This window comes from Maribacter arenosus (assembly GCF_014610845.1).
GTDB classification, from domain to species: domain Bacteria; phylum Bacteroidota; class Bacteroidia; order Flavobacteriales; family Flavobacteriaceae; genus Maribacter_A; species Maribacter_A arenosus.
Genome location: NZ_JABTCG010000006.1, coordinates 57,672 through 115,342 on the forward strand (window position 1 = coordinate 57,672; position 57,671 = coordinate 115,342).

Genomic DNA, 57,671 nt, shown 5'->3' on the forward strand with positions numbered 1-57,671 from the left:
GAAAAAGGTGAAGGAATGTTTTTCTACGGCCATCACCATAGGAGTACTTCCACAGCCTCATCCAATACTTCTGCGCCAAACTCACGGACATAGGCCTTAGTGGTTAATACACTTTGGTGGCCAAGCGTCTCTCCAATAACATCAATACTAACCCCTTTTTCACGGAGGCACATGGCAAAACTATGCCTAGCCACATAACTAGTCACATTTTTGGTTATACCCGCTTTCTCGGCTAGTATTTTTAAGCTTTTATTGTAAAGTCCAAGTGTTTTGTGTTTTCGATTTTCAATTTGAGTAGGGGTCATACGGTCATTTAACAAAATCGGGAAGACGTAGTTGGTATCCGTTCTGTTCTGATTATAATAATCAAGGATTTCTTTGACTGGAGGTACAATCTTTATGGAAAAATTCCCTTGGGTTTTAGCCCTTGCGTAAGTGATTCGCTTATTGGAAATATCAGACCATGTTAAACGCATCATATCCGCAAAATTCATACCTCTTGTATAGAAGCTGAATAAAAAATAGTTCTTTGCATTAATAAGTTGAATATCCTCCCCACAATCCAAAGTCTTGAATGTTTCGATTTCTGCCAAATTCAAAGCGTGTTTTATTCTCTTTCCTTTAAGCTTCGAGATTTTATATTTATGAAAAGGATAAATATGTTGCTTTATCAAGTCCCTTCGGACAGCAAGGTTGAAAATGGTGCGAAGACTTCGCATGCGCACTGAGATACCTCCATTAGAACCACCTCGACTTCTAAGAAATACCTCGTACTTATCGAGAAATGTGACATTGATTTCCCGCATATATAAGATAGGCTTCTTGTGAAATAGTTTTAATGAATTTATAGTGTCTTTATTTGTACGGGCATAACCCGTTCTTCCCGAAATTTCTAGATCATTGACTACTGAAGTCCAAAAGGAAAATAAATCGATTTTACTTCTTTTTGAACCGAAACGGAAGCGATGCTCAAATTCCTGTAGAGTAAAATCGACATCGTCAATGTTAAAATCGGAAATTATATTTCGAGCTTTAATTTTTAAAGTATCCAACAATCGATTATTCTGCATTGCATTGGGGTGTCTGGTCTTAAAACAATGTTCGTTTTCATCCCAAAGCTCATTTTTTACAGATAAACCTGTGGAAAGAATTTTTTTCCGACGGTCTTTTAGCACTTGTAAAACGATGGAATGTTCGCCTTCAGCGTTAGCTTTTTTCTTCAATTTTAATTTAATACTTACCATGCTTTTTTCTTGAGGGGTGAAACATAGGTGAAACAAATTGCACCTTTTTTGAAAACGCATGAAAACAAGTAAAAACAAAAACCCAATAAATACAAGGGTTTCCAGAGATTGAAGAAAAATGCAAACAAATGAAAAGACAAATATTCGCGCTTACAAGCAGGGGGTCACTGGTTCGAATCCAGTAGGGCCCACTTAGTAAACATAGGCCTTCACAGATGTGAAGGCCTATGTCGTTTTTCCGCAATGCACAGTTTGTGCACACTTTTGAAGTTTTCTCGATATTTCTTTAAAATTTAACATTTGTTGCTCTTAATTGAATCAAGTTGAGCTTCGTTATTCTTATTTAGGGGTATATTTTCCTACTTTTAAGTTTACAAATATATAACCAATTAATGGCCTTATTTCAAACTTCCTTACTTTAGAACTATCTTAAACAATTAGATGAAAAATTCAAAAGGTACCGGTAAAATGAATCGATTAATTAAAACATTCGACGACCAATAAATGGGTAAGAATATTAAAATAAAAAAGATGCTCCCTAATGAAGCATCTTTTTTTAAATGGATTTATTCAATTGACGTATTTTTACTTATGATTTTTAAGCCAATTACGTAAAGGACTCCAAACAAGTTGATCTGCATCATAACCCAACCAAAGATCGGAATGACTATAACCAGGTACAATATGATTTGTTATGTCTGTGCTTGCTGTTAAACTACTCGAAAAAATGCCAGCTTCTCCTGTAGCTATTTCTGAACCAATATAAAGAATCGGTAGTGATATTTCGCCAAGATGATCATCAAAAGTAACATCTCTCGTCGGGCAACCGCATGCACTTACTTCATAAAATATTTGCATTGGCCAATAGGGAGCAATGTTTACAGTCTGTCTAATAAATCTAAAAGGGTCTGTATAGAAAAACTCGTCTTGGTTACCAGCACAGAAAACCTGAGAGGTATTAGCCATAAAAAACTGCAAGTTGGTTAAACTGCTATTAAATTGTGAAGGATCATTAGGCGCATTAAGAGTTAAATTAGCAAATGCCATAAAACCAGCTCCCCTATCGTCTTGATATTGAGGACTGTTTAGAAGATACTCCTTATAATCTGCATCACTGCAGGCAGTTGCTTGTAAACTTTCATTATCATATTTAAACGCATAATCTACAGGAATAATACCTTTTATATCGCGTCTAAACCAATGTTGCTGGGTTTCTCTATCAGCTGCTCCATAGACAATTTGTACTCCATAACTGAACCCTAAAAGGTTCATACGCGAAAATCCTTGACGTGTTAAACCACGGATCAATCTAGCAATAGACATGGCGGTTAAAGCATGGTCAATATCTTTTTCGATTCCCCAGCCTTGCATAAACGAGAAGTCTGTAGTTTCCAAAGGAACCATATTCCAGCCCATATCAATTCCCCAAACATCAATATCATTTGAGGCTAAATAAAAAGATGATGAGGTTTTTGCATCAATGGTTTCAGCTCCAGCGGTTAAGAACACGTCATCGAAATCCTGTATGGCACCATGCACCATAAAAACATGACCTTTAGTGCGAACCGGTTTATAGGCACGACTTTCCCGAACAACACGATGGATACGGACTACATCAAATTCACCTGGACCCATGACAACCTCAAACTGATAGTGCGCAATACCGCCACCGAGATCTTCTCTTGTCATATTGTTAAGGCAACTACTTTTTCCACTATTGAAAGATTTATTTTGAAGATTATCAAACCCGCTTTGATCATAGAGATTAATAATTTCAATGTTGCTTTTCTCAGCATTTTTAATTATCAGATCATCCGGCGTTAAACCAAGACCTATTAATTTTAAATCGAGTTTATCGATTGATATTTCCTCCTGGTAATTGCCAGGTTCAATATAAATGACACTTCCAGATTTGGCTGCATCTACCACATCCTGAATGGATTCATCCTGCTGCACAAATAGAATTTCTGATCCTAAATCTAGTTGGCTTAATAAATCTTGCCAAGGAAGTGATTCTTCGATGGAAACCGAATCTTCAAGATATAATTCATCTGAAATTGGTTTTTCACAGCTGTAAAAGAGTACAATGATCACACTCGAAAGGATTGTGATCATAAAAAATCTGAATAGTGACTTTAAAGTTTTCATGATTTTTAAATTATATGTTAATATTTATATTATTCCTATGGTCTTGATATAGTAAATTTTTTCATCTTGCTAATATTTTCGTTAGATTTTAGGTTTATAACTCGTTCAAATAGGTTTTATTAGGTTGTTTTTTCATTATGACTTAAGCAAATGCAACCAATCTTAAATTAAAGTTAGAATTCGTTATTTACTTTATACATGATCTTCGTCATACTAAATTTGTTAACGAAAAATGTATTGCAAAATTGGATTAGATTTAATCAGTTAATTATGTTTTAGTGTTTTGTTAATGTTAAATACTGAAGCTAAAAAATATAAATTGGCCTAATAGGGTTTTGGTAAAACAATAGAGGATAGGAGCGTTAAAATTTTTTGGTGGATAGCACTACATATTGGTGATTTACACAATGTTTTAAAGAGTTCCAGCTGTCCTTATGGTTAAAATTGACCCTAAAATATACCGAGTGTGCTGTGATTGTTTCCGAAGTTATCTTAAAGCCTTGATTTTACAAGCAGTTCTTTCCCTGTGCTTTTATGAAAAGTTCGAAGAAGCAAGAGGTTAAACCGCTTGGTAGATGTCATTAATCCTAATCTATAGTTATTCAATTAATTACATTATTTAATATTGATTTTTATTTCCATATTTAAAGTAAATAGTCTGGTAGCCCTTATATTATGCCAAACTTTTAGAGAAAAAATTAATTCAAGATGTGTCTTTGTTGCCACAAAGACATTCTTGCTTTGCTCCCGATGGTTGCAAAGGAAAAATCCGTTAAGAGTGAATTTCTTCACTCCAAAAACTGAAAAGCGAGCGAAACCAAGTGAAGTGCTACAAGGCAAAATCCTTACCAAACTAATCTGCTTGTGAGGAAAACCGATTAATTCTGAGCAAGTATGATCTGTAAGTGCAATTTGAACATAAAGAACACCTTGACGGCAATAATGATGTCCACCACATCATAGCTGGACATGCTTTTAATATTCTATGGAATCATCCATCATTATCGACGTCCTTTATAAGTATTTATAGTAAGTTTTTTCAATGTTCAGTGAGGTTCCCAGCGTATTTACAGTAAATATTTATTGACTTTTGACCAACAGGTACATAAAATAATTCATCTAAACCATTGATATTCAGTGGACTGAATATTTAATCAAACCCTGTAACACCGGCTTGCCGTGTTACCGTCTTGCTATTCCCCTTCGCCCCGTAGGGCGAATTCAGAATACCTTTCCTAAAAGGTAAAGGTTTCATAGAAATGAAATGGTCAAAATGGGAATTTTGGGAGTTGTTGGGATTCAAATTTGAAGGGATTTGGACAGAACATGGAAATCCTTGAACATCCCTCAAAAGATGTTCTAGGATCGGGTTTGTGGTGGAAGTTGAAAATTCGTTCGCTTGTCGGACTGGAAATAACCCGTAGGGTTATTCTATTTCGACAATGCCACGAACAGCTTAGCAATTGCACCCTATCCGATTTTTGTTTCACGCTTATCTTTCCGAACACTACAAAAACCGGACAGGAACCCCGTGCAAGGTTAGTTTTGGTAAGATTTGGGGATGATTTTGCACTATAATGTAACTATAACTTAATGAAAGGCCATATACTAGGCGACAATACGTTCGTTGGCCTCATCCAAAGTGTTGTTGTCAAAACGCTTTAAATAAATTTCAGTGGTCTTTAGTGAACTATGACCCAGACCCTCACTTATAATGGCCGTTGAAATTCCCATATATTTGGCAATGGTTGCCCATGAATGACGAATTGAATAAGTAGTGAAATGTTGTTCAATTCCAGCATCCGATGCAATAACCTTAAGCCTTTCGTTGACCCTTCTCCTTATAGTTTTATACTTTTCATATTTAGCCGTGCTACCGTCATAATTGGCAGGAAATAGAAAATCATTGTCTTCCTTGTCCCCTAAGTAATGTTTTAGAATTTCCTTCAACTCGGTGGTCAACTTGACCGATAAAGGATCGCCTGTTTTACTTCGTCCGTAAAATATTCTTTCCAAGCGGACATTTGACTTTTTAAGTTTCACTAGATCTATTAAATTCATTCCTCGACAATTGAACATAACAAGCGCATAGTTTTTAGTATGCCACAAAGCGGACCCTTTTTCGTAGTTCAATTTTCGAATATTCAGAAAGTCCTCTTTTGAAATCGCTCTTTTCTTGGTCTGGTTCGATGAGGGAATCTTGTAACGATGAAAGGGATTTTTGGCGACTTCGATTCTGTCCTCGTTGATCGCTGCGTTATAAATTGCACGAATCGCTCTCAGAACCGAACTTATGCTGTTTGGTTTCACCCCTTCCGACTCTTTATGTACCTGGTAATCCTTAAGCATTGTTACATTAAGTTGGTCCAACCTGATATCCCGGTTATTATTGAATTTTATAAATGCTTTTATCCCACTGAGATACCATTGAGCTGAGCTTGGCTTATTTGTCTTAAGTTTCCTATCGATAATTACTTGGCCCCAATCTTTTAACATTAAACCATTGGACATTTTACTTTTAAGTTCCGGACTTATCCGGTCCTCCCACTTTTTTTTGATTTCCTTGACCAATGTTTCTACATCCATATATTGTATAGCATCCCCTAGCTCGTTTATTAAGCTTCGAGCCATGTGAAGTTTGTCGTATAGAATTTGATTGATTTTTGTAATGTCCAGATTCTTATTGACAAAAACCGAACGTTTTAGACAAAATGAAATGGAATCCCATCCTTTTTTTGAAGTTTCGTATGGTAATCGAATAATTCTTGGCTTATTATGAAACACACGTAATGCAATTGGGAAAAGTTCCGAAATTGCATTTTTCGATGATTTTCTTGTGTCCAATATGAGCCTAACTTTAGCCATTTTTAGGTGCTTAATCTACCTCAAGTTAGGAATAAAAATGCACACTTTGTGCACACTTTTGTTTGCATTCAAATGAATTCATTTGAATGCAAATTGTATTAAATATCTGTTAATCAGAATATTAGAGTGATTTTTGATTTTGTTAAAAGTGTTAAATTGAGGACTTACAAGCAGGGGGTCACTGGTTCGAATCCAGTAGGGCCCACATCAAGCACAATCCCGATGGAGTTTACTCCATCGGGATTTTTGTTTTCAACGTGTTTGAAGTTTATTTCACAAGAATACGGAAAACAAAAATCCCAGTATGCGCTAAAGCGCATCGGGATTGTATTTGAAGAAGCGATTTACCAATGGATATGCAATCCAGTTTTAAGCTTTGGAAGGGAATAGAAAAATAAGCTGCACAGAAGTGCAGTATGATTTTTTATTCCATTCGTACATTCTTTGCTTTTTGTCGCTTTCATGGTTAACCACGGATCAGGAATTCATCCACGTCTTGAAATCGGTCGCTTTGGCCTTGCTGACCATAATCCGTTCGTTACAAACCGGGTGAACATTTACGATCAGTTTACCATTGAAATGGAACTTGATGTTTTCAATGGCATCTCGGTGTACGATATATTGCCTGTTGACCCTATAGAAAATACCGGGATCCAATTCATTTTCCAAATCCTCCAATTTAAGGTCCATAGGGTAGGAGTGATTGTCAAAAGTAATGCTCTTAACAATACCGGTATCTATTTTAAAATAGGCTATTTTTTCTACCTTCAAAGGTGTTAATTGATCCCGTTGGTTTGCCAAAAAAGTGGTTTTATAGGTCTTGGTCTTGGTCTGTATCAGATTCAGCAAGCCTTGAACCTGGTGGTCCGAAATTCCTTGTTGTTCTTGGAATTGATCCTTATACTGGGCAACGGCCTTCGTCAGTTCGTCTTCATCAATTGGTTTTAATAAATAATCGATACTGTTCACCTTAAAGGCCTTTAGGGCATATTGGTCATAGGCCGTAGTGAATATCACTGGGGTATTGATCGAAACTTGGTCGAAGATTTCAAAAGATAATCCATCTGCAAGATGGATATCCATGAACACAAGGTCTATTTCCTGTGGGTTTGAAAAAAACTTTACGGCAGTGCGAACTGAATCCAACACCTTAATAATTTGGGTTCCAGGAGCTATTTTCTGGAGTTGATAGGTAAGGTTGTCGCTTGCTGCTAGTTCGTCTTCAACAATAACCACTTTCATGTATTTTGCTTTAAGGGAAGTTCAACCATAAATATATTGTTTTTCTTGTGAATCGAAATTTTGTTCTTTTTCAATAAAGCATACCGTTTCTCGAGATTCTGAAGACCATAACCACTATTTTCGGAAAGGGTTGTTCTGGGTTGAATTTGGTTTTGTACAACTAAGGAGCCATCCTTGGTATACACTTCCACCTTTAAGGGATTGGTTTCAGAAATCTCATTGTGTTTTACGGCATTTTCAACCAAAATCTGCAGGGCCAATGGAGGTATCTTTTCATTGAGGTACTTATCCTCGATATGAATATCGATTTGAAACCTGTCCCGATATCTTGTCTGGATCAAATAGGTGTAGCTCTCAAGGAATTTTAATTCCTCTTTCAAAGAGACCAAATCACTATCACTGCTTTGAAGGATATAGCGGTACATGTAAGACAATTTTTTCACGAATAGTGTGGCTTTCTCGTTGTCGCGGACCAATGATATCAAGGAATTCAAGGAGTTGAACAAAAAATGGGGGTCTATTTGGTTTTTTAAGGCGCTTAGCTCGTTTTGCAGGTTTTGTTGTTTTAGGCGTTCGTTCTCGACGATGCTTTCATTTTGGTCGGTTTGAAGCCTTAAAATCTTAGCAATAAAGAAAAGAACCAAGAGCAGTATGGAATATCTGAAAAACATGTATCCCATATCTTCCCGTGTCAAAGCAGTTTCATCGATAAAGGAGTGAAAAAATTTCCAAAGTTCAATAATTCCGAATAATATACCGATATTGATAATAATGGAGGCAATCAATCGTATTCCGGGTTTCCAGTTGATTTTTGTATAGGCTACATTGGCAGTCAATTGTAAATTCATCCAGGAAAACAAAAAGAGGAAACCAAGTCTTAAGAAAAAGTCCGCTACCCAAATTCCTGAGAAATCCATTTTGCCGGCACTAACCATATTGTATAAATGGATGTTTCTCGGAAGGGAAACCAATATAGCGAGGAGTAGGGAAATTTTGAGAATTCCAGATGATTTTACTGGTTTTCTGGTCATATCATATATTATTTATGAATATTAAATGTACGATAAAATGGAAGCTAGATGTATTCCTTAACGATAAATGGACCTCCAATTTCCTTGAAAGCCCATTTTGCCATAGGTACCCCAACTGTTTTCAGCATTACTACATTAAAGTACTTCGATTTGATTTTCATTATAGGGGTTGAAACCTTTAGGAAGATAGTCTGCCGTGTCGAACCCAAGATCAATTTCATCTTCTGACTCAATATATAGGATGTCTTCTACGTTCAAGACAGTACTTGAGTAAGCGTTAAATTCATTTGGCAGGTACATTGCGGTATTGAAGTCGAGTTCGATTTCCTCTTCTTCCTCAACGTAAATGATGTCTTCCAAATCAAATATCATTCCTTGATAAGGATTGAAATCTTCCGGTAGATAATCGGCTGTATCAAATCCTAGATCCACGGTTTCGGTATCCTCAATATACATCAGGTCTTCGATGTTAACGTTTTGAGCTTGAGCCTGTAGACTTAGATTTTCTTCAAATTGCGGATACAAGTCCGTAATAATGGATGATTCGTCATCTTCTGAATTAGGACACTTAGTTGACCCTGTAAAGGACACGATCACGGTGCTTAAGAGTACGATTCCGAATAGTAATTTTACTTTTTTCATGATATTGTTATTTTGTCGTTTAAATTTATTTATCTTAATTCTTACACAAATATAGACCGGAAGTTACCCTCAGATTGTTTGTTTTTAACCGAAACGACCAAATTGTCGAGTGAAACGACCAAAAGGAAGGGTGAAGTAAATTTGAAGCTTAACGAATTTGCTGTAATTAAGGTCTTTCCGATATAATATGCACTAGAATCCGAAGTCAAATTGACTTAATAGGTTGTAAATCAAGTCATCGTTCATCTATGCATTTAAACCATATTTCGTAACGATGAACAGAAATGTTTTGCAACTAAGGCGTAAAACTCTAACTTTAAGGATGTATAGTGATTATATGCCTTATTCATGTAATGCTATCGAATGCCCTAAATCATTAAAATGACATGAAGACAAGTTCTAAATTTTGGGTGATTGTATTGATCGTTGTAATCCTGGGCTTTGGCATTGGTATTTACCTACAGGACCTAAAGCATCAGGAAAGTACGGAGGCCGCTTGGAAGGCCAACCGTTTCAATTTAACCAGATTCAATGCGATTCGGGATTATAATTTAAAAATGAACGCGTCGAACTGGAGGTTAATGCGTGATAGCATAGAACAACAATTTGATAGCCTTATGATTTTAAGGTTTAGAAAGGAAATGGATAGTTTACAGGCGAACAAGAAATAAGCTTTCTTCACCTGTTATTGCCAAGAAAGATAAATACGCTAGGTTTCCAACAGCCAAGTCTACTGGAATTCATTCAATTCGAAATCAAATGTTTTGGAAAATCCTGAATATTTTCACAGCCTATTTGCTCCATAACCTGTTTTAGTTGTGTTTTGAGTAAGGAAATGGTATGGTCACCCCCTTGAGGGCCAAGGGCAGCTACCCCATACATAAAAGATCGCCCTAAGAAGCTAAACTGGGAACCACTAGCCAATGTTCGCGCAATATCAGGTCCTGAGCGTAGGCCACTATCCATCATCACCTTAATTTGATCACCATATTTTGCAGCGATTCTTGTCATTGGTTTTATGGTAGATTCCCCCGCATCCAATTGCCTTCCCCCATGGTTGGAAACTATAATGCCATCCAATCCCAATTGTATCGCTTTTTCGGTATCAGCTTCTGAGGAAACCCCTTTGAGTACAATTTTACCTTTCCATAAATCACGTATTGGTGCGATTTTTTCCATGGTCATTCTTTTCGAAAAGGTTTGGTCCATAAAAATCCCTAATTGCTTTAAATCCAATCCTTTGGGCATATAGGGTTTTAGTACTTCGAAACTCGGTTGCCCATGAATTAAGGTTTGTAATGCCCAATTGGGTTTTCCGAAAACCTGGAGAATGTTGTTCAAGCTCATTTTAGGGGGCATCGAAAGTCCATTCCGGATTTCCTTGGCCCTAAAGCCAAAAGAGGGTGCATCACAAAGCAAAACCAATACGGGACATTGGGCGGCTTCGGCCCTTTTTAACATATCATTCCTCATATCTATCTCCACAGGGTGATATAATTGAAACCATGCCCTTCCTTCTGTCAATTCGCTGATTCTTTCAATGCTGCTGGTTGAAACCGTACTTAAAACATATGGAATGTTATGTTCAATGGCGGCTTTTGCCAATATTTCAGCGGCATTGGGCCACATTAAACCTTGGAGCCCTACCGGGGCTATCCCAAAAGGTGCATCATACACATGACCGAACAATTCCGTTTTTAAACTGGCACTATTGAAGTTGTCCAAATAATCTGGCCGAAGTTGAACTTCGCGAATTTCCCTTGTGTTCCGCCTTAGATTTACTTCCTCATTACACCCACCATCCAAGTATTCGAAGGCAAATCTTGGAATTCTTTTTTTTGCTTTTTTCCTTAAGTCGGAAATGGTAGGGTATTTGGGATTAAAATCCTTGGCAATGGTAGTTCTAGACATATTTTAGATGTTGGCTTGGCTAATAAACGTTAACTCCCATAAACTGGGAATGCTATCTAAATGTACGTTAATTTAAAGATATTATTCAGGGACTAAGCTTGATTATCCCACTTTTTTCTAATCTGCAGCTCACCGAAATTGTATTTTAAAACATCGATTATTCTAGTCGGGTAAGTTTTAGAAAATTAAAAATTAGTCCTACCTTAGCGCTCTGAAATTTTAATGGGATATTAGCTCAGTTGGTTTAGAGCGCTGCCTTGACAGGGCAGAGGTCACTGGTTCGAATCCAGTATATCCCACTTCTTAACATTTATGCTTCTCGTGTTGTCTTATACGACAAATGATCAAAGTAAATCGAGGAGTCGCTCCAAGGCCATGCCTCGCGAACCTTTGATGAGGATTTTGCCTCTTGATGGTAGTTCAACACTACTGAAATTTGATTCAAAATCCTTATAATTCTTGAACTTGGTGAACGAAGTTTGGGTTTCATAAAAATTTTCACCGATTAAAAACACCTTGTCAAGGTTTAATTTAGCAGATAGATCGGTGATATTTTGATGTTCGCTCGGCGCGGTCCCGCCCAACTCGAACATATCCCCTAAAAAGGCGATTTTGGGTCCACCATTTAAACCGCTGAAATTCTCCAAGGCAACCTTCATACTCGACGGATTGGCATTATAGGCATCAAGAATGATTTCTATTCCGTTTTTTTCAATAAGCTGGGACCTATTGTTTTGTGGTAAATAGGTTTCAATGGCCTTTATTATGCTTTCAAGGGGGACGTTGAAATATTTCCCCATAAGAATGGCCGCACAACAATTTGTAAAGTTGTACTCCCCTATAAGCTGGGATTGAATGGTTTTGCCTTCTACCTGTATAGAAACGTAAGGGGACGCTTCTAAAAATTCGATTTTATAAAAATCCTTTTTGTGCTGGGTATAACCATATTTCTTAATGTACGCTCCCAATTTATTAAATTGGATTGGATCATCGGCATTTAAGAAAATAGACCGGTTATGTTCCATTAAATAGTCGTAGAGCTCACTCTTTCCTTTTATGACACCTTCGACGCCACCAAAACCTTCCAAGTGGGCTTTCCCGAAATTTGTGATATACCCAAAATCAGGTTGTGAGATTGAGCAAAGGAATTCGATTTCCTTTAGATGGTTGGCGCCCATTTCCACGATAGCAATTTCGGTATCCTCCTTTATGGATAATAGGGTAAGGGGCACACCAATGTGGTTATTGAGGTTACCACTGGTGGCAATGGTTTTGTATTTTTCGGACAAGACTGCGTATATCAGTTCTTTGGTAGTTGTTTTACCATTGCTGCCCGTAAGGCCAATGACCTTTGCAGCGCAGTAATTTCTGTGGTAAGTTGCTAGTTTTTGAAGTGTTTTCAACACATCGTCAACTAAGATCACCCGATTGGAAACAGCGTATTTTTTTTCATCCACTATGGCATGGGAGGCCCCTTTTCTTAAGGCTTCATCGGCGTACTCATTTCCGTTGAAGTTGTCTCCTTTCAACGCAAAAAAAATGCAACTCTTGTTAATTTTCCGAGTGTCGGTACAAACCGTGGGGAATTGTAAAAAGATTTGGTGAAGTTTCTCTATACTCATAAATCAAAGATAAAAAAAAGCCCTGACGAAATGGTCAGGGCTATACATATCATTGATATAAAACTATTTGGCTTTTTTACCCCTTACAGTTTTATTTTTGGTTTTCGATTTTGAACCAACTCTCGACATTGCACATCGGAATCCGATATAATCGGTAGCCATATATTGTGGCAAATATCTTCGTTGTGCGGGATCTAACCAATAGGCCCTGTCTCTCCACGACCCACCTTTGTACACACGCACCTCATCATTTATCAAAGTAGTCCTATTATTCGATTGGTCATATTGTCGAATCAATTTCCCTAAGGAATCCCGTTCTACTTTATGCTTTGGGGAATCATACATTTTTCGTGCATCGTCTTGACCTTCTTCATCACTGAATCTGTCAAAAAACCGTGACGAACTTGGATCACCATCCCTATATCCTCTATTGTCACTAGATGAGAAATTGGTTCTAAGATACGTTTCTTCCTCGTCAACAGGAACCATTTTAATTTCTCCAGGAAGATTCATGGCAACCACTTTTCCATTGGGTAATGTATCATAAACAATTTCATCTTTAAGAATATTTACTTTTCCATCCTCACCAATAGCGGTTTTCATGTAAATATTACCCCTGTAATAGTTAAAGTCACTAATTTCATCATCTACAATAGGTCGGTAAACATCCGCTACCCATTCGGCAACGTTACCAGCCATGTCATAAAGACCAAGATCGTTGGGCTTATAAGACATTACTTCAGCAGTAATATCGGCTCCGTCATCGGACCAACCCGCGATTCCACCGTAATCACCTTTTCCTTGCTTAAAGTTGGCAAGTTGGTCACCACGACCAACACGTTGACCGTTTCTGGTGTAATCACCTTCCCAAGGATACTTTTTCCTACCTCTGTAATTATTGTATTCCCTAGATCCAACTTGTGCGGCGGCAGCATATTCCCACTCCGTCTCTGTTGGTAATCTATATTCTGGCATGATAATACCGCTACTCCTTTTAGCATAGGTATTAACACTGTCCTTTTTCATTTTTCCTTGCAGGGAGTCTATTTGTCCATTATAAACTGACTCAGGTCTGTTTAGGTACGCTTCAGTACTAAAAGTACCTGAAACTTCACCGGTAGCAGCTTGATATTTGGCATCTTTAGCCAAATAACCTTCTCTTTCCAGCATCACTTCATTTACACGATCTGTTCTCCATTCCGCAAATTGTGTTGCTTGGATCCAATTTACACCTACAACCGGATATTCGGCATATGCAGGGTGTCGCAAATAGTTATTGGTCATGGTTTCATTAAAACCTAAACGGTTTCTCCAAACCAAGGTATCTGGCAAGGCACCTTTATATATATTTGCGTATTTGGGATTTTCAGGTGGATAAACACTCTTTAAGTAATCCAAATACTCCAAGTACATTACGTTCGTAACTTCGGTTTCATCCATGTAAAAGGATTGAACATGCTGGGACGTAGGCGTGTTGTTCCAATCGTGCATAACATCATCCTGTACTTTACCTTTGGTAAACGTTCCCCCTTCAACAAATACAAGACCTGGAGCGGTTTCTTGCTCTTTAAAGTCAGTATTGTATTGGAAACCACCTTCCTTGGCATTTATCTTCCAGCCTGTAGCTCTTGATACATTTTTGGAGGATGAAGATTTTTTGCTACAACTTGTAACGCTGAAACCTCCCGCTATTACTGCACAAGAAAGTACAATTTTAATAAACTGTTTTTTCATAATTAGGACTTGAGTTCAAATATTTAAACTACACTTCAAGTAGTTCGGAATTCTTGTTTTGATTTAATTTGGTATCACTTTCGGCTTATTAAACGATGTTTTGGCCATAATATTTTGTTACTAAAAAATTATTTCCACATGCGCCATTTTAAATAGAGCAAAAAGCTTTTCTTCAAAAAATATAACGGCGTATTTACCATTATAGTATGGATTAGGACAATTCTTTCGGACACTATGGATATATCATAATTTAATGGGTTATATAAAATAGGACAGGTTTTCCATTTTAAATTGAATATTTGACACTTTGTACACCTTGTGATTTTAATATTTTCGATGAACTGTATAAGATATTTTTAAAAAGGCCGTTTACAAGTACAATAAGCCTAAGTTCTTTTGAAGCATTACTAACACTTTATATATAATGAAAACAAGCCCTTTATCATTAAAAAAAATCCCATTATTGTTATTATTGGCCTTCGTCTTTAGACTATCGGCCCAAGAAGATAGGGTCATAACGACTGCTGTGCCTTTCTTGACCATTGCCGCAGATGCCAGATCAGCCGGTATGGGTGATATGGGAGTTGCAACCTCTACTGATGCTTTTTCGCAACAATGGAACGCAGCAAAGTTTGCTTTTGCTGAAAGAAAAATGGGTATAGGTGTGAGTTACACCCCTTACTTGGAAAGTATTATTACCGATATATCGCTTTTAAATGCCAGTTTTTATAATAAAATCGATGACCAAAGTGCTTTTGCCCTTAGTTTACGTTATTTCACATTGGGTGAAATTGAACTTCGGCAATTTGCCAATGACCCAGGAACCTTGGCTAAACCCAATGAATTGGCGTTGGATGGATCGTATTCGTTGAAATTAAGCCCAACTTTTTCCATGGCGGTGGGAGGTAGGTTTATAAGGTCTAACCTGAAATTGCCACAAAATGGAACTGAAGACTCTCAAGCTGCCAGCACATTCGCAGTTGATGTTTCTGGTTTTTACCGCTCCCGTGAGATTGCCTACGACAAGTTCGACGGTAGATGGAGGGCCGGATTTAATATTTCGAACTTAGGTGGTAAAATTGTGTACGATGAAGGAGGACAAGAGAATTTCATCCCAACCAACTTAAAGTTTGGTGCCGGTTTCGATTTTATATTGGACCAAGATAATGTCATAGGCTTAACTACTGAATTCAATAAACTTTTAGTGCCAACACCCAAGGATTTTAATGACGATGGGGTAATAGACTCCACTGATAATGACGAATACCAACAAATAGGCTTCCTAAATGGGGTCTTTAAGTCGTTTGGTGATGCGCCTGACGGTTTTGGTGAAGAGTTGAAAGAGTTTACATGGGCCTTGGGAGCTGAGTATTCATATCAAGATGCTTTCATGATACGTACCGGATATTTTAACGAAAGTGAGGATAAAGGTTCTAGAAAGTTCTTTACTATGGGCGCAGGGTTTAAATTTAAGGCCGCCCAAATAGACCTTTCCTATTTGTTCTCGACATCACAGGTGAAAAATCCATTGGAAAATACGTTACGCTTTTCCCTAACATTCAATTTAGGAGAAGAGTTTTATAATGATTGATCAAAGAATTTAATTAAAACAAAACCTGCCTATTGGGCAGGTTTTGTTATTTTAGACAACCACCAATGGCCGTATTGATATGAGAAAACAAACAATTTCCTTTGAACTTCAGGTTTTTGATGCTATAGAACAATTGGATAGCCAAGACCAAAATCTGATTCAAGAGGCAATTAAGGCGAGAAAAAATGCCTATGCCCCGTATTCTCGGTTTATGGTCGGAGCTGCGGTATTATTGGAAAATGGTGCCGTAATACTTGGGAGTAATCAGGAGAATGCCTCATACCCCTCTGGTTTATGTGCCGAACGGGTTGCCGTGTTCCAAGCGGGATCAAAATACCCCGGGGTCACTATAAAATCGATAGCGATCTCCGCTATGTCGAAAACCCACCTGGTCGATACACCCGCCGCCCCTTGTGGTAATTGCAGACAAGCTATATCAGAATACGAGTTCAGGCAAAATGAACCCATTACAATTCTCATGATGGGCGAAAAAGGGGAAATCATCAAATGCGAATCTTTATCCGATATTCTTCCATTAGGGTTCAATAAAACTTTTTTGTAGCACCAAATCGATTACGATTTTAGGTTTCAAATATCATATAATGTAATTGTTTTGTTATTCTAGGCTATCGTCCTCTATTTTTGTAGTAAGCTTTTACCTATATTTTTTTACCGATTGATTAATATGTGTATTTTTGTTTTTCTGTTGTCGAAGCTATATGATGTATTATCAGTAGCTTCATTACCTATATGAATTATAATTAAAACACGATTAATGGAAAAAATCACGAAAGAAACCTATCTGAAGTGGTACGAGGATATGTTGTTCTGGAGAAAGTTCGAGGACAAGCTGGCAGCGGTATATATTCAACAAAAAGTCAGGGGCTTCCTTCATTTATATAACGGTCAGGAAGCTGTTTTGGCAGGGGCATTGCACGCCATGGACCTGACTAAGGACAGAATGATAACCGCTTACAGAAACCATGTTCAGCCGATAGGTATGGGGGTTGATCCTAGAAAAGTAATGGCCGAGCTTTATGGTAAGGTTACGGGCACTTCAAAGGGTATGGGCGGATCTATGCATATATTTTCCAAAGAACATCGTTTTTATGGCGGTCATGGCATTGTTGGAGGTCAAATTCCGCTCGGGGCTGGTTTGGCATTTGCCGATAAGTATTTTAAAAGGGATGCAGTTACCTTATGTTATATGGGTGATGGGGCCGTAAGGCAAGGTTCCCTTCATGAAAGTTTTAATTTGGCCATGTTATGGCAATTACCCGTAGTTTTCATTTGTGAGAACAATGGCTATGCCATGGGAACTTCCGTTGCCCGGACATCCCATTCCACGGACATCTGGAAATTGGGATTGGGGTATGAGATGCCTTGTGGTCCTGTAGATGGCATGGATCCAGTTACAGTAGCCAAGGAAATGAGTAAGGCGATTGAAAGGGCCAGAAGTGGTGGAGGCCCGACCTTTTTAGAAATGAAAACCTATCGTTATAGAGGTCATTCCATGTCAGACGCGCAGCACTATAGAACCAAGGATGAGGTGGAAGAGTATAAGAAAATAGATCCTATTTCACAGGTTAAAGAGGTGATTTTAGATAAGAAATACGCATCTGCAGATGAACTTAAAGAGATTGATAAACGGGTTAAAAAACTGGTTTCCGAATGTGAGAAATTTGCTGAAGAATCCGATTATCCTCCTTTGAACCAATTATATGATGTGGTCTATGACCAAGATGACTATCCATTTGTACAACATAAATAAGATTTAAATGGCAGAAGTGATTAATATGCCTCGTTTGAGTGATACCATGGAAGAAGGTACCGTGGCAAAATGGCTTAAGCAGGTAGGTGATAAGGTTGAAGAAGGCGATATTCTTGCGGAAATAGAGACCGATAAAGCCACCATGGAGTTTGAGTCCTTTCATGAAGGAACTTTATTGCATATAGGAATTGCAGAAGGTGAAGGTGCTCCTGTAGATACACTCCTGGCGATTATTGGAGAAGAGGGTGAAGATATTTCAGGGTTGCTCAATGGTGCGGAAGCATCTAAAAAGCCTAAAGAAGAGACTGATACAAAAACGGCTTCCGAAACGGCAGATGCAAATGTAGCGAATAAAACTGGTTCTGCGGATATACCCGAAGGTGTTGAAATCGTAAAAATGCCGCGCCTTAGCGATACGATGGAAGAAGGTACCGTGGCTTCATGGTTGAAAAAAGTCGGTGATCAGATTGAAGAAGGGGATATTCTTGCGGAAATCGAAACGGATAAGGCTACCATGGAATTTGAATCTTTTTATTCTGGCACCTTATTGTATATTGGAATCAAAGAAGGCGAATCATCACCTGTTGACGCTGTACTTGCTGTAATCGGGCCTGAAGGTACCGATGTACAGGCCATATTGAATACTAAGTCTTCTTCGGTTAAAAGTGATGCGGTAGTCAAAGAGGAGGTAAAAGAAGAAAAGCCGACCGGAACAAGTCAGGAAACCGTTACAAATGTTACCGCCGATGGGCAACGAATTTTTGCCTCACCCTTGGCCAAGAAAATCGCGAAGGAAAAAGGGATTAATCTGAAGGATGTAAAAGGTTCCGGGGATCATGGTAGGATCGTTAAAAAAGATATCGAGAATTTTGTGCCCTCACAAAAGGTGGCCACAACAGTTACTGCTCCTCAAGAAACGTCATCATCGAGTGCAATCGCCCCATTGGCCCTACCTGTTGGTGAAGAAAGTACCGAGGAAGTAAAGAATTCGCAAATGCGCAAGACCATCGCTAAGCGATTGTCAGAGTCTAAATTCACAGCGCCGCATTATTATTTGACTATCGAAATCGATATGGATAATGCAAAAGCATCCCGTGCTCAAATCAATGAATTGCCCGATACTAAGGTGTCCTTTAATGATTTGGTGGTAAAGGCCTGTGCCATGGCATTAAAAAAACACCCCCAAGTGAACACCACCTGGCAAGGTGATACTACAAAATATAACCATCATGTACATATAGGGGTTGCCGTTGCCGTTGAAGACGGTTTGGTAGTTCCTGTGGTTAAGTTCACAGATCAAATGAGCTTAACGCAAATTGGCGCATCTGTCAAGGATCTTGCGGGTCGGGCGCGAAACAAAAAGTTGACCCCTGCTGAAATGGACGGAAGTACTTTTACCGTTTCCAATCTGGGAATGTTTGGTATCCAGGAATTCACATCCATTATCAATCAGCCAAATTCGGCCATATTATCAGTGGGCGCCATTATTGAAAAGCCTGTGGTCAAGAAAGGACAAATTGTTGTAGGGAATACGATGAAACTATCCTTAGCTTGTGATCATAGGACCGTTGATGGGGCTACCGGATCACAATTTTTACAGACATTGAGGGCTTATTTGGAAAATCCAGTAACCATGTTGGCATAAGAAGTTTGTGAAATATTAATGAATTTGTGCATCCGCCTTTGGCGGATGTTTTTTTATCTTTAAAACCTAATCTTTATTCCATGTTAAAAATCTTTCAATTTATATTTTTAGTTCTACTTGTAGGGTGTGGCAGTTCACAATTGAAACAAACCGATTCCAAAGATATACCCAATGGGCCAGCCGGAGTAAAAGGAAGTGTCGTCACCAATGGCGAGGACGTTAGTTCGGTGCAAACTGATGAAGAAGTGGTGATGCTTAAAACCGCATTACCTATTCTAGAGTTTTCGAATACTGATAAAGTCGGGGCAATCATGCGATTTTTGGCGTCTGACGAATTAAATGGAAGGGATTCCGGTAGTCCGGGCATAGAAAAAGCGGCCCAATATATTGAGGAAAGTTTAAGTTCGAATCATATACAGCCTTATTTCCTAACTTATAGGGATACCCTTTCCAATTATGAAAAACCGGCCTATAATATCGTTGGGGTTTTAGAAGGCACCGATGCGGTTTTAAAGAATGAGTTTATTATGATAGGTGCCCATTATGATCATATCGGAACCAAAAGTCCGGTAGATGGCGATACTATAGCTAATGGGGCTAATGACAATGCATCGGGAACGACAACAGTTCTGGAATTGATGCGATATTTTGGAATGGCAAGATCAAATAAACGAAGTCTTGTTTTTGCTTTTTTCAGCGCAGAGGAAAAAGGGTTGTTGGGATCGAAGCATATGGCAAACCGATTAAAAGAGAATGGGTTTAATCTATATACAATGTTGAATTTCGAAATGGTCGGCGTTCCAATGATTGATAAGGATTATTTGGCCTATGTATCAGGCTTCGACAAATCTAATTTAGCTATGATCTGCAATCGTTATGCAAATGACAATCTTGTCGGATTTCTGCCTACTGCAAAGGAATTCAATTTGTTCATGCGCTCTGATAACTACCCTTTCCATTCAGAATTCAATGTGCCTTCACAGACATTTTCAACGTTTGATTTCACTAATTTCGACCATTATCATAAGGTTGGTGATGAGGTGTCGGAAATGGATTTTGGCCATATGGCTGAGCTGATCAATAGGTTTATTCCCGTTATCGAAGGGCTAGCCAATTCGTCCCAAAAAGAAATAAAATACAACTAATGGCAAATGTAATAATTACGGGCACCAGCAGGGGCATAGGATTTGAGATGGCACAACTTTTTGCGAATGAAGGACATCGGGTTTTGGCCTTGTCCCGAAATGCGTTGACCATTGCCCGATTGAAGCATGAAAACATCGATGTACTATCTTTTGATATTACTAAAAAGAAAGATTTGGACCTTGTGGAAGATTATCTGAACGCTAATTGGAAAACCGTCGATATCTTGGTCAATAATGCCGGAAAATTGCTGAACAAGCCATTTTTGGAGACTGGGGCGAACGAGTTCGAAGCCGTATATCAAGTGAACGTATTCGGAGTTGCCCATCTTACGAAATTGGTATTGCCTAAAATGCCAAAAAATGGACATGTGGTCACCATTAGTTCCATGGGGGGGGTACAAGGGAGTATGAAATTTCCCGGGTTATCGGCATATAGTTCAAGTAAAGGGGCCGTGATTACGTTGACCGAATTATGGGCTGAGGAATTCAAGGAAACGGGACCTTCGTTCAATGTGCTGGCGCTGGGGGCCGTACAGACCGAAATGCTCGAAGAGGCTTTTCCTGGCTATAAGGCACCGGTAACGGCTTTGGACATGGCCCAATATATTAAGGATTTTGCCCTACACGGACACAAAATGTACAATGGTAAATTATTGCAGGTGAGCAATAGTACACCTTAGTTTTAAGCCTAAACGAAAAAAACTTGCGGCATTAACAGGACCGGAAATTGATTAAGGATTTAACCGAAATCATATCCTATATTTTGTATATGCAGTTTTCCAAAAGGGATGATCAATGTTCTTCCTTATTCTTACAAGTGCTTAATCCAAAAGGGGCGTAAAGGGGACAAAAACTAATAAAACTGGTAAATAGAAATACTCCCGCCAAAACTAATAGGATCAATCCTAATGTACCTGAAATGATATTGGTAAAATAAAGAATGGCGATAACAATTGCGATTACCGTTCGGACCATTCTATCCGCTGATCCCATATTTTTTTTCATAATTGTAGTTTGAATTTAGCATGCTGTCTAGTGGGCACTAGATAAATTTACCCCATTAATTTTTCAAAACAAAATAATCATTATTCGAATGGAACTAATTATACCATACCGCATACCGCTGTCTGCGTAACTCTAGGGCTAATTTTTCCTCTAGATCAAGGGCTTCGGTCCTAGAGAAAACGGGCTTTATATGATTGTATAGGCTAGGTCTTAGATACATACCGTATTTTTCAACAATATTGGAAGATAATTTATACCCTTTCCTGTTTCTATAGCCTTTTTTGTGTTGTTCAAAACGTTCTTTGGGTTTTTTACTGGTCATGCCGACATAGAGGCATTGCAGCACCCCATTGAATTGTGGATTGGCAGTCCTAAATTTGATGTTGTCGGTGAATACCCTTTTTGATAATTCGATGACATAAACACGGTAAGTGGTTTTCGGCATTTTAACTACTTGTGGAATGTGAGGTAGATTCTATCTTAAAACTAAGATACCAAATTTTACCTGATATTTACGCGAAGTCCATGAAGGGGTATTTATTAAGCTTTAAATGTCCTAATTTTGTTGCAATGGATGACATTCTTTTAAAATATTTGCCAGAGCGGGCCGTAGAACCTTGTTTGCAGCTTATTAAAACGTCTGGCGTCAACCTGAAAATCGTGAATAAAAGGGTAACCCGGCATGGCGATTATAGACGATTACCAAATGGCCTACACCAGATTACCATAAATGCGACATTGAACAAGTATCGATTCTTGATTACCCTGGTTCATGAAATTGCACATTTGGCTGCCTTTCAACAATATGGGAGACACATTAAACCCCATGGCAAAGAATGGAAAAGGACATTTCAATACTTGATGTTACCATTTATTAGGCCCGAGATTTTTCCATCACGGCTATTACCCCTTTTAGCCCGTCATTTTAAGAACCCCAAGGCCAGTAGCGATACAGATGCGTTTTTGTCTATGGCGTTAAAACATTATGATCCGAACCAACCTGAAAAAACCTATATTTTTCAATTACCTTTGGGCAGCGTTTTCCGAATTTATAACGGAAAACTTTTTAAAAAGGGGAATAAACGCGTTAAGCGATACGAATGTATTGAAGTAGCTTCGGGCAAGGTATATTTGTTTCAACCAAATGCCGAGGTAGAATTAATTAGGGATTAAGAGATGAATAAAAATTATTATGCAGTTTTGATGGCTGGGGGTGTGGGTTCCCGTTTTTGGCCGATAAGCACCACAGAAAACCCAAAACAATTCCATGATATGCTGGGTTCGGGACAAACCTTGATACAAAAGACCTTTCAGCGCCTCAATACATTTGTGCCGACCGAGAATATTCTAATTCTTACCAATGAACGTTATAATGACCTGGTTCTGGAACAATTGCCATTAGTGAAACAGGAGCAGGTGGTTTTGGAGCCTGCAATGCGAAATACGGCGCCTTGTATTCTGTATGCGGCCTTGAAGATTCAAAAAATGAACCCTGATGGGGTTATGATAGTGGCACCTAGCGATCATTGGATCGAAGATGAGAAAGCTTTTGCAAAGGATGTTATTGATTGTTTTGATAAGTGCCAAAAAGAAGAAGTCCTTTGCACCTTGGGTATAGTGCCCACCTTTCCCAATACAGGATTCGGTTATATCGAATTTGAAAAAGAAAGTACGTCAACGCTTAAGAAAGTCCATCAATTTAGGGAAAAGCCAGACTATGAAACTGCCAAGGAGTTTATGGACCAAGGTAATTTTCTATGGAATGCCGGCATATTCATATGGAGTGTCAAAACTATAGTAAAGGCCTTTCATAACTATCAACCTTTACAATACGAATTGTTCCATTCAGGAATGGCCGATTATAATACCCCTAGGGAGCAAGATTTTATTAAATCGAACTATCCCAAAGCGGAAAATATCTCAATAGATTATGCTATCTTAGAACAATCGAAATCAATCTATGTACGGCCAGCCACCTTCGATTGGAACGATTTGGGAACTTGGGGTTCTTTATACGATAAGTTGAAAAAAGATGAAGATAACAATGCCGTGGTAAACAGTATGATTATAAGTCAGGACGCACATGGCAACATGATACGTTCGCCCAAGAAAAAAGTGGTTGTTGTTGACGGACTCGATAACTATATCATTGTGGATAAGGAAGAAGTGCTTTTGATTTATCCCAAATCGAAAGAACAGGATATTAAACAGGTATTGGCTAAGGTAAAGGAGAAATTTGGCGATAAGTATGCTTAATTATGGGTGAAAATATAAACGACGACAAGAACACTTCACATCAGCAAACTGATAGTGGGGAAGAAGTAAAAAAAGATATTAAGGGCTTAGTAGGAAGTACTAGGAAGTTTCTTTCCGAGCTTTTGGATATTCGAAAAAATACGGATCAGGAGGCGACAATGGAAGCCATAATCGCCGATATCCCTTTTAAGGGGCATACATCATGGATTCTGATCTGTTCCATCTTCATTGCCTCTGTTGGCCTTAATGCCAATTCAACAGCAGTGGTTATCGGTGCCATGTTAATTTCACCCTTAATGGGCCCTATTTTGGGCATTGGGCTGTCTTTGGCGGTGAATGATGTTGATACCTTACGCAGATCCTTAAAAAACTTCGCCGTTATGGTTGTATTAAGTGTATTAACGGCCTATCTGTTTTTTGCCATATTTCCTTTACGCGATGAATCTTCGGAACTTTTAGCGCGTACGGCACCGGATATCCGGGATGTATTGATTGCCTTTTTTGGTGGTTTGGCGCTTGTTATTGCCAGGGCTAAAAAAGGTACCATTGCTTCCGTGATTTTTGGTGTGGCCATTGCCACTGCTTTGATGCCGCCCTTGTGTACGGTCGGTTTTGGTTTAGCCATCGGTAATTTCGATTACGCAACTGGCGCCATGTATTTGTTCAGTATAAATACCATTTTCATTGCTTTGGCAACCTTTCTCGTGTTGAAATTGCTTCGTTTTCCAATGGTTCGTTATGTGAATTCGAAGCGAAGAAGGCTTATTGGTAGGCTTGCTTCCTTATTGGCGATATTGGTAATGATACCGGCAGGTATAACTTTTTGGGGCGCCTTGCAAGAATCCCTGTTTCGCAAGCAAGCACAGAATTTCGTTCATGAGAAAATTGCCCCATATCAATTTGAGGGTTCTGGAAGATTTATGGAGGACTTTACGGATATTGAATTCAATAAGGGTAAAAATTCATTTATTGAATTGGTATTTATGGGCAATGAAACAGTACCGGATAATGTAATTGCTACCTGGAACAAGCAAAAGAATGAAGATGAAAGTTTTGCAAGATTGAAGGATACAGAGCTGCATATCATTCAAGGCTCGAAAAATGAACAAATTGATCAACTGAAATATGTAGACCAGTTGTATGAAACACAAAAAACCGAGCTGGTAGACAAGGATGCAAGAATAAAAGTGTTGGAGGCGGAACTAGGAAAATTAGGAAAGTTGTCAATCCCTTTTGCCGACATAAGTGTCGAGGCCAAAACCAATTATGATAATTTAGAATCGCTTGGTTTTTCGCCTACCATACAAACCGATTTCAAAAAAATGGATACCATACCCATCTTTGAGGTAAAATGGAAAAGGGATGCAAAAAGGTTTCAGACCGTTGAAGATGCCAAGAAATTAAAGGCCTGGCTAAAACTAAGATTAAAAGACAGTACTATTCAACTCAAGGAGGTGGTTCAGGATTAATTGCGCTCCTCGATGTACATTTGGCGAACTTTTTTGAACAATTCAGAGGAATATACAAAATTGGTCACAGCCTCATTATCGGTTTTGAAGATTTCGTCTTTGGTACCTTCCCATTCCTTGATCCCATTTTTCAAGAAGACAATTTTCTCCCCAATTTCCATGACCGAGTTCATGTCATGCGTATTTACAACCGTGGTAATATCGTATTCCTTGGTAATTTCCTGAATAAGGTTGTCAATGATTATGGCTGTTCTAGGATCTAACCCGGAATTGGGTTCATCACAAAATAGATATTTCGGGTTCATAACGATGGCCCTGGCAATAGCCACCCGCTTTTGCATACCGCCCGATATTTCAGATGGATATTTTTTATGGGCATCATCCAGATTCACACGTTTAAGGACAAAATCGGCACGATCCCGCATTTCCGATTGGGATTGTTTGGTAAACATCTCCAATGGGAACATTACATTACCTTCAACAGTCATTGAATCGAAAAGCGCACTTCCTTGAAATACCATCCCCATATCCTGTCGAAGATTACGTTGTTCTTTTGGTGACAATTGCGAATATATTTTTCCATCGTGGCTAATTGACCCCTTATCCGGGCTGAAAAGGCCTAATAGACATTTTATGAGTACGGTTTTTCCCGAACCACTTTGTCCGATGACCAGGTTGGTCTTCCCTTTGTCGAAAACGGTGCTAATACCCTTAAGTATATAAGCATCGCCAAAAGACTTGTGTACGTTTTTAACCTCGATCATTAGCCTAATAATAGTTGGGTTAGAATATAGTTTAAAATAATGATGACCACACTTGTCCAAACGAACGAGGTCGTTGCGGCCTTGCCTACTTCCAGTGCACCACCTTTCATATAAAAGCCATGAAAGGATGGTATTGTGGCCAAAATAAAGGCAAAAACCAAGGTTTTTATAAATGCATAGGTAACGTGAAAAGGAATAAAATCCAACTGAACCCCTTCAATAAAATCCGCACTGGTACTGAACCCTCCAAAAACACCCGCGACCCAACCTCCAAAAATACCTACATACATCGATATGGCAATAATGAATGGATATAGCAGCAATGCAATAATCTTAGGGAATACCAGGTAATTGAGGGCATTAACCCCCATGACCTCCAAAGCATCGATTTGTTCGGTGACCCTCATGGTACCAATACTACTGGTTATGTATGAGCCTACCTTTCCAGCCATGATGATCGAACAAAAAGTAGGGGCAAATTCCAAGATAATCGATTGTCGTGTCGCAAAACCCACTAAGTTTTTAGGAATAAGTTCACTTGTAATGTTCAAGGCCGTTTGAATGGCGACAACCCCCCCAATAAAAAAGGAAATGAAAATTAAAATACCTAAGGAGCCATAAATCAGTTCATCTATTTCTTTGAGAATCAATGACTTCATTATGCGCCATTTGGTAGGTTTTCTAAAAACCTCTACGATCATTATTGCATAGCTGCCGATTGATGCTAGGTAACCCATAGAATGAAATAGAATTGCGTTTGTAAAAATAGGAATAATGAATGTCTTTTAACCTTCATTTAATCTTTTAAGGGTTTATTTGCATATTTTTGTGGCATTAATTTGTTGTTTCATGTTCAAGAATAGTATTCCCCTAATTGTACTTCTAGTTTTAGTAACCTCCACTACGTTTCACGCCTACGGTCAAAGAAAATCAAAAAACGGTATTAAGATTGAAAATACCGATTATTTAAGAGTTGCCCCCAAGTTGGTCGTGGGAATTGTGGTCGACCAGATGCGTTATGATTACCTAACCCGTTTTTGGGATCATTATGGCGATGATGGATTTAAAAGGTTGATCAATGAAGGATTCAACTGTAAGAACAATCATTTCAACTATGCCCCGACCAGTACGGGCCCCGGACATACTTCTGTTTATACCGGCACTACGCCGGCCACCCATGGGATAATTGGCAACGATTGGTACGATAAGGAGTTGGGTGAGGAAGTGTACTGCGCATCGGATAATGCATTTAATTCCGTAGGTACGAATTCAGATGCCGGGAAAATGTCGCCCCATAGAATGCTAGTGACCACAGTGACCGATCAATTACGGTTGCATACACAAATGAGGGGCAAAACCATTGCCATTGCGCTAAAGGATAGGGGGGCGGTACTTCCGGGAGGACATACAGCAAATGCCGCCTATTGGTTCTATGGCAACGATGAGGGCAACTGGATAACAAGTTCCTTTTATATGGATGAGCTACCAAAGTGGGTCAATGATTTCAATGCTTCAAATATCGCTGAGGGATACAAAAAACCATGGACGACATTGAAGGATATAAATACCTATTTGGAAAGTGGTTTGGACAATACCAAATATGAGGGATTGTTCAATGGGGAGGTTTCACCGACATTCCCCCATGATCTGCCCGCATTATGGGCTTCAAATGACAAGTTCGATATCATTAAGGCAACTCCTTACGGTAATAGTATTACAGCGGATTTCGCCATTGCGGCTTTAGATGGCGAAAATTTAGGGTCGGATACCATAACTGATTTTTTGGCGGTGAGCTTTTCAAGCACGGATTACATAGGGCATAAATTCGGCGTAAATTCGAAGGAGATCCAAGATACCTATGTAAGATTGGACAGGGATTTAGCCCGCTTGCTCGAGGCCTTGGATAGAAAAGTGGGTAAAAATGACTATACACTTTTCCTGACGGCCGACCATGCAGCGATACACGTTCCTGCCTATTTGAAAGATCATAATATTCCTGCTGGTTACATGAATGAGGAGGAACTTAAAACCAAATTCATAGAATTTTTGAAGTATAAATACGGAACAACCGATATCGTGAGGAACAGTTCCAATTTCCAATTGTTCCTAGATCACGATATAATAAAAAACCTGGATTTGAAAATAGAGGAGGTTCAGGAAGAAATATCACAGGAGCTGTTGACCTATAATGATATCGATAGGGTATATACGGGCCATCAAATGTGGATGAACGAATATACCGAGGGTATTCCCTATATTTTGCAGAATGGCTACAATCAAAAACGTTCAGGTGATATTCTCATGGTCTTGAAACCGGGTACTGTTAATTACACAATAACGGGTTCTACACATGGTTCGCCTCAGATTTATGATACCCATGTACCCTTGCTTTTTTATGGTAGGGGCATACAAAAAGGAGCTACCACGGAACGTACCGAGATTTCCGATGTCGCCCCAACAATATCGGCACTGCTTGGAATAGCGTTCCCAAATGGCAACATCGGGCTGCCGATAACAAAAGTGTTGGAATAAAACTATTGCAGAACTAATATGAATAATCATCCCATTGGTATTTTTGATTCTGGTGTGGGTGGTACATCCATATGGAAAGAAATCAATGCATTGCTTCCCCATGAGCATACGGTTTATTTGGCCGATAGCAAGAATGCGCCTTATGGGGAGAAATCCAAGGATGAAATCATCGAATTGTGTATAAAAAATACGGAGTTTCTGTTGCAAGAAGGTTGCAAGCTTATCGTTGTGGCCTGCAACACTGCCACCACCAATGCCATAGACTACTTGAGGGCGCATTATAAAGTGCCTTTTATAGGTATTGAACCCGCTATAAAACCCGCGGCTCTTCAGTCCGAATCAAAGAAAGTAGGGGTGCTGGCCACCAAGGGAACATTGTCTAGCCTACTTTTCCACAGTACCTCTGAAAACCATGCCAATGGTATACGCATCATTGAGCAGGTGGGAACGGGTTTGGTGCCTCTGATCGAAAGGGGTAAGGTAGATTCCCCAGAAACAAAAGCCCTGTTGGAAAAATATTTAAATCCGATGGTGGCATCGGGTATTGATTATTTGGTCTTGGGGTGTACGCACTATCCGTATTTGCTCCCCGTATTGCGTGAATTATTGCCAAATCATGTAAAGATTATTGACTCTGGAGAAGCTGTAGCACGACAAACTAAGGCGGTTCTTGTTAAAAATGATCTTTTAACATCTTCCAACGATAATGGTACTTATCGATTCATAACAAATGCCAAAGCGGAAATTCTTGAATATTTTTTACAGGATTTTAGGGGAACTACCGAACTGACCTATCAGGATTTTTAAAAATCACTTTCTAACGTAGGTCAAATAGGTGAAATCATAGTTATGCTTTTCATCCTTGGGGTGGTATTCCGTGGCTATCAATTGCCAAATGGTTTCATCTACTTCCGGAAAGAACGTATCGGCATCGAAAGGGGCATGTACCCTTGTAATCTCTAATCTGTTGGCAAATTCCTCCCCTTGTTTGTAGATTTCGCCTCCTCCTATTATAAAGGGATTTTCATCCCCTTGGGTTCGTTTTATAGCATCAGTTAAAGAATGCGTAACGATGCAATCTTCATGGGTGATGTTATAGTTTTTATCCCTTGTAACAATAATATGGGTCCTATTGGGTAAAGGCTTAGGAAAACTCTCAAAAGTCTTTCTTCCCATAATGATACAATGCCCGGTGGTCAATTGCTTAAAACGCTTAAAATCATCAGGAAGATGCCAAAGTAGGTCATTGTTTTTCCCCAGCGCATTGTTTTCGCCCACGGCGGCTATCATCGTTATCGTCTGCACTAGGGTTTTTTTTTATTGATTTTTGATAAGGGAAAATCCGTCTCAATTTCTTTTTGAATCTCAGCAATTCTCTGTTTCTGTTTCAAAACCAACTTTTCACGCTGTTGTCTCTCCCAATCCTTACCCATGAATTTTTGGGTAACAAAAACATTGACCATATGTATTATAAACAAAAAGGCCCAAAAAGTTATGGCCCATACAAACCAATCATACTCTTCACCGAACTTTAGGATTTTATTTATCAAAACCAAGAACACGCTACCAATTAAGAAAATGACAAAATGTACATAAAGACGTTTCTTTTGTTTTATGCGTGCATGGGCCGACTCTAAGAGATCATGCTGCTCTAAATTCAGCTCAGTTTTCTTTTTATCTTTAGTAAACATGTGAATAGCTATCTTTAGCTACAAAGATAAAGTATTTGACCCATAATAAATTTTTAGTGAATGAAGAATTATAGGGCAGGATTTCCCATTCTTGGAGACTATTTATACGCTAACACCGCCTCATCTGGCTTGATCCATGAAAGTACAATAGAATGGAGAAGGCAACATGATCAAGATTTTCTTAAAGGGGCCAGTAGTATGAGAATGGAAAGTGCGCATATAATAACAGATACCAGGAGGGCAGTAGGGGACTTCTTTGGTTGTACTTATGAAAATGTGGCACTGGTACAAAATTTTTCAATAGGCCTTAATTTGCTTTTAGAAGGATTGGACAAAAGGAAAAAAGTATTGCTCCTCGAAAACGATTACCCATCTGTCAATTGGTCATTTGAGAACCGGAATTTCCCCATTTCTTATTGTAAGATCGATGAGGATTTGGAAGAAAATATACGGAGGAAGATTGAAACCGACCAGATTTCGATCTTGGCCCTTAGTGTAGTCCAATGGGTGAATGGTGTTGCGATAGATTTAGAATTTCTTTCGGAGTTGAAAGCAGATTTCCCCGAGTTATTGATTATAGCCGACGGCACACAATTCTGTGGTACAACTGACTTTGATTTTAAGGCATCCGCCATAGATGTTCTGGGCGCCAGTTCCTATAAATGGCTTTTGGCGGGTTATGGTAATGCATTTTTCTTGTTCAAGGATCGTATTAAGGAATTGGCCAACGTTAAGGTCATTGGTTTTAATGCGGCCAATGCAGATCCAAAAAACAGGGATGGGATTCGTTTTGCTAAAAAATTCGAACCTGGTCATCTGGACACATTGAATTTTGGAACCCTGAAACATTCCCTTGGCTTATTAACAGCTATGGGCAAGGATGGAATAGCCAGTCGGTTAAAAAGCCTGTCCATTAAGGCTAAGAAAGAATTCTCAGCCGTGGGATTATTGGAAGATGTTGTAATCTCGAGAAAAGAGCATAGTACAATTTTCAATGTAAAAGGTGATGACACCATGTTTCGGCATTTATCCAGTAATGGCATTTTATGTTCACAAAGGGGTAATGGGATTCGATTTAGTTTTCACTTTTACAATACAATGGAGGAAATAGATAAAATTGTAAGAATCCTTAAGGAAAAGATCTAGGGTTTACTTACATAGTAAATTCATAAGGTAGTTTTTATCAAGCCAATCTATATATGCACTATATATTAAGAAAATCATAAAAATGATGTGAATCATTGGTTATGAGTGATTTAATACTTTAATTTTGCGCTGAATTTAAAATGTACATGTTATGGGAATTGCAAAACAATATTTGAAAACAAAGCCAGTATGTAAAGTGACCTTTACAGTACCGGCAGAAAATGCTAAGAAAGTGGCCGTAGTTGGTGATTTCAACAATTGGAATCCGAAAGGGAGCACCTTGAAAAAATTGAAAAACGGAACTTTTAAGGGCACATTCGACCTTCCTAAAGAAAAAACCTATGAGTTTAGATATTTGGTTGATGGGGAATTTATGAATGAAGCTGAAGCTGATCGTTACCAATGGAACGAATATGCAGGAACTGAAAATGCGGTTCTAGAGCTTTAATCATAGAAGAAAAAATAAAAAAGTCCCAAAAGTCGAAACTTTTGGGCCTTTTTTATTTGATATGATTTTCCTTAGATTATACCGCAACAACCCCTTTTATATGAGGGTATGGATTATAATCGACCAGTGTAAAGTCCTCAAACTTAAAATCGAAAATATCATTTACTTCAGGATTGATAACCATTTTAGGCAATGGTCTGGGCTCTCGGCTTAACTGTAATTCCACTTGTTCCAAATGGTTATTGTAGATATGGGCATCCCCGAAAGTATGAATGAATTCCCCTGGTTGATAGCCACAAACTTGGGCCATCATCAAAGTAAATAGGGCATAGGAGGCAATATTGAAAGGTACTCCTAAAAAGATATCCGCACTACGCTGGTACAATTGGCAAGATAACTTGCCATCGGCCACATAAAATTGAAAGAAAGCGTGACAAGGTGGTAGGGCAGCTTTGCCATTGGCTACATTTTTGGCAAATGAACTGGAGGTATCCGGAAGTACGCTCGGATTCCAAGCCGAGACCAACATTCTTCTGCTGTTCGGATTGTTCTTTAGGGTATGGACAACTTCTTTGATTTGGTCAATTTCCTCGCCGTTCCAATTGCGCCATTGGTGTCCATAAACGGGCCCTAAATCCCCATTTTCATCGGCCCATTCATTCCATATACGCACCCCGTTTTCTTGAAGGTAGGCGATATTGGTATCCCCTTTTAGAAACCAAAGAAGTTCGTATATGATCGATTTTAAGTGCAACTTTTTGGTCGTGACCATAGGAAATCCTTGACTAAGGTCAAAACGCATTTGATGACCAAAAACACTTAGGGTTCCTGTTCCGGTGCGATCCCCTTTTTGGCAGCCATTTTCTAAAACCTGTTTTAATAAATCGTGGTATTGTTTCATATGAAGTACGATCCCTAAAAAGGGATTTCAAAAATTTATATCAAAATTATCGGGATAAAAATAAGGAAATGCCAAAGGATTTTTGAGGACTCAAAATTATTATTATAAAAATTTATCAACGAATTAAATATCAACCTAAAATCATACCGGCAATGGTTGCCGACAGTAAGGAGGCGATAGAACCCCCAAGAACGGCCCGCATACCAAATTCGGAAAGTGTTCTGCGTTGGCCAGGTGCCAATGAACCAATACCACCGATCTGTATACCTATAGAAGCGAAATTTGCAAAACCACATAGCATATAGGTTGCCATGATCACTGATTTGTTGTAGGTGAAATGGGTGGCATTGGCAACATCCTTCAGTTCGGCCAATTGAATATAGCCCACAAATTCACTGGCCGCCAATTTTATACCCAACAATTGCCCCATTTGCATAATATCCGCTGTCTGCACCCCTGTGAGCCACATTAAGGGGGCAAAAATAGTTCCTAGTATAGCTTCCAGAGAGAGCTGATTGTAAGATGAATTGGCTGCAATCCATCCATTGAACGAGGTAAGATCTCCGGCCCATCCCAACATTCCATTTATCATGGCGATAAAGGCAACGAAGACTAAGAGCATTGCACCTACATTTACAGCCAATTTTAAACCTTCCGTGGTACCATTGGCAATAGCATCCAGAATATTTGCGCCTATTTTCTCCGCAGAAACTGAAACGTCGGTATTGACCGATTCCGTTTGTGGATATAATATTTTTGAAATTACAATGGCACCTGGGGCTGCCATTACGGACGCAGCAATCAGGTGTCTTGCAAATTCAAGTCGCAACTGTTGGTCATTTCCCCCTAAAAAACCGATATAAGCAGCTAAAACCCCTCCTGCGACGGTTGCCATTCCTCCGATCATGACCAGCAAGATTTCAGACCTGTTCATTTTTTCCAAATAGGCCTTGATCATTAGCGGGGATTCCGTCTGCCCCAAAAATATGTTTCCTGCTACGGAGAGACCTTCCGGACCCGATATTCCGAGGGTTTTTGTTAACAACCAGGCCAAGCCTTTTACTATTTTTTGGATAACCCCTAAATAGAATAGGACAGAGGTCAAAGCCGAAAAAAAGATGATTGTAGGTAGAATTTGAAAGGCAAAAATATAGCCGATATTTGGGTTTTCCAGGTTTAATAGGTTGCCTAAAATGAACTCGCTACCTGCCATGGTGAAATTAAGTAGTTCATTAAAAATCTTGCCCAAAAATTCAAAAAACATACGAACGAAAGGTACTTTCAGTATACTTATGGCCAATACTACCTGAATGCCAAGACCAATACTTACGGTTTTCCAATTAATAGCCTTTCTATTGGCACTGAAGAGATATGAAATTAGGATAAGGGCCAACATTCCCAAAATTCCCCGCCATAAACTGTCGATAGAAAACCCTGCATTGGGTATCATCTGTATCGCTGTAGCGGATTCCTGGGTATTCGATATAATAGTTTCTGTTACCGAAGTAAGGGTGTCTTGAGTTGCCGTAGTTTGTGCAATGGAAGTTAAGGATATAAGAAGAATCAAAAAAAGCATCCAAAAATTAGTCTTCATAAAAAGAATGCTTATTTAGGTTAATTTCTTTTGGAAATCTCGTCTCTTAACTTGGCAGCCTTTTCATAGTTCTCGTTGGCCACTGCCTTTTCCAGTTCTTTTTTCAATTCATCAATGGTCAATTCGGTAAACGCATCGGTAGCACCTTGATCGATTTCCACGGTTTCCCCTTCCTGTAATATTTCATCGACCATGATACTGTCATCTTTTTCGGTTTTTTCGCTATCCTTTGACGAAAACTTCAAGAATATCCCGGCCTTGTCCAAAATGGTCTTATAGGTAAATATAGGGGCGTTAAAACGAAGGGCCAACGCAATGGCATCACTAGTCCTGGCATCGATAATTTCCTCGATTTTGTCCCTTTCGCAGATGATACTGGAGTAAAAAACCCCATCTACCAATTTATGGATGATAACCTGTTTGATGACGATATCAAAGCGATCTGCAAAATTCTTGAAAAGATCATGTGTCAAAGGCCGAGGTGGTTTTATCTCTTTTTCAAGTGCAATAGCAATGGATTGTGCCTCAAACGCTCCAATGACAATCGGAAGTTTGCGGTCACCGTCAACCTCGTTCAAAATTAGGGCATAGGCACCATTCTGCGTCTGGCTATAGGAAATCCCCTTAATTTTTAATCGTACTAAACTCATAGGTCGTAATAATCCACAAAGGGCTGTTCAAATTAAAAGGCATGACCAATTAACTGAACAGCCCCTTAGAGGCGCAAATTAACAAAAATTAAGCGTTTTGAGCTTTAAATTCTTTTAATTTTTCGATGAGTTTAGGCACAACTTCAAAGGCATCGCCAACAATACCGTAGTCTGCAGCTTTGAAAAATGGTGCTTCTGGATCTGTATTGATAACTACTTTGGTTTTTGAGGCACTTACTCCTGCCAAGTGTTGTATAGCTCCTGAAATACCAATGGCTATGTAGAGATTGCTGGCCACTGGTTTACCCGTTTGTCCCACGTGTTCACTATGGGGCCTCCAACCCATATCCGATACGGGTTTGGAACAAGCCGTGGCGGCTCCGAGAATATCAGCCAACTCCTCGATCATGCCCCAATTTTCAGGTCCTTTCAGACCTCGCCCTCCCGAAACCACAATATCGGCATCCGCAATAGAAGTCTTGCCAACGACTTTATCAACCTCTATTGATTTGGTTGAGAAATCAGAATCGTTTAATTCAGGGGAAAAATCTTCAATACTTACGGAAGTTTTATTTTCAACCAGCCCAAAAGAATTGTTAGATAAGCCTATGACCTTATTATCCGTATGGATTTGGGTATGGGCATAACCTTTATTACTGAATACGGTGCGCTTTACTGTAAATGGATTTGCACTTTCAGGTGCGGTTACTACATTGGAAACATAACCGGCCTCTAATTTAGCGGCCACTATGGGAGCAAGGAATTTCGTATCCGAACTTGAACTGACAATAATGACCTTGGCTCCTTCTTGCTTTGCTGCTTGGGTAATGGCTTTGGTATAGGCTTTTGCGTTGAAAGTCTTCAATTGGTCGCTTGAAACATTCAATATCTTAGAAATGCCATATTGACCAAGGCTTTCATTTTCATTGGCGTTGATTGAAATGGCCGTTGCAGTAGTGCCCAAAAGTTTGGCAACTGCATTGGCATAGGAGGCAACTTCAAAAGCGTTCTTTTTGAATTTACCACTATCTGATTCTGTATAGACTAATACTGACATAATTTTTATTTTTTAACTGAGCTTGTTTAGGAGTAGGTTCAAATCACTTTGGCTTCGTTGTGCAATAGCTGTACCAATTCCTCGACATTGTTTGCATCGACCAATTTCACCGCGCCTTTTGGCGCTGGCTTATCAAACTTAATATCGGAAGTGGCAACGGTGGCCTCAATCGGTTCAACGACATTCAAAGTCTTTTTCCTGGCCATCATGATCCCTCTCATGTTCGGGATGCGTAAATCACTTTCCTGTACCAGTCCTTTTTGCCCACCGATTACCAATGGCAATGTGGTCTTGATTTTTTCCTTTCCTCCATCAATCTCACGTGAAGCCTGTACATTGTTGCCGTCAACCTCGATATCGATACACATGTTTACGAAATTCATGTCCAACAAAGTAGCTAAGATACCAGGGACCATACCGCCATTGTAGTCAATGGATTCCCTTCCAGCAATAATCAGATCATACCCGCCATTTTTGACAACTGCAGCCAATTGTTGGGCGACAAAATGGCCATCGGTAGGCTCGGCGTTTACCCTAATGGCTTCATCGGCGCCAATGGCAAGTGCCTTGCGAATGGTAGGTTCTGCAGTGGAACCGCCAACTGAGGCTACATGTACTATTGCGCCTTGTTTCTCCTTAAACCACATGGCGCGTGTAAGCCCAAACTCGTCGTTTGGGTTTATCACAAATTGAACTCCATTAGTGTCAAATTTGGTGTCACCCTCTGTAAAATTGATTTTTGAGGTGGTGTCTGGTACATTGCTAATACAAACTAATATCTTCATAAACGAACTATTTTCAGGTGTTTAATAGAATGCTGCTAAGATAAGTAATCTTTTTAGAAAATACTATGCACGCATAATAACATTCTTACTTTTTTTGAAACATTGACCCATTAAATTGACATATAATTTGCTATTTTTGCTTTCGTTTTTGTCCGTAGGGATAATTAAATAAAATCAGTAAATGAAGACACTACAGTTTAGGCAAGCTATCGCAGAGGCCATGTCAGAGGAAATGAGAAATGACGAGTCCATATATTTAATGGGCGAGGAAGTTGCAGAGTACAATGGCGCCTATAAGGCATCAAAAGGAATGTTGGATGAATTTGGTCCTGAGCGTGTCATCGATACCCCGATTTCAGAATTAGGTTTTTCAGGTATTGGTGTGGGTTCTACATTAGTAGGTAATAGACCAATTATTGAATTCATGACTTTTAACTTTGCATTGGTCGGTATTGATCAAATTATAAGTAACGCTGCGAAAATCAGACAAATGTCTGGTGGGCAGTTCAATTGTCCTATCGTTTTCCGTGGGCCAACAGGTTCCGCGGGTCAATTAGGTGCGACGCATTCACAGGCATTTGAAAGTTGGTTTGCGAACTGTCCGGGTTTAAAGGTAGTTGTACCTTCCAACCCTGCAGATGCTAAAGGATTGTTGAAGTCTTCCATCAGGGATAATGATCCCGTTATTTTTATGGAATCTGAACAAATGTACGGTGATAAAGGTGAAGTTCCCGAAGGTGAGTATACCATTCCTTTAGGTGTAGCCGATATCAGGAGGGAAGGCACTGATGTGACCATAGTTTCTTTTGGGAAGATTATTAAAGAAGCGGATAAAGCCGCCGATGAATTGGCCAAAGAAGGCATAAGTTGCGAGATTATCGATTTACGTACGGTAAAGCCTATGGATTATGAGGCGATCTTAAATTCCGTAAAGAAAACCAATCGTTTGGTAATTTTGGAGGAAGCATGGCCTTTTGGCAATGTAGCAACCGAAATCACCTTCCATGTGCAAAAAAATGCATTTGACTACTTGGATGCACCCATCCAAAAAATAAATACGGCTGATACTCCAGCACCTTATTCCCCAGTTTTATTGGCGGAATGGCTGCCAAACCATGAAGATGTTATTAATGCAGTTAAAAAAGTGTTATATAAATAAGTAGTACCAATTTGTAAAGGTAATTTAGCTTCGCCGACCAAGTGTTGACGAAGCTTTTGATTTTAATGGTACAACTCCTTTTTTTGTAACAGCACTTTGAACACCAGTCCTAGATGAATAGATTGCTATTACCTTTTTTGTTGCTTTTTAATATGATTGTGTTGGCGCAATCAAAGGTAGGAGGTACGGTTTTTGATGAAGAAGGTGAACCTGTGGCTTTTGCAAATGTCATTTTCAAAAACTCCACCGAAGGGACTACTACGGATGAAAATGGAAATTTTTATTTAGAATCCGATAACACCTACGAATACCTCGAAATTTCTTTTATGGGTTTTAATACGCAGGATATTCCACTGACTTCCAAAGTCAACTATAATATGAAAATTTCCTTGTCAGAAAATACCGAGCAGTTGAAAGAAGTGATTGTCTTCGGCGGCAAGCAATCAAAGAAGAATAATCCTGCCATTGACATACTTCGTAAAATTTGGGCCAAAAAACGGGTCAATGGATTAAGAAAATTCAAACAATATCAATATGACAAGTACGAAAAGGTTGAGTTTGACCTGAATACCATTGATAGCGCTTTAATGAAAAGGAAGATATTCAGGGGATTGGAGTTTGTTTTCAAAGACCTTGATACTTCCCGAATAACAGGAAAGACATACTTGCCGATTTTTTTGAACGAGACGTTTTCAAAAGTATATGGGGACAACATTGCGAATGTAGAAAAGGAAGACGTGCTTGGAAATAAAAACTCCGGATTTGAAAGTAATCAGGCTATAATTGCCTTTATAGAGGATCTGTACCAAGATTACGATGTTTATAATAATTACCTGAAATTCTTTGATAAGAGTTTTACAAGTCCCTTGTCCCGAACGGGTATCGATACGTATAATTATATATTGAGGGATAGTGCCTTTATCGACAATAAATGGTGTTATAATATCACCTATTATCCTAGACGTAAAAACGAACTAACGTTCAAAGGTGATTTTTGGGTCAACGATACTACATACGCTATTAAGAATATTAATCTTGAAGTAACAAAGAGCGCCAATATCAACTGGGTAAAGGAGATTTATATTGAGCAAGATTTCGAAGTGGTGAGCGATTCGGTCTTTCTATTGAAAAGGGATTATATGCTTACCGATTTTAGCTTTAAGAAAAAGGAAGAATCCAAAGGGGTGTATGGTAAACGGACCACGGTTTATGGAGATTATCAGTTCGATATTGCAAAACCAAAGGAGTTCTACAAGACCAAAAGCAACGAATTTGATCCTTTGGTGTTGAATAGGGACAGTATTTTTTGGCAGAATAGTAGATTGGAATCCTTGAACAAGGATGAAAAAGGGATCTATAAATTGTTAGATACCCTCAAGACCGTTCCCAAATTTAAATCGTTCTATAATATCGCAAGTATTCTAGGTTCAGGCTATATCGAAATCGATAAATGGAATCTCGATATAGGGGATGTTTATAGCGTATTCGGCTATAATGATGCAGAAGGTATTCGCCTACGTGGTGGTGCAAGGACCTATTTTGGTCAAAATGACCCTTGGAGGTTAGAAGGGTATGTGGCCTATGGTTTTATGGATAAAAAAGCGAAACACGGATTTTCAGCAAAATGGTTGTTAGACAAAAAAAGCCGATTGATCATCTCGGGAGGCAATCGTCGTGATGTAGAACAATTGGGTCTTAGCCTAACGTCTACGAATGATGTACTTGGGCGCAGTATTGCCTCGTCTTCTGTTTTTACGGTAGGTTCCAATGATAGACTTTCCAATATTAATCTGAGTACGTTCAATTTGGAAATTGAACCTATAACCAATTTTAAGGTCAGGGTGGGGAGTTCATTAAGAACTATTAGTTCGGCTTTGCCTGACGCATTTAGTTTAGATTATATTGATCCTGAATTACCTACGGGTATTTCATCAGAGGTGAAACAGTTCGATGTGAATACAATGATCGTATATACCCCAGGGAAAAGAACCATCGGCTACGGGGTTGAACGAAGAAATATCAATGACACCTATAGTACACTACTATTGAATTATACCAAAGGTTTGGATGGGTTCTTGGAAAGTGATTTTAATTACAGTAAGTTACAGTTTTCTTATAGTCAACCTTGGCAATTGGGAGGCCTTGGGCGCCTTTACAGTACCGTTGAATTGGGAAAGACCTTTGGTGAGGTTCCTTTAAGCCTACTTAACGTTGTTCCCGGAAACCAGACCTTGTTCACCATATACAATACCTTCCCTAATCTCGATTTTTATGAGTTCGTTACGGATACCTATGCCTCTGTTCATTTGGAGCATAATTTTAATGGACGTATTTTCTCAAGAATACCATTATTGCGGAAATTGAATTTAAGGGAATTCGTTGGGCTTAGGGGTGTTTGGGGTGATTTATCAACGGAAAATATAGCGTTAAACAGTCCAACGAATATTATGTTACAGGCTCCTAATGACAAAATATATTGGGAATATTCTGTAGGTGTAGGCAATATTCTCAAATTTTTTAGGATAGATTTTAACTTCAGGGGCAATTACCTAGACAATCCTGATGCAAGGCCTTTTAGTGTAACAGGTGAATTCGGCTTCCATTTTTAAGGTATTTTAGACATCGTTGAATAGGGAATCCATTCTTTTCAATATCTTTGCCATCCATAAAAAATAGAATTATGAGCAAAAATCCAACCATCACCTTTGACGTTTTAATAGAAATACCCAAGGGCAGTAGAAACAAATACGAATACGACTTTACCCTGCATAAAATACGATTTGACCGTACCTTGTTTTCTTCGATGATGTATCCCGGGGATTACGGGTTTATTCCGGAAACCTTGGCTTTGGACAAGGATCCTTTAGATGTTTTGGTTTTGTGTACAGAGCCGACATTTCCTATGGTCGTCGTCGAGGTAAAACCCATTGGTGTTTTTCATATGACCGATGAGAAAGGTCCTGACGAAAAAATAATATGTGTACCCATCTCCGATCCCATATGGAGCGAAAGAAATGACATTTCCGATATTAATCCACATCGATTAAAGGAAATAGAACATTTCTTTCAAGTGTATAAAGATCTGGAGAAGAAGAAGGTCGATGTTGGTGGTTGGGGAGATGCCAAAGAGGCAGTCGAAATTTATCATGAGAGTGTTGAACGTTACGAAATGAGTGAGCATAAGAAGAAGCGCACTTTCACTATTTAGTGTAGATTATTTGATTATAAGAAAAGCGGCTTTTATATTAAAAGGCCGCTTTTTTAATCTATATGATTTTACTACATTGCAACCTTTATAAAAACCTTATATAACTAACTAAAATGGATTTAATCGTAAAGTTCTTACCAGCCTTTGGTGTATTGGCTCTTTTATTCGTGTTTATTAAAAACATATGGGTATCAAAACAAGAAGTAGGTGATGCAAAAATGGCGAGAATCGCCAAGAACATCGCCGATGGCGCAATGTCATTTCTTAAAGCGGAATATAAGATACTTGCAGTATTTGTGATTGCGGTGGCTATTCTACTGTACTTAAAAGGATCTAATGAAGTAGGTTCAAATGGTATGGTTGCTGTTTCATTTATAGTTGGGGCCATTTGTTCTGGTTTGGCTGGATTTATTGGTATGAAGGTTGCGACAAAAGCAAATGTTAGAACCACCCAAGCTGCTCGAACTTCCTTAGGTAGAGCCCTTGAAGTTGCATTTGCAGGTGGGTCTGTAATGGGTCTTGGCGTTGTTGGTCTAGGTGTTTTAGGCCTAAGCGGACTATTTATGATTTATCAAAATATTTGGCCGGGCGCAGATAATTTAGGTATGGTATTGAACGTACTTTCAGGATTCTCTTTAGGGGCTTCTTCCATTGCACTTTTCGCTCGTGTTGGTGGTGGTATTTATACCAAGGCTGCTGATGTTGGTGCTGACTTGGTAGGAAAGGTTGAAGCCGGTATTCCTGAGGATCATCCTTTAAATCCCGCTACAATTGCTGATAACGTGGGGGATAATGTAGGTGATGTTGCAGGTATGGGGGCCGATTTATTCGAATCTTATGTAGGATCTATTATAGGAACTATGGTTTTAGGTGCATTTATCATCACTCCTGATTTTGCAGGATTGGGCGCTGTTTATCTTCCATTGGTTTTGGCTGCCGTTGGTATTGTCATGTCTATCATAGGAACTTTCTTTGTTAAGGTTAAAGATGGTGGAAATCCGCAAACCGCATTAAATATTGGTGAATTTGGTTCTGCCTTACTTATGGTAATTGCCTCATACTTTATCATTACTGCCATGATTCCTGAAGTATGGGAATACACAGGGGTAAATTATACGGCTAATGGCGTATTTTTCGCAACACTCGCTGGTTTAGTGGCGGGCTTAGGGGTCGGGAAAATAACTGAATATTATACAGGAACGGGAACAAAGCCTGTGACCTCTATTGTAAGACAATCCGAAACCGGTGCTGCTACGAACATTATTGCAGGTTTAGGGGTAGGTATGATGTCTACCATGATTCCTATATTATTGATTGCTGCCGCTATTTTGATTTCACATCATTTTGCTGGCTTGTATGGTATTGCAATTGCCGCTGTAGGTATGTTGGCAAATACAGGGATTCAATTGGCTGTTGATGCTTACGGGCCAATTTCCGATAATGCTGGTGGTATTGCCGAAATGGCGGAATTGCCAAGTGAAGTTCGTGAGCGTACAGATAAGTTGGATGCGGTAGGTAATACGACTGCGGCCATCGGTAAAGGATTTGCTATTGCTTCTGCAGCCTTAACAGCTTTGGCTTTGTTCGCTGCTTTTATGAAAGTTGCAAACGTAACTTCTATCGATGTTTCCAAGCCTACTATTATGGCTGGACTTCTTGTGGGTGCAATGCTTCCTTTCGTATTCTCTGCCCTTTCAATGAATGCTGTAGGTCGTGCGGCCATGGCGATGATCGAAGAAGTAAGACGTCAATTTAGGGATATTCCACAATTGAAAGCGGCTTTGGAAGTTATGCGGGCTGTGGATTCTGATATGTCAAAAGCGACTCCAGAGCAACGTGCTATTTTTGATGCTGCTGATGGCTATGCCGAATATGATAAATGTGTCGACATCTCTACCAAAGCATCTATTAAGGAAATGGTATTGCCGGGCCTTTTGGCTATTGCTGTGCCTGTCGCGGTAGGATTTATCGGTGGTGCCGAAATGTTAGGGGGTCTATTGGCGGGTGTTACTTCTGCGGGTGTATTGATGGCTATCTTCCAATCGAATGCCGGTGGCGCCTGGGACAATGCCAAAAAGATGATTGAGTCCGATGGTAGAAAAGGTACGGATGCACACAAGGCAGCTGTGGTAGGCGATACTGTTGGTGATCCATTTAAGGATACCTCAGGTCCTTCATTGAACATTCTTTTAAAATTAATGTCAGTAGTGGCATTGGTAATTGCGCCAAGTATAGCATTATCTTCAGATGCAATGACTGCATATAATTCACAAAAGGCTGCTACTGAAATGGTCGCAAAAGAAGTTCAGAAAGAAGTAAGGGTCGAAATGAAGAAGAACGAAGATGGTACAGTTAAGGCGACAGTTACGACCACTACAACTGAAAATGGTAAAGAAATTGTCAACGAAGAAGTTTTCGCGGGAACCGAAGAAGAAGTGTTGGCCAAAGTGGAAGCCTTTAAAGGGGATGCTTCCGATGTTAACATCAAAGTAAAGAAAGTGATTGAAAAAGTTGTTGAAGAAGAGGAAAACTAAATCACAAACTCAACTTTTTAAAAAAACCCGCTATTCAATGTAGCGGGTTTTTTTACATCATACCAATTGAAGGCTAGTGCAATTTGAAATTGATGGGAATTGTAAAGGCTACTTTCACATTTCTATCCCTTTGTTTTCCAGGTGTCATTTTTGGTAATTTATTGATAATACGCTCAGCTTCGTTCTCTAGAATATTATCTGGACCTCGAAGTAATATTCCCCCGATATTTCCATCTTCTTGTATCGTAAATTGAGTATAAACCTTACCTTCGATTCCCATATCTTGGGCGATTTCTGGGTATCTAAAGACTTTATTGATGTGCTTGTTCATCATTTTTTGAAAACAGGCTCTTTTGTCCTTTTCATCTTCACAACCGGGAAAAACAGGAACCTCTTCTATGGATATCCAATTAACATTAATTTCAGGTTCCACCTCGACGTCAGGAATATCATCGATTTCGATTATCTCGGTTTCTTGATCTGGTTCGATCACATCAAAATCAGTTTCCGGTTTATCTTCCTCATCCGGTATTATTTCTAAAATCGAGGGCGTGATCATAAGTGGAGGTGGTGGTGTCTTGAATATAATCATTGGTGGGAGTTCTTCAATTAGATTGTCATCGGGCCTATTCATACGCTCGGTATATTGATCGGGTTTTTCATAGCTTTTCCACTCAAATGCCACATAGGTCAATACCATGACGAGGATTAGTCCTATTACAAAATAGAGTCCACTGTTCTTGTTTAAATCTTTTTTTGGATACTTCTTGGGTTTCATCTTTTAAAAGTTTGCGCCTATATATTGTAAAGGCAGGGTTATACATTTTATTGGCAAGTCCATTACATCAATATCCGGAATTGATATGGCCAGTTTCTAGGCGTGTTGAATGTTATCTTAAATCTAAGGCTTATTGTGTTCTTGGAAAACGGAGAATGAGTTAACCTGGCTTCTAAATGAGTGAAAGCCGTCAATCAAAGAGGGAATTTAAGAGGTGATGATATTGATAATTGGTTCCATAGGAAAATAAGAGGGATATTCTATTTTAAAAAACCCAATGAGGACCCGACAGGTAGCTCGTATGGATCCCTGTCTTTTTCGAAAATCCAAGCACTAAGACCTCCTCCTAATAAGGTAGTTTCATTCTTTTGGACCCGAATCCAACTTCCTTCCCTTAAACCAATTACAGGAGTGGTATTGAATGCATGGAATTCCTTAATGCGGGTTTCCCGGGTTTCACCTTTGTGTTTCGACGCTGGGTCAGGATCGAGGTAATGTGGGTTAATGCTGAAGGGGACAATTCCTAAAGTGTCAAAACTTGGCGGGTAGACAATGGGCATATCATTGGTGGTTCTAATACTTGGCCCGGCAATATTGCTGCCAGCACTAGTGCCCAAATATGGAGTCCCAGTGATAATTACTTCCCGTAATTTGTCCATGAGGCCAAATCTATATAGGTTATCGACAAGAACATAAGAGTTACCGCCCCCTGTAAAAATACCCTGTGTTTTTTCTAAAGCTGCAATGGGATTTTCAAAAGTATGGACGCCTACTATTTTTTTCCCTATTTGATTAAATGCCTTAGCAGCTATATCCGTATACGACTTGTGGGAAATACCACTTGGCCTCGCATACGGAATAAAAAGAACCTCGTTGGTATTTTGGTATAAATCCTTAAGGGCATCAAATAAATAATCTAGATACTGGCCGCCATAAAGTGTTGATGTGCTGGCAAGTAGGCAATTTATCATAAAGTGAATTAATTAGAATAATCCATGGATCTCGGCGTCGATCTTATTCAGGATTTCACCAAGGTCTTCAGGGTTATCGACAAAGTCCAACTGGTCAACGTCGACAATTAAAAGCTTCCCTTTCCCATACCCATGGATCCAAGCCTCATAACGTTCATTCAATCGACTTAGATAATCAATTGAAATTGAATTTTCATACTCTCGGCCTCGTTTATGTATTTGGTTCACTAAATTAGGGATGGTACTTCTCAAATAAATCAAAAGATCGGGAGGTTGTACCAAACTTTCCATTAATTCAAACAGGCTGGAATAGTTCTTGAAATCCCTATTGGTCATTAAACCCATGGCATGAAGGTTTGGCGCAAATATATAGGCATCCTCATAAATAGTTCGGTCCTGAATGATGTTTTTACCACTTTCCCTAAACTTGAGTACTTGTCGGTACCGGTGGTTTAAGAAATATATTTGAAGATTAAAGCTCCAGCGTTCCATCTGATTGTAAAAATCATCTAGATAAGGGTTGTCAACAACATCCTCAAAATGGGCTTCCCACCTGTAGTGTTTTGCCAGTAATCTAGTTAAAGTCGTCTTTCCGGCGCCTATATTGCCAGCAACTGCAATGTGCATGAGGTAATGTGTTTTTATGGTTAGGGTACTGCAAAAGTAATGCATGACAATATACAAAGTATATCGAGTTTGAAAAAATATATAGGTTGAAATACAAGCGTAACATTATGTGGACAAAATTTTTATTTCATGACTATTTACGTATTTTTGCATTCAATCATAAGAGGAAAGATTTGTCTGATTGCAACCTCGAAAGCCGAATTATCGGTCTAAAAAATGCTAAAGCAGTTCCTACTGGGCAATTCCAGTCTACTTTCGCTTCGTTTGCAATCAAGATTATCACTTCCTCCCATATTTATTAATGTAAATGGCGTATTTATTTACCTCAGAATCTGTAAGTGAAGGGCATCCGGATAAGGTTGCCGATCAAATCAGTGATGCTTTATTGGATAGCTTTTTGGCTTTTGACCCGGAAAGTAAGGTAGCTTGTGAAACTTTGGTCACTACAGGTCAGGTGGTGTTGGCGGGCGAAGTAAAAAGCCACACGTATTTAGATGTACAGAATATCACTAGGGACGTCATCAATAAAATTGGTTATACCAAAGGGGAATATCAATTTAGCGGGGATTCGTGTGGAGTAATTTCTTTGATCCACGAACAGTCGCAAGACATCAATCAAGGTGTTGACCGAGGCGCAAAGGAAGATCAAGGTGCGGGAGACCAAGGTATGATGTTCGGTTATGCCACAAAAGAAACAGAGAATTATATGCCTCTGGCCTTGGATATTTCCCATAGGATATTAATGACTTTGGCAGCACTGCGAAAGGAAGGTACTGAAATACCATATCTAAGACCGGACGCCAAGTCCCAAGTAACCATAGAGTATTCAGATGATAACGTACCACAACGTATTGATACCATCGTTGTTTCTACACAACACGATCCATTCGAAGTCGATGATACTAAGATGCTCGCTAAGATCAAGAAAGATATTATTTCAATCTTGATTCCAAGGGTAATCGAACAATTGCCGGAAAGCGATAAAGCCTTGTTCGATAATAAGATAAAATACCACATCAACCCAACTGGGAAATTCGTTATTGGTGGTCCTCATGGGGACACAGGGTTAACAGGAAGAAAAATCATTGTTGATACATATGGGGGTAAAGGGGCCCATGGAGGAGGGGCTTTTAGTGGAAAAGACCCAAGTAAGGTAGATCGAAGTGCTGCATATGCTGCCCGACATATTGCCAAGAATTTGGTGGCTGCCGGAGTTTCTGATGAGATTTTGGTACAGGTGAGCTATGCCATTGGGGTAGTTGAACCCACCTCGATTTTTGTGAATACATATGGCACATCAAAAGTTAAACATTCAGATGGTGAAATCGCCAAAATAGTTGCCGAGTTGTTCGATATGCGTCCCTTTGCAATCGAAGAACGTTTAAAATTGCGAAACCCGATTTATCTAGAAACCGCTGCGTATGGCCATATGGGCAAGGAACCAAAAGTGATTACCAAGATATTCGAGTCCCCTTATAACGGAAGGATCGAAAAGGAAGTGGAATTGTTCACTTGGGAGAAATTGGATATGGTAGATACGGTAAAAGCGGCTTTTGGAATTTAATTTTTTCAAAAAGATTAGGAAAAACCAACGTCACGGCCTTATATTTGCCGTTCAAAAGTTCAAACACATATTGAATTGTTATCAAGAAAGGTGGAGGGAATAGACCCAGTGAAGCCTTGGCAACCCTTTGTCACTTATGCAAAGAAGGTGCTAAATTCTATCTTGATGCTACCCCGAAATTTTAGGGGTGTTGGCACCTGATTTAGGCAAGAATAGATAACGAAACGAATTACTTTGCTGTAATTGTCTCTTTCTTTTTAACTTTTTGATTATTCAATGTCACACAGTCGTGACAGGGAAACTTGTGTTTAAGTTTATTTTATCAACAACAAAAACAAATAAAATCATGGGTAATCAAAAATTTTCTACAAACGCATTGCATGCTGGGCATGACACAACACAAACCGCTGGTACAAGGGCTGTGCCTATATACCAAACATCTTCCTATGTATTTAAGGATACGGACCATGCAGCAAACTTATTCTCATTAAAAGAATTGGGTTTTATTTATACACGTCTTAACAATCCAACAAATCAGATTTTACAAGATCGTTTAGCTGCAGTTGAAGGTGGTGTCGGCGCTGTTGTTTTCGCGTCAGGTACGTCCGCAATTTCAACGGGTTTGTTGACTTTGTTAAAAGCGGGTGACCATATTGTAGCATCAAGTAGCCTTTATGGGGGTACATACAATTTGCTGAATGTCACTTTACCAAGATTGGGTATTACGTCGACTTTTGTAGATGCCTCCGACCCGAAAAATTTTGGTAAAGCTGTCCAAAAGAATACGCGTGCAATTTTTGTGGAATCATTGGGTAACCCTAAATTGGATGTATTGGATTTAAAAGGGATTTCATTACAGGCGAAAGCGGCCAAAGTACCTTTTATTGTGGATAATACGGTGGCCACTCCAGCATTATTGAATCCAATAGAACATGGTGCTAATTTGGTAATACATTCTTTAACAAAATATATCGGCGGTCAAGGCACATCCCTTGGAGGGGCTATAATCGATGCAGGGACCTTTGATTGGGCAAATGGTAAATTCCCTGAATTTACCGAACCTTCAGCAGGGTATCATGGTTTGGTATATAGTGAGGCTTTGGGGGCTGCAGCCTTCACTTTCAAACTGATTTTAGAGGGCCTTCGCGATTTTGGCGGCGCCCTTAGTCCGTATAACGCCTTTCAGATTATTCAAGGCTTGGAAACACTTTCAGTGCGTATAAAAAAGCACAGTGAAAATGCTTTGGAACTCGCGAAGTGGTTAGAAGGCAGGGATGAGGTTGCATGGGTAAACTATCCTGGATTGAAAAGTAGCCCCTATAATAAATTAGCAAAGGAGTACCTGCCCAATGGTCAGAGCGGATTGGTTACCTTTGGTATAAAAGGAGGTTTTGAAGCCGCGAAGCAAGTAACTGATGCCACCTCAATATTCTCATTGTTGGCGAACATTGGGGATACAAAATCTTTGATTATCCACCCTGCCAGTACAACACATCAACAATTAACTTCTGAACAACAAGAAGCTGCAGGTGTCGGTGCGGATTTAATTAGACTATCGGTTGGTTTGGAAGATATTGAAGATTTAAAATCGGATTTAAAAGCCGCATTCGAAACGTTAAAATAATGGCATAATGGCATTTTTTACCATTACTTGTCCAGCATAAAATACAAGACAGAATTAATAACATTGGCATGTTACATAAGTTAGAATTAAAAAAATATAAGACACTTGGAGGCATAGAACAGGATATTACTTTATCCTACCAGTTATTTGGCAAACCCTTGCATAAAGCACCGATTGTCTTGGTTAATCATGCTCTTACAGGGAACTCGAATGTTACAGGTTCTGAAGGTTGGTGGTCTGCTCTTATAGGTGAGGGAAAATGTATCGATACCAATAAGTATACGATTCTGGCCTTCAATATTCCAGGTAATGGATATGACGGATTCGTAATTGAGAACTACAAGGATTTTGTAGCCGGGGATATTGCCCATATTTTTTTAAGGGGACTGGAAGAATTAAAAATTGATAAACTATTTGCGCTGATCGGTGGGTCACTGGGTGGCGGAATAGCTTGGGAAATGGCGGCCATAAACCCCAAACTGACCACGCATTTGATTCCAGTGGCATCGGATTGGAAATCTACGGATTGGCTGATCGCGAATTGTCAAATACAGGAACAATTCCTTGTAAACTCAAAGCAACCTGTTCATGATGCCCGTATGCATGCGATGTTGTGTTATCGCACACCTGAATCTTTCAAAGAGCGATTTAAAAGAAGTACAAATGAAGAACTACAGGTATTCAATGTAGAGAGTTGGTTAATGCATCATGGTGAGAAATTGAAAGACCGTTTTCAATTATCGGCCTATAAACTAATGAACCAATTATTGAAGACCATCGATATTACCCGTAATGGGGAAGCTGCTTTTAATGCACTACAGAATAGCGACACGAATATACATATTGTCGGTGTTGATTCAGATCTGTTTTTTACGGCCAAGGAAAACAAGGAAACCTTTAAACAATTGGCACAGGCCAAAAGCAATGTCACTTATGGTGAAGTGCAATCATTACATGGGCATGATGCTTTTTTGATAGAGTTTGGTCAAATGGAAAAACTCCTCAACGGAATCTTCAATGCCAACGGTAAGACCGAACGCATAAAAATCTTGAAATTTGGAGGTAAATCCCTTAGCAATGGGGAAGGTCTAGGGTATGTTTTGGATATCATCAGCGATAAGGTCAAAAATGGGGAAAATATCGCAGTGGTGCTTTCTGCGCGCGAAAAAGCAACGGATCAATTGGAAATGATGCTTAAAAAAGCAGCTCGGGGTGAGGATTATTCCAAGGACTTTACCGCTTTTGAAAAATACCAGACCCATACCTTTAAGAATGTTAGCCTGTCTGAGGAGTATGAAGGGTTGTTCAAATTATTCGAGGGGGTATCATTATTAGGGGATTTTAGTCCTAAAATCAGGGATCAGGTATTAGCCTACGGGGAGGTTATTTCCGCCAAATTGATCACTAAGCTTTTGATCGGGCGGGGAATCAACGCGAAATTAATGGATTCCCGAAAATTGATAAAGACGGATGATACTTTTGGTGATGCCCATGTCATCGAAACCATTTCTAAAGAAAATGTGTTACGCGAATTTGCGCAACTCAGTCATGATACCGTACCTATAATAACCGGTTTTATTGCTTCAACAGTGGATAATGAAACCACTACATTGGGCAGGAATGGCAGTAATTATTCGGCGGCTATGCTGGCCAATTACCTAGACGCCGAAGAGCTTCAAAATTATACGCATGTTGATGGTATTTTCACTGCGAACCCGGATTATGTGCCCGAGGCGAAACCTATTTCGGAGCTTTCCTATAGCGAAGCCAACGAATTGGCAAATTTTGGGGCAACGATTTTACATGCCAAGACTATAATTCCATTGATCGAGAAAAATATTCCCTTACGAATATTAAATACGTTCAATAGTTCAAATAAAGGCACACTAATCAGTGCAAAATCGAACAAAGAAGGAATAAAATCATTGTCGGTCATCGAAAATGTTGCCTTGATCAATCTTGAAGGTAGGGGATTGTTGGGAAAGGTCGGTGTCGATGCCAGAATATTCAGGGCACTCGGGGATAATAATATCAGTGTAAGTATTGTTTCCCAAGGCTCGTCGGAACGGGGAATAGGCCTTGTAGTAAATGCTGATAAGGCACAAAGGGCCAAAATTGCCCTCCAGCGCGAATTTACCCATGATTTTCAATCCAAGGATATAAATCAGATTACTGTTGTGAACGATGTTTCTGTGATTTCGATCGTGGGCCAGGATTTAAGCACATTTCATAAACCGTACAATTCCTTGATCAAAAACCGGGTTATCCCTCTTCTCTTTAACAATACGGTTACCGGCAAGAACGTAAGTCTTGTAGTAAAGAAATCCGATTTGCACAAGGCATTGAATGTAATGCACGGACAGATATTCGGTATCAGTAAGAAAGTGAATGTGATTGTTTTTGGCCATGGAAATGTTGGAGGAACATTATTGGACCAAATCTTAAAATCATCAAAAACGATAGAAAAACGAAAAGGAATCGATTTAAACGTTTTTGCAGTGGCAAATTCTAAGAAGGTCCTGTTCAACGAAAAAGGGATTACGAAAAATTGGAGATCTAGCATCAAGGAAAAGGGCGTGGACTACCAAATGAAGGATATTTTCGACTATGCCAAAAAAAATCATTTTGAAAACTTGATAGCAGTGGATAACACAGCCAGCGAGGATTTTGTGGCCAATTATTTTGAACTGGTAGAAAACGGATTCGATTTGGTATCCAGCAATAAAATAGCGAATACCCTTGGTTTTGATTATTATCAATTGTTACGGGAGGAATTGGCGAAAAACCAAAAACAGTATTTGTACGAGACCAATGTAGGAGCGGGGTTACCCCTAATAGATACCATTAAATTATTGCATCTTTCAGGTGAGAATATTACCCGTATCAAAGGGGTTTTTTCAGGATCCTTAAGCTATATTTTCAATACGTTTTCAGAAGTGAACGCCCCATTTTCTGCCATTCTTAAAGATGCCATGAACAAAGGTTTTACAGAGCCCGACCCAAGGGAAGATCTGTCAGGGAATGATGTGGGACGTAAATTATTGATTCTTGCCCGTGAATTGGATCTTAGGAATGAATTTTCGGATATACAAATACAGAATCTTATTCCAGAACTATTGCGTAAAGGAACAGTTGCCGAATTTTTAAGTAATTTGGATGTGCTAAATGACACTTTCAACGAATTGAAAAAGAACCAAAAACCAAATTATGTCTTGCGATATGTTGGTGATTTGCATGGTGATCTTAGAAAGGAAAAGGGTAAATTGGATGTTAAATTGATTTCAGTACCGAAGGAAAGTGCTTTAGGACAAGTCAAGGGTTCCGATTCGATTATTGAAATCTATACCGAATCCTATGGGGAACATCCCTTGGTGATACAAGGGGCCGGGGCAGGTGCTGCAGTTACTGCTAGAGGTGTATTTGGAGACATCTTACGAATCGCGGAAAAAGGTTAGATATGGGTAAGAAACATAAATTTGAAACGGAAGCTATCCGAACCCAACTGGAACGTTCACAATTTTTGGAGCACTCAAGTCCGTTATACCTCACTTCCAGTTTCGTATTCGAAGACGCAGAGGATATGCGTGCTTCCTTTGCTGAAGAGAAAGATAGGAATGTATATTCCAGGTATTCCAATCCCAACTCATCAGAATTCATTGAGAAGGTATGTAAAATGGAAGGTGCAGAGGCTGGTTTCGCATTTGCATCGGGTATGGCAGCTGTATTTTCGACCTTTGCGGCCTTGTTGCAGAGTGGCGACCATATTATTTCCGCAAGAAGTGTTTTTGGCTCTACACATAGTTTGTTCACGAATTTTTTCCCAAAATGGAATATTACCCATAGCTATTTTAAGATTGATGCGTTGGATGAAATTGACCAATTGGTGACCCCTAAAACCAAGATCTTATATGCCGAATCACCCACCAACCCTGGTGTTGATGTTTTGGATTTGGAAGAGTTGGGCAAGATGGCCAAAAAGCATAATTTGATATTGATCATTGATAATTGTTTCGCTTCCCCTTATTTGCAACAACCCATAAAATTAGGGGCGGATTTAGTCATTCATTCCGGCACAAAATTAATGGATGGGCAAGGAAGGGTACTTGCGGGTATAACCGTTGGGAAGGCCGATCTTATAGATAAGGTTTATCGCTTTTCCCGGATTACCGGACCGTCATTATCGCCCTTTAATGCATGGATATTGTCAAAAAGCCTTGAAACTTTAGCTGTACGGGTGGATAGGCATTGCGAGAATGCCTTAAAGCTAGCACAGTTTTTGGAACAGCATGAGAAGGTCAATTGGGTCAAATATCCATTTTTAAAGTCGCACCCAAAATATAAAGTCGCTAAAAAACAGATGAAAGCAGGGGGTTGCGTCGTAGCTTTTGAAGTAAAAGGTGGATTGGATGCAGGGCGAAAATTCTTCGATGCCATTCAATTATTGTCATTATCAGCCAACTTGGGCGATTCACGAAGTATAATAACCCATCCGGCATCAACGACGCATAGCAAACTGTCGATTGCTGAACGAGCGGCGGTAGGTATTACCGATGGTTCTGTTCGGATCTCCGTAGGATTGGAACATATAGAGGATATTATTGCTGATATTTCACAAGCTCTGGGCTGAGTTTTTGCATTATAGGTAAATGAATCTAAGATTTTGCATATATTCGTCACATGCTTTCTAAAAAGACAAAATACGGTCTAAAGGCTTTAAGTTACTTGGCCTCCCAAGATAATAGGCTACCAGTGCAGATTGCGGAAATTGCCAAGCACGAGAATATATCCCAAAAGTTTTTGGAGAGCATTCTTTTGACCCTGCGTAAATCAGGGCTTTTGGGTTCTAAAAAAGGTAAGGGCGGAGGGTATTATCTTATAAAAGATCCCGAGGATATTCTAATGACCGATGTAATGCGCATTCTCGAAGGTCCCATTGCCTTGGTCCCTTGTGTGAGTCTTAATTTTTATGAACAATGCGAGGATTGCCCAGACGAGGCGACATGTGCTGTGCATAAATTAATGCTTCAAGTTAGGGATAGTGCCTTGACGGTTTATCGAAACAATACCTTGGCAGATATTATAAAATAGACCCTTTGCCTGTCGAAAGCAAAAAACTTCACTTAATAACGGAAGAATCATCAAAAATCGTAATTAATGATCGATTTTTTTTCGAAGAATCGATGAAATATTTATTAATCTACTAAAACAATAGGGTAATTCTGATTTTTTATAGGTTTTTAGTATGTTGGTTTCATATATAATTCTAAATTTGCATACTCTATTAAATCGATAGGGTAAAAAAATTAGAATAACATGATTGCAGATCGATTGATTTTAAATAAAAAAACCGTTAGCAGGGATTTCGATACCGACAGAAAATCGGAAAGACCAATTCGAAGTATAGCAAAGGCCTTTAGTTGGAGGGTCGTTGGTACATTGGACACCTTGTTGATATCCTATCTTTTGACAGGTAAAATAACCTTGGCCGCTTCGATTGCATCAATCGATTTTTTAACTAAGATGGTATTATACTTTTTTCATGAAAGGATATGGAATCTTGTTCATTGGGGAAAAAAGTAACCCATCAATCGTAAATACTTGAACTATGGGTTTTACCGAGGATTATATTAAAAAGTTAAATATACAATTTAAGGGGATTTCACCTGAGGAAATTATTTCTTGGGCCATCAAGCATGGCAAGAATCCTGTGGTTACCACGAATTTCAGACCCTATGAGGTGGCCATCCTCAATGCGGTAACCCAGGTGAAAAAGAACATTCCTGTAGTTTGGTGCGATACTGGGTACAATACGCCCCAAACCTATGCCCATGCCGAGAAATTAATAGCAACATTAGATTTGAACATCAGGTTATATGTTCCTAAGCAGACCGCGGCACATAGAGATGTGGTTATGGGGATTCCTAGAGTTGACGATCCAAGACATGCCAAGTTTACCGAACAAGTTAAACTGGAACCTTTTAAAAGGGCGATGACCGAGATACAACCCGATATATGGTTTACCAATTTAAGAAAAGGCCAAACAGCACATAGGGACACATTGGACATTCTAAGCCTTAGTAAGGATGGGGTGTTAAAGGTGAGTCCGTTCTATCACTGGAGTGATGGCCAATTGGATGCGTATCTCGAAGAAAGAAACTTACCTAACGAACATATTTATTTTGACCCCACAAAAGTGCTTGAAAACCGCGAGTGTGGCTTACATATTTAATTATACCTTTAAAGTAGTTCATTGATGAAAGACACATCACATATCAACCCTTTGGAAAATGAAGCCATTTACATTATTCGTGAAGTGGCCGCACAATTTGAAAAACCGGTTTTGTTGTTTTCCGGAGGAAAGGATTCGATTACCTTGGTGCGATTGGCACAAAAAGCATTCTATCCTGCAAAAATCCCATTTCCTTTAATGCATATCGACACGGGGCATAATTTTCCTGAAACGATTGAATTTCGTGATAGGTTGGTTGAAGAACTTGGGTTGGAACTGATTGTAAGAAATGTCCAGGATACCATTGACCAAGGAAAGGTAAAGGAAGAGACAGGTCGCTATTCAAGTAGAAATGCCTTGCAGACCACAACACTTTTGGATGCTATTGAAGAATTTAAATTCGATGCCTGTATAGGTGGGGCAAGACGAGATGAGGAAAAGGCCAGGGCCAAGGAACGAATTTTTTCGGTCCGTGATGATTTTGGGCAATGGGATGAGAAAAACCAGAGGCCGGAATTATTCGACATGTTGAATGGGCAGATCGATTTAGGACAAAACGTGAGGGTCTTTCCTATTTCCAATTGGACAGAATTGGATGTGTGGTCCTATATCGAAAAAGAAAATATTGAAATTCCATCCATTTATTTCGCACATAAAAGAAAGGTTTTCTTAAGGGATGGCTTGATTTGGTCGCATTCCGATTACGTATACCAAGAAAAGGATGAGGAAGTGTTGGAAGAATTGGTCAGGTTTAGAACCGTGGGAGATATGAGTTGTACGGCTGCTGTATTTTCAGAAGCCACGGATATAGCTAGTGTCGTCCAGGAAATAAGGGAATCCACGATTTCTGAAAGAGGGGCACGGATCGACGATAAACGGTCTGAGGCGGCCATGGAAAAAAGAAAACAACAAGGGTATTTTTAAATTTTCCTTCGAAAATTCAGCTATTGGCTTATGGCCGTTAGCTCAAGAAAATAATCAATTAAATATGGCCAAAGGCACATTGCGAATGGCCAACAACTAAATAGGATGGAAGTATTAAAAATAGCAACGGCGGGAAGCGTCGATGATGGTAAAAGCACCTTGATCGGCAGAATTCTTTACGATACTAAATCGTTGACTACCGACAAGTTGGAAGCCATTGAAAAAACCAGTAAGCAAAAAGGATATGATTATCTGGACTTCTCTCTGGCTACAGATGGACTGGTTGCCGAAAGGGAGCAGGGAATCACGATCGATGTGGCCCATATCTACTTTTCTACCCCCAACAAGAGCTATATCATAGCTGATACCCCGGGCCATGTGGAGTATACCCGGAATATGGTAACAGGGGCTTCCACTTCCCAAGCGGCAATAGTTTTGATAGATGCAAGAAAAGGGGTCATTGAACAGACCAACCGTCATTTTTTTATCAATAATTTGTTGCGGATCAAGGATGTAATCGTAGCCATAAACAAAATGGATCTAGTCGATTATTCCGAGGCAACCTATAATGCCATTAAAGCCGATTTTGAATCATTGATGGGCAAGCGGGATTATAAAGGGCAGAACATCACATTTATCCCGGTAAGTGCTCTCAAAGGGGACAATGTGGTCCATAAATCCAACAATACCCCATGGTATAAGGGAGAGGCGCTTTTGGAACATTTAGAACATTTAGATAGAAAAGATATATTCAATACAGGTACCCCTAGATTTCCGGTACAATATGTTATTCGGCCCAAGACCGAGGAATTCCATGATTTTCGAGGCTTTGCAGGGAAAGTATATGGGGGCGAATTAAGTGTTGGTGATGAAGTCCTGGCATTACCGTCTAAAACCAAATCCAAAATAAAGGAAATCTATTTTTACGATAAAAAGTACCAAACAGCATCAAGACGCTCATCGGTTACCATTACCCTTGAGGACGAAATAAATGTGAGTAGGGGGGATATGCTGGTTAAGGTAGGGGATTTACCTAAAATCGATAAACAGTTTACAGCCACCATTTCTTGGATGGATGCCAAAACCATGAATACGGGAAATAAATATGTCTTGCAACATGGTGTGAATAAGGTCTTGGCCAAAGTAGATAACATTCATCATCGA

General features: G+C 39.3%; 50 protein-coding genes, 1 tRNA gene and 1 riboswitch (1 of these 52 only partly in view). Of the genes, 28 read left to right on the forward strand and 23 right to left on the reverse strand.

The window, feature by feature from the left end:
* Positions 1-32 precede the first annotated feature (32 nt).
* From HPE63_RS16155 to HPE63_RS16180, 6 genes are all read right to left on the reverse strand, one after another.
* Positions 33-1,223: a site-specific integrase gene (locus HPE63_RS16155; RefSeq protein ID WP_188315346.1), complete on the reverse strand. Its 1,191-nt coding sequence runs from the start codon at positions 1,221-1,223 to the stop codon at positions 33-35.
* Positions 1,224-1,829: 606 nt separating this feature from the next.
* Entirely contained in the window at positions 1,830-3,392 is a 1,563-nt protein-coding gene (locus tag HPE63_RS16160; RefSeq protein WP_188315347.1) for a hypothetical protein, read from the reverse strand.
* Between the two features lie 1,608 nt (positions 3,393-5,000).
* Positions 5,001-6,257, reverse strand: a complete 1,257-nt coding sequence (locus HPE63_RS16165) for a tyrosine-type recombinase/integrase (protein ID WP_188315348.1) — start codon at positions 6,255-6,257, stop codon at positions 5,001-5,003.
* A 477-nt stretch (positions 6,258-6,734) separates the two neighbouring features.
* On the reverse strand, positions 6,735-7,499 hold the full coding sequence (locus HPE63_RS16170; protein WP_188315349.1) for a LytR/AlgR family response regulator transcription factor: 765 nt from the start codon (positions 7,497-7,499) through the stop codon (positions 6,735-6,737).
* Positions 7,496-8,530 carry a sensor histidine kinase gene (locus HPE63_RS16175; protein ID WP_188315350.1) on the reverse strand — a complete coding sequence of 345 codons (1,035 nt, stop codon included), beginning with the start codon at positions 8,528-8,530 and terminating at the stop codon, positions 7,496-7,498. The genes HPE63_RS16170 and HPE63_RS16175 overlap by 4 nt, the downstream gene beginning before the upstream one ends.
* A 135-nt stretch (positions 8,531-8,665) precedes the next feature.
* Entirely contained in the window at positions 8,666-9,172 is a 507-nt protein-coding gene (locus HPE63_RS16180; protein WP_188315351.1) for a hypothetical protein, read from the reverse strand.
* A gap of 386 nt (positions 9,173-9,558) precedes the next feature.
* Here HPE63_RS16180 and HPE63_RS16185 point away from each other — a divergent pair, with 386 nt between their 5' ends.
* Positions 9,559-9,843 (forward strand): hypothetical protein, encoded by a 285-nt coding sequence (locus tag HPE63_RS16185; RefSeq protein ID WP_223198200.1) that lies wholly within the window; start codon positions 9,559-9,561, stop codon positions 9,841-9,843.
* Positions 9,844-9,916: 73 nt separating this feature from the next.
* Here the strand turns inward: HPE63_RS16185 and HPE63_RS16190 are convergent, their stop codons facing one another.
* A complete protein-coding gene (locus tag HPE63_RS16190; protein WP_188315352.1) occupies positions 9,917-11,083 on the reverse strand; it encodes an alpha-hydroxy acid oxidase in 1,167 nt (388 codons plus the stop codon).
* A gap of 224 nt (positions 11,084-11,307) precedes the next feature.
* Here HPE63_RS16190 and HPE63_RS16195 point away from each other — a divergent pair.
* Positions 11,308-11,382: transfer RNA gene (locus tag HPE63_RS16195), tRNA-Val, on the forward strand.
* A 45-nt stretch (positions 11,383-11,427) separates the two neighbouring features.
* On the opposite strand, the gene HPE63_RS16200 is transcribed toward HPE63_RS16195, so the two are convergent.
* Both HPE63_RS16200 and gldJ read right to left on the reverse strand, forming a co-directional pair.
* Positions 11,428-12,705, reverse strand: a complete 1,278-nt coding sequence (locus tag HPE63_RS16200; protein WP_188315353.1) for a UDP-N-acetylmuramoyl-tripeptide--D-alanyl-D-alanine ligase — start codon at positions 12,703-12,705, stop codon at positions 11,428-11,430.
* 63 nt (positions 12,706-12,768) lie between these two features.
* On the reverse strand, positions 12,769-14,439 hold the full coding sequence (gldJ, locus tag HPE63_RS16205; RefSeq protein WP_188315354.1) for a gliding motility lipoprotein GldJ: 1,671 nt from the start codon (positions 14,437-14,439) through the stop codon (positions 12,769-12,771).
* Positions 14,440-14,863: 424 nt separating this feature from the next.
* On the opposite strand from gldJ, the gene porV reads away from it, so the two are divergent.
* The 6 genes from porV to HPE63_RS16235 all read left to right on the forward strand — a co-directional run bounded on the left by porV (position 14,864) and on the right by HPE63_RS16235 (position 21,271).
* Positions 14,864-16,030: a type IX secretion system outer membrane channel protein PorV gene (porV, locus tag HPE63_RS16210; protein ID WP_188315355.1), complete on the forward strand. Its 1,167-nt coding sequence runs from the start codon at positions 14,864-14,866 to the stop codon at positions 16,028-16,030.
* A 79-nt stretch (positions 16,031-16,109) separates the two neighbouring features.
* Positions 16,110-16,592, forward strand: a complete 483-nt coding sequence (gene cdd / locus HPE63_RS16215; protein WP_188315356.1) for a cytidine deaminase — start codon at positions 16,110-16,112, stop codon at positions 16,590-16,592.
* A gap of 213 nt (positions 16,593-16,805) precedes the next feature.
* Entirely contained in the window at positions 16,806-17,801 is a 996-nt protein-coding gene (gene pdhA / locus HPE63_RS16220) for a pyruvate dehydrogenase (acetyl-transferring) E1 component subunit alpha (protein WP_188315357.1), read from the forward strand.
* Positions 17,802-17,808: 7 nt separating this feature from the next.
* On the forward strand, positions 17,809-19,446 hold the full coding sequence (locus tag HPE63_RS16225) for a pyruvate dehydrogenase complex dihydrolipoamide acetyltransferase (RefSeq protein ID WP_188315358.1): 1,638 nt from the start codon (positions 17,809-17,811) through the stop codon (positions 19,444-19,446).
* 80 nt (positions 19,447-19,526) lie between these two features.
* Positions 19,527-20,591: a M28 family metallopeptidase gene (locus tag HPE63_RS16230; RefSeq protein ID WP_188315359.1), complete on the forward strand. Its 1,065-nt coding sequence runs from the start codon at positions 19,527-19,529 to the stop codon at positions 20,589-20,591.
* Positions 20,591-21,271, forward strand: coding sequence for an SDR family NAD(P)-dependent oxidoreductase (locus tag HPE63_RS16235; RefSeq protein ID WP_188315360.1), 681 nt, complete (start codon positions 20,591-20,593; stop codon positions 21,269-21,271). Before HPE63_RS16230 ends, HPE63_RS16235 begins: the two co-directional genes overlap by 1 nt.
* A gap of 112 nt (positions 21,272-21,383) precedes the next feature.
* Here the strand turns inward: HPE63_RS16235 and HPE63_RS16240 are convergent, their stop codons facing one another.
* Positions 21,384-21,596: a YgaP family membrane protein gene (locus HPE63_RS16240; protein ID WP_188315361.1), complete on the reverse strand. Its 213-nt coding sequence runs from the start codon at positions 21,594-21,596 to the stop codon at positions 21,384-21,386.
* A gap of 94 nt (positions 21,597-21,690) precedes the next feature.
* Positions 21,691-22,041: a ribose-5-phosphate isomerase gene (locus tag HPE63_RS16245; protein ID WP_188315362.1), complete on the reverse strand. Its 351-nt coding sequence runs from the start codon at positions 22,039-22,041 to the stop codon at positions 21,691-21,693.
* Between the two features lie 125 nt (positions 22,042-22,166).
* On the opposite strand from HPE63_RS16245, the gene HPE63_RS16250 reads away from it, so the two are divergent.
* Genes HPE63_RS16250 through HPE63_RS16260 form a run of 3 tightly spaced genes read left to right on the forward strand, consistent with a single transcriptional unit; the run spans position 22,167 to position 25,321 of the window.
* Positions 22,167-22,769: a SprT-like domain-containing protein gene (locus HPE63_RS16250; RefSeq protein ID WP_188315363.1), complete on the forward strand. Its 603-nt coding sequence runs from the start codon at positions 22,167-22,169 to the stop codon at positions 22,767-22,769.
* 3 nt (positions 22,770-22,772) lie between these two features.
* The gene (locus HPE63_RS16255) at positions 22,773-23,852 is read left to right on the forward strand and encodes a mannose-1-phosphate guanylyltransferase (protein WP_188315364.1); all 1,080 of its coding nucleotides are present in this window, start codon (positions 22,773-22,775) and stop codon (positions 23,850-23,852) included.
* Positions 23,853-23,854: 2 nt separating this feature from the next.
* Positions 23,855-25,321, forward strand: a complete 1,467-nt coding sequence (locus HPE63_RS16260; RefSeq protein WP_188315365.1) for a DUF389 domain-containing protein — start codon at positions 23,855-23,857, stop codon at positions 25,319-25,321.
* Here HPE63_RS16260 and HPE63_RS16265 read toward each other — a convergent pair.
* Positions 25,318-26,085, reverse strand: coding sequence for an ABC transporter ATP-binding protein (locus HPE63_RS16265; RefSeq protein ID WP_188315366.1), 768 nt, complete (start codon positions 26,083-26,085; stop codon positions 25,318-25,320). The genes HPE63_RS16260 and HPE63_RS16265 overlap by 4 nt on opposite strands.
* Positions 26,085-26,822, reverse strand: a complete 738-nt coding sequence (locus tag HPE63_RS16270; RefSeq protein WP_188315367.1) for an MlaE family ABC transporter permease — start codon at positions 26,820-26,822, stop codon at positions 26,085-26,087. The genes HPE63_RS16265 and HPE63_RS16270 overlap by 1 nt, the downstream gene beginning before the upstream one ends.
* 112 nt (positions 26,823-26,934) lie before the next feature.
* Between HPE63_RS16270 and pafA the strand changes: the two genes are divergently transcribed.
* Both pafA and murI read left to right on the forward strand, forming a co-directional pair.
* Positions 26,935-28,617 carry an alkaline phosphatase PafA gene (pafA, locus tag HPE63_RS16275; RefSeq protein ID WP_188315368.1) on the forward strand — a complete coding sequence of 561 codons (1,683 nt, stop codon included), beginning with the start codon at positions 26,935-26,937 and terminating at the stop codon, positions 28,615-28,617.
* An 18-nt stretch (positions 28,618-28,635) separates the two neighbouring features.
* Complete coding sequence (gene murI / locus HPE63_RS16280) at positions 28,636-29,424, forward strand: glutamate racemase (protein ID WP_188315369.1); 789 nt, start codon at positions 28,636-28,638, stop codon at positions 29,422-29,424.
* Positions 29,425-29,427: 3 nt separating this feature from the next.
* Here the strand turns inward: murI and HPE63_RS16285 are convergent, their stop codons facing one another.
* A complete protein-coding gene (locus tag HPE63_RS16285; protein WP_188315445.1) occupies positions 29,428-29,907 on the reverse strand; it encodes a dihydrofolate reductase in 480 nt (159 codons plus the stop codon).
* A 14-nt stretch (positions 29,908-29,921) separates the two neighbouring features.
* Positions 29,922-30,308 carry a 2TM domain-containing protein gene (locus HPE63_RS16290; RefSeq protein ID WP_188315370.1) on the reverse strand — a complete coding sequence of 129 codons (387 nt, stop codon included), beginning with the start codon at positions 30,306-30,308 and terminating at the stop codon, positions 29,922-29,924.
* A gap of 60 nt (positions 30,309-30,368) precedes the next feature.
* Between HPE63_RS16290 and HPE63_RS16295 the strand changes: the two genes are divergently transcribed.
* Both HPE63_RS16295 and HPE63_RS16300 read left to right on the forward strand, forming a co-directional pair.
* Positions 30,369-31,454 (forward strand): aminotransferase class V-fold PLP-dependent enzyme, encoded by a 1,086-nt coding sequence (locus HPE63_RS16295; RefSeq protein WP_188315371.1) that lies wholly within the window; start codon positions 30,369-30,371, stop codon positions 31,452-31,454.
* A gap of 151 nt (positions 31,455-31,605) precedes the next feature.
* Positions 31,606-31,902 (forward strand): isoamylase early set domain-containing protein, encoded by a 297-nt coding sequence (locus tag HPE63_RS16300; RefSeq protein ID WP_188315372.1) that lies wholly within the window; start codon positions 31,606-31,608, stop codon positions 31,900-31,902.
* A gap of 76 nt (positions 31,903-31,978) precedes the next feature.
* Here HPE63_RS16300 and HPE63_RS16305 read toward each other — a convergent pair whose 3' ends face one another.
* The 5 genes from HPE63_RS16305 to HPE63_RS16325 form a co-directional block, all read right to left on the reverse strand.
* Positions 31,979-32,803, reverse strand: a complete 825-nt coding sequence (locus HPE63_RS16305) for a thymidylate synthase (protein WP_188315373.1) — start codon at positions 32,801-32,803, stop codon at positions 31,979-31,981.
* 130 nt (positions 32,804-32,933) lie between these two features.
* Positions 32,934-34,397: a NupC/NupG family nucleoside CNT transporter gene (locus HPE63_RS16310; RefSeq protein WP_188315374.1), complete on the reverse strand. Its 1,464-nt coding sequence runs from the start codon at positions 34,395-34,397 to the stop codon at positions 32,934-32,936.
* Positions 34,398-34,417: 20 nt separating this feature from the next.
* Positions 34,418-35,047, reverse strand: coding sequence for a bifunctional nuclease family protein (locus tag HPE63_RS16315; RefSeq protein WP_188315375.1), 630 nt, complete (start codon positions 35,045-35,047; stop codon positions 34,418-34,420).
* Between the two features lie 88 nt (positions 35,048-35,135).
* Positions 35,136-36,104, reverse strand: a complete 969-nt coding sequence (locus HPE63_RS16320) for an electron transfer flavoprotein subunit alpha/FixB family protein (protein WP_188315376.1) — start codon at positions 36,102-36,104, stop codon at positions 35,136-35,138.
* A 38-nt stretch (positions 36,105-36,142) separates the two neighbouring features.
* On the reverse strand, positions 36,143-36,889 hold the full coding sequence (locus HPE63_RS16325) for an electron transfer flavoprotein subunit beta/FixA family protein (RefSeq protein WP_188315377.1): 747 nt from the start codon (positions 36,887-36,889) through the stop codon (positions 36,143-36,145).
* A gap of 181 nt (positions 36,890-37,070) precedes the next feature.
* On the opposite strand from HPE63_RS16325, the gene HPE63_RS16330 reads away from it, so the two are divergent.
* The 4 genes from HPE63_RS16330 (at position 37,071) to HPE63_RS16345 (ending at position 43,790) form a co-directional block, all read left to right on the forward strand.
* Positions 37,071-38,048 carry a pyruvate dehydrogenase complex E1 component subunit beta gene (locus HPE63_RS16330; RefSeq protein WP_188315378.1) on the forward strand — a complete coding sequence of 326 codons (978 nt, stop codon included), beginning with the start codon at positions 37,071-37,073 and terminating at the stop codon, positions 38,046-38,048.
* Positions 38,049-38,161: 113 nt separating this feature from the next.
* Positions 38,162-40,657: a DUF5686 family protein gene (locus tag HPE63_RS16335; protein ID WP_188315379.1), complete on the forward strand. Its 2,496-nt coding sequence runs from the start codon at positions 38,162-38,164 to the stop codon at positions 40,655-40,657.
* A gap of 71 nt (positions 40,658-40,728) precedes the next feature.
* Complete coding sequence (locus tag HPE63_RS16340; protein ID WP_188315380.1) at positions 40,729-41,256, forward strand: inorganic diphosphatase; 528 nt, start codon at positions 40,729-40,731, stop codon at positions 41,254-41,256.
* A 113-nt stretch (positions 41,257-41,369) separates the two neighbouring features.
* Positions 41,370-43,790: a sodium-translocating pyrophosphatase gene (locus HPE63_RS16345; RefSeq protein ID WP_188315381.1), complete on the forward strand. Its 2,421-nt coding sequence runs from the start codon at positions 41,370-41,372 to the stop codon at positions 43,788-43,790.
* 73 nt (positions 43,791-43,863) lie between these two features.
* Here the strand turns inward: HPE63_RS16345 and HPE63_RS16350 are convergent, their stop codons facing one another.
* The 3 genes from HPE63_RS16350 to HPE63_RS16360 all read right to left on the reverse strand — a co-directional run bounded on the left by HPE63_RS16350 (position 43,864) and on the right by HPE63_RS16360 (position 46,166).
* On the reverse strand, positions 43,864-44,568 hold the full coding sequence (locus HPE63_RS16350; protein ID WP_188315382.1) for an energy transducer TonB: 705 nt from the start codon (positions 44,566-44,568) through the stop codon (positions 43,864-43,866).
* A gap of 260 nt (positions 44,569-44,828) precedes the next feature.
* Positions 44,829-45,539 carry a dipeptidase PepE gene (gene pepE, locus HPE63_RS16355; protein WP_188315383.1) on the reverse strand — a complete coding sequence of 237 codons (711 nt, stop codon included), beginning with the start codon at positions 45,537-45,539 and terminating at the stop codon, positions 44,829-44,831.
* 12 nt (positions 45,540-45,551) lie between these two features.
* Complete coding sequence (locus HPE63_RS16360) at positions 45,552-46,166, reverse strand: deoxynucleoside kinase (RefSeq protein WP_188315384.1); 615 nt, start codon at positions 46,164-46,166, stop codon at positions 45,552-45,554.
* A 307-nt stretch (positions 46,167-46,473) separates the two neighbouring features.
* On the opposite strand from HPE63_RS16360, the gene metK reads away from it, so the two are divergent.
* From metK to HPE63_RS16405, 9 genes are all read left to right on the forward strand, one after another.
* Positions 46,474-47,730, forward strand: coding sequence for a methionine adenosyltransferase (gene metK, locus HPE63_RS16365; RefSeq protein ID WP_188315385.1), 1,257 nt, complete (start codon positions 46,474-46,476; stop codon positions 47,728-47,730).
* Positions 47,731-47,805: 75 nt separating this feature from the next.
* A riboswitch (SAM riboswitch) is annotated at positions 47,806-47,902 on the forward strand.
* Positions 47,903-48,076: 174 nt separating this feature from the next.
* Positions 48,077-49,354 carry an O-acetylhomoserine aminocarboxypropyltransferase/cysteine synthase family protein gene (locus HPE63_RS16370; RefSeq protein WP_188315386.1) on the forward strand — a complete coding sequence of 426 codons (1,278 nt, stop codon included), beginning with the start codon at positions 48,077-48,079 and terminating at the stop codon, positions 49,352-49,354.
* 68 nt (positions 49,355-49,422) lie between these two features.
* Positions 49,423-52,809, forward strand: a complete 3,387-nt coding sequence (gene thrA, locus HPE63_RS16375; RefSeq protein ID WP_188315387.1) for a bifunctional aspartate kinase/homoserine dehydrogenase I — start codon at positions 49,423-49,425, stop codon at positions 52,807-52,809.
* Positions 52,810-52,811: 2 nt separating this feature from the next.
* Positions 52,812-53,981 carry a trans-sulfuration enzyme family protein gene (locus HPE63_RS16380; RefSeq protein ID WP_188315388.1) on the forward strand — a complete coding sequence of 390 codons (1,170 nt, stop codon included), beginning with the start codon at positions 52,812-52,814 and terminating at the stop codon, positions 53,979-53,981.
* Between the two features lie 50 nt (positions 53,982-54,031).
* Positions 54,032-54,442, forward strand: a complete 411-nt coding sequence (locus tag HPE63_RS16385; RefSeq protein ID WP_188315389.1) for an RrF2 family transcriptional regulator — start codon at positions 54,032-54,034, stop codon at positions 54,440-54,442.
* Positions 54,443-54,667: 225 nt separating this feature from the next.
* Positions 54,668-54,934, forward strand: a complete 267-nt coding sequence (locus HPE63_RS16390) for a DUF2061 domain-containing protein (protein WP_188315390.1) — start codon at positions 54,668-54,670, stop codon at positions 54,932-54,934.
* Positions 54,935-54,959: 25 nt separating this feature from the next.
* Positions 54,960-55,583, forward strand: coding sequence for a phosphoadenosine phosphosulfate reductase domain-containing protein (locus tag HPE63_RS16395; protein ID WP_188315391.1), 624 nt, complete (start codon positions 54,960-54,962; stop codon positions 55,581-55,583).
* A gap of 24 nt (positions 55,584-55,607) precedes the next feature.
* The gene (gene cysD, locus HPE63_RS16400) at positions 55,608-56,507 is read left to right on the forward strand and encodes a sulfate adenylyltransferase subunit CysD (protein WP_188315392.1); all 900 of its coding nucleotides are present in this window, start codon (positions 55,608-55,610) and stop codon (positions 56,505-56,507) included.
* A 105-nt stretch (positions 56,508-56,612) separates the two neighbouring features.
* On the forward strand, positions 56,613-57,671 hold the 5' portion of the coding sequence (locus tag HPE63_RS16405) for a sulfate adenylyltransferase subunit 1 (RefSeq protein WP_188315393.1). The gene runs 189 nt beyond the window's last position; 1,059 of the gene's 1,248 nt are visible here — the first part of the coding sequence; its start codon is at positions 56,613-56,615; the stop codon falls past the right edge of the window.

Excerpts from the sequence above, each read along its gene's own strand:
- HPE63_RS16160 (WP_188315347.1), bottom strand. The coding sequence starts at position 3,392 with ATGAAAACTTTAAAGTCACTATTCAGATTTTTTATGATCACAATCCTT.
- HPE63_RS16165 (WP_188315348.1), bottom strand. The coding sequence starts at position 6,257 with ATGGCTAAAGTTAGGCTCATATTGGACACAAGAAAATCATCGAAAAAT.
- HPE63_RS16170 (WP_188315349.1), bottom strand. The coding sequence starts at position 7,499 with ATGAAAGTGGTTATTGTTGAAGACGAACTAGCAGCAAGCGACAACCTT.
- HPE63_RS16175 (WP_188315350.1), bottom strand. The coding sequence starts at position 8,530 with ATGACCAGAAAACCAGTAAAATCATCTGGAATTCTCAAAATTTCCCTA.
- HPE63_RS16180 (WP_188315351.1), bottom strand. The coding sequence starts at position 9,172 with ATGAAAAAAGTAAAATTACTATTCGGAATCGTACTCTTAAGCACCGTG.
- HPE63_RS16185 (WP_223198200.1), top strand. The coding sequence starts at position 9,559 with ATGAAGACAAGTTCTAAATTTTGGGTGATTGTATTGATCGTTGTAATC.
- HPE63_RS16190 (WP_188315352.1), bottom strand. The coding sequence starts at position 11,083 with ATGTCTAGAACTACCATTGCCAAGGATTTTAATCCCAAATACCCTACC.
- HPE63_RS16200 (WP_188315353.1), bottom strand. The coding sequence starts at position 12,705 with ATGAGTATAGAGAAACTTCACCAAATCTTTTTACAATTCCCCACGGTT.
- gldJ (WP_188315354.1), bottom strand. The coding sequence starts at position 14,439 with ATGAAAAAACAGTTTATTAAAATTGTACTTTCTTGTGCAGTAATAGCG.
- porV (WP_188315355.1), top strand. The coding sequence starts at position 14,864 with ATGAAAACAAGCCCTTTATCATTAAAAAAAATCCCATTATTGTTATTA.
- cdd (WP_188315356.1), top strand. The coding sequence starts at position 16,110 with ATGAGAAAACAAACAATTTCCTTTGAACTTCAGGTTTTTGATGCTATA.
- pdhA (WP_188315357.1), top strand. The coding sequence starts at position 16,806 with ATGGAAAAAATCACGAAAGAAACCTATCTGAAGTGGTACGAGGATATG.
- HPE63_RS16225 (WP_188315358.1), top strand. The coding sequence starts at position 17,809 with ATGGCAGAAGTGATTAATATGCCTCGTTTGAGTGATACCATGGAAGAA.
- HPE63_RS16230 (WP_188315359.1), top strand. The coding sequence starts at position 19,527 with ATGTTAAAAATCTTTCAATTTATATTTTTAGTTCTACTTGTAGGGTGT.
- HPE63_RS16235 (WP_188315360.1), top strand. The coding sequence starts at position 20,591 with ATGGCAAATGTAATAATTACGGGCACCAGCAGGGGCATAGGATTTGAG.
- HPE63_RS16240 (WP_188315361.1), bottom strand. The coding sequence starts at position 21,596 with ATGAAAAAAAATATGGGATCAGCGGATAGAATGGTCCGAACGGTAATC.
- HPE63_RS16245 (WP_188315362.1), bottom strand. The coding sequence starts at position 22,041 with ATGCCGAAAACCACTTACCGTGTTTATGTCATCGAATTATCAAAAAGG.
- HPE63_RS16250 (WP_188315363.1), top strand. The coding sequence starts at position 22,167 with ATGGATGACATTCTTTTAAAATATTTGCCAGAGCGGGCCGTAGAACCT.
- HPE63_RS16255 (WP_188315364.1), top strand. The coding sequence starts at position 22,773 with ATGAATAAAAATTATTATGCAGTTTTGATGGCTGGGGGTGTGGGTTCC.
- HPE63_RS16260 (WP_188315365.1), top strand. The coding sequence starts at position 23,855 with ATGGGTGAAAATATAAACGACGACAAGAACACTTCACATCAGCAAACT.
- HPE63_RS16265 (WP_188315366.1), bottom strand. The coding sequence starts at position 26,085 with ATGATCGAGGTTAAAAACGTACACAAGTCTTTTGGCGATGCTTATATA.
- HPE63_RS16270 (WP_188315367.1), bottom strand. The coding sequence starts at position 26,822 with ATGGGTTACCTAGCATCAATCGGCAGCTATGCAATAATGATCGTAGAG.
- pafA (WP_188315368.1), top strand. The coding sequence starts at position 26,935 with ATGTTCAAGAATAGTATTCCCCTAATTGTACTTCTAGTTTTAGTAACC.
- murI (WP_188315369.1), top strand. The coding sequence starts at position 28,636 with ATGAATAATCATCCCATTGGTATTTTTGATTCTGGTGTGGGTGGTACA.
- HPE63_RS16285 (WP_188315445.1), bottom strand. The coding sequence starts at position 29,907 with ATGATAGCCGCCGTGGGCGAAAACAATGCGCTGGGGAAAAACAATGAC.
- HPE63_RS16290 (WP_188315370.1), bottom strand. The coding sequence starts at position 30,308 with ATGTTTACTAAAGATAAAAAGAAAACTGAGCTGAATTTAGAGCAGCAT.
- HPE63_RS16295 (WP_188315371.1), top strand. The coding sequence starts at position 30,369 with ATGAAGAATTATAGGGCAGGATTTCCCATTCTTGGAGACTATTTATAC.
- HPE63_RS16300 (WP_188315372.1), top strand. The coding sequence starts at position 31,606 with ATGGGAATTGCAAAACAATATTTGAAAACAAAGCCAGTATGTAAAGTG.
- HPE63_RS16305 (WP_188315373.1), bottom strand. The coding sequence starts at position 32,803 with ATGAAACAATACCACGATTTATTAAAACAGGTTTTAGAAAATGGCTGC.
- HPE63_RS16310 (WP_188315374.1), bottom strand. The coding sequence starts at position 34,397 with ATGAAGACTAATTTTTGGATGCTTTTTTTGATTCTTCTTATATCCTTA.
- HPE63_RS16315 (WP_188315375.1), bottom strand. The coding sequence starts at position 35,047 with ATGAGTTTAGTACGATTAAAAATTAAGGGGATTTCCTATAGCCAGACG.
- HPE63_RS16320 (WP_188315376.1), bottom strand. The coding sequence starts at position 36,104 with ATGTCAGTATTAGTCTATACAGAATCAGATAGTGGTAAATTCAAAAAG.
- HPE63_RS16325 (WP_188315377.1), bottom strand. The coding sequence starts at position 36,889 with ATGAAGATATTAGTTTGTATTAGCAATGTACCAGACACCACCTCAAAA.
- HPE63_RS16330 (WP_188315378.1), top strand. The coding sequence starts at position 37,071 with ATGAAGACACTACAGTTTAGGCAAGCTATCGCAGAGGCCATGTCAGAG.
- HPE63_RS16335 (WP_188315379.1), top strand. The coding sequence starts at position 38,162 with ATGAATAGATTGCTATTACCTTTTTTGTTGCTTTTTAATATGATTGTG.
- HPE63_RS16340 (WP_188315380.1), top strand. The coding sequence starts at position 40,729 with ATGAGCAAAAATCCAACCATCACCTTTGACGTTTTAATAGAAATACCC.
- HPE63_RS16345 (WP_188315381.1), top strand. The coding sequence starts at position 41,370 with ATGGATTTAATCGTAAAGTTCTTACCAGCCTTTGGTGTATTGGCTCTT.
- HPE63_RS16350 (WP_188315382.1), bottom strand. The coding sequence starts at position 44,568 with ATGAAACCCAAGAAGTATCCAAAAAAAGATTTAAACAAGAACAGTGGA.
- pepE (WP_188315383.1), bottom strand. The coding sequence starts at position 45,539 with ATGATAAATTGCCTACTTGCCAGCACATCAACACTTTATGGCGGCCAG.
- HPE63_RS16360 (WP_188315384.1), bottom strand. The coding sequence starts at position 46,166 with ATGCACATTGCAGTTGCTGGCAATATAGGCGCCGGAAAGACGACTTTA.
- metK (WP_188315385.1), top strand. The coding sequence starts at position 46,474 with ATGGCGTATTTATTTACCTCAGAATCTGTAAGTGAAGGGCATCCGGAT.
- HPE63_RS16370 (WP_188315386.1), top strand. The coding sequence starts at position 48,077 with ATGGGTAATCAAAAATTTTCTACAAACGCATTGCATGCTGGGCATGAC.
- thrA (WP_188315387.1), top strand. The coding sequence starts at position 49,423 with ATGTTACATAAGTTAGAATTAAAAAAATATAAGACACTTGGAGGCATA.
- HPE63_RS16380 (WP_188315388.1), top strand. The coding sequence starts at position 52,812 with ATGGGTAAGAAACATAAATTTGAAACGGAAGCTATCCGAACCCAACTG.
- HPE63_RS16385 (WP_188315389.1), top strand. The coding sequence starts at position 54,032 with ATGCTTTCTAAAAAGACAAAATACGGTCTAAAGGCTTTAAGTTACTTG.
- HPE63_RS16390 (WP_188315390.1), top strand. The coding sequence starts at position 54,668 with ATGATTGCAGATCGATTGATTTTAAATAAAAAAACCGTTAGCAGGGAT.
- HPE63_RS16395 (WP_188315391.1), top strand. The coding sequence starts at position 54,960 with ATGGGTTTTACCGAGGATTATATTAAAAAGTTAAATATACAATTTAAG.
- cysD (WP_188315392.1), top strand. The coding sequence starts at position 55,608 with ATGAAAGACACATCACATATCAACCCTTTGGAAAATGAAGCCATTTAC.